This window comes from Streptomyces sp. NPDC002671 (assembly GCF_053592475.1).
Window position 1 is genome coordinate 1 of sequence record NZ_JBSFVU010000016.1, and the last position, 56,231, is coordinate 56,231.

The 56,231-nt window shown below is 70.0% G+C and carries 50 protein-coding genes and 6 pseudogenes (1 of these 56 running past the window's edge); 22 read left to right on the forward strand and 34 right to left on the reverse strand.

All coding sequences use genetic code 11. The annotated features are described in order from the left end of the window. Positions 1–250 precede the first annotated feature (250 nt). The 3 genes and pseudogenes from ACWD35_RS24260 to ACWD35_RS24270 all read left to right on the forward strand — a co-directional run. Positions 251–532 (forward strand): COG4315 family predicted lipoprotein, encoded by a 282-nt coding sequence (locus ACWD35_RS24260; RefSeq protein ID WP_451353382.1) that lies wholly within the window; start codon positions 251–253, stop codon positions 530–532. A gap of 282 nt (positions 533–814) precedes the next feature. Next, a pseudogene (locus tag ACWD35_RS24265) lies at positions 815–988 on the forward strand (hypothetical protein); the annotation flags it as partial. Beyond that, a pseudogene (locus ACWD35_RS24270) lies at positions 981–1,352 on the forward strand (RNaseH domain-containing protein); the annotation flags it as partial. The pseudogenes ACWD35_RS24265 and ACWD35_RS24270, both read left to right, overlap by 8 nt. 161 nt (positions 1,353–1,513) lie before the next feature. Here ACWD35_RS24270 and ACWD35_RS24275 read toward each other — a convergent pair. The 4 genes from ACWD35_RS24275 to ACWD35_RS24290 form a co-directional block, all read right to left on the reverse strand. Continuing rightward, positions 1,514–2,446, reverse strand: a complete 933-nt coding sequence (locus ACWD35_RS24275) for an L-tyrosine/L-tryptophan isonitrile synthase family protein (RefSeq protein WP_451353383.1) — start codon at positions 2,444–2,446, stop codon at positions 1,514–1,516. 150 nt (positions 2,447–2,596) lie between these two features. Then, the gene (locus tag ACWD35_RS24280) at positions 2,597–3,859 is read right to left on the reverse strand and encodes a cytochrome P450 family protein (protein WP_451353384.1); all 1,263 of its coding nucleotides are present in this window, start codon (positions 3,857–3,859) and stop codon (positions 2,597–2,599) included. An 11-nt stretch (positions 3,860–3,870) separates the two neighbouring features. Further along, on the reverse strand, positions 3,871–5,697 hold the full coding sequence (asnB, locus tag ACWD35_RS24285) for an asparagine synthase (glutamine-hydrolyzing) (protein ID WP_451353385.1): 1,827 nt from the start codon (positions 5,695–5,697) through the stop codon (positions 3,871–3,873). 16 nt (positions 5,698–5,713) lie between these two features. Then, a complete protein-coding gene (locus ACWD35_RS24290) occupies positions 5,714–7,129 on the reverse strand; it encodes an MFS transporter (protein WP_451353386.1) in 1,416 nt (471 codons plus the stop codon). A gap of 359 nt (positions 7,130–7,488) precedes the next feature. Between ACWD35_RS24290 and ACWD35_RS24295 the strand changes: the two genes are divergently transcribed. Then, on the forward strand, positions 7,489–7,680 hold the full coding sequence (locus ACWD35_RS24295) for a heavy-metal-associated domain-containing protein (RefSeq protein ID WP_451353387.1): 192 nt from the start codon (positions 7,489–7,491) through the stop codon (positions 7,678–7,680). Between the two features lie 66 nt (positions 7,681–7,746). Here ACWD35_RS24295 and ACWD35_RS24300 read toward each other — a convergent pair whose 3' ends face one another. The 12 genes and pseudogenes from ACWD35_RS24300 to ACWD35_RS24355 form a co-directional block, all read right to left on the reverse strand. After that, complete coding sequence (locus ACWD35_RS24300; RefSeq protein WP_451353388.1) at positions 7,747–8,565, reverse strand: ABC transporter ATP-binding protein; 819 nt, start codon at positions 8,563–8,565, stop codon at positions 7,747–7,749. After that, a complete protein-coding gene (locus ACWD35_RS24305; RefSeq protein ID WP_451353389.1) occupies positions 8,562–9,635 on the reverse strand; it encodes a FecCD family ABC transporter permease in 1,074 nt (357 codons plus the stop codon). The genes ACWD35_RS24300 and ACWD35_RS24305 overlap by 4 nt, the downstream gene beginning before the upstream one ends. Before the next feature lie 2 nt (positions 9,636–9,637). Next, complete coding sequence (locus ACWD35_RS24310) at positions 9,638–10,714, reverse strand: ABC transporter substrate-binding protein (RefSeq protein WP_451353390.1); 1,077 nt, start codon at positions 10,712–10,714, stop codon at positions 9,638–9,640. 184 nt (positions 10,715–10,898) lie between these two features. Continuing rightward, positions 10,899–11,546: a sigma-70 family RNA polymerase sigma factor gene (locus ACWD35_RS24315; RefSeq protein ID WP_451353391.1), complete on the reverse strand. Its 648-nt coding sequence runs from the start codon at positions 11,544–11,546 to the stop codon at positions 10,899–10,901. Positions 11,547–11,725: 179 nt separating this feature from the next. Then, entirely contained in the window at positions 11,726–12,382 is a 657-nt protein-coding gene (locus ACWD35_RS24320; protein ID WP_451353392.1) for a hypothetical protein, read from the reverse strand. Between the two features lie 170 nt (positions 12,383–12,552). Then, a complete protein-coding gene (locus ACWD35_RS24325) occupies positions 12,553–13,074 on the reverse strand; it encodes a copper chaperone PCu(A)C (protein ID WP_451353393.1) in 522 nt (173 codons plus the stop codon). Beyond that, positions 13,071–15,344 (reverse strand): heavy metal translocating P-type ATPase, encoded by a 2,274-nt coding sequence (locus tag ACWD35_RS24330; protein ID WP_451353394.1) that lies wholly within the window; start codon positions 15,342–15,344, stop codon positions 13,071–13,073. The genes ACWD35_RS24325 and ACWD35_RS24330 overlap by 4 nt, the downstream gene beginning before the upstream one ends. Beyond that, the gene (locus tag ACWD35_RS24335) at positions 15,344–15,589 is read right to left on the reverse strand and encodes a hypothetical protein (protein WP_451353395.1); all 246 of its coding nucleotides are present in this window, start codon (positions 15,587–15,589) and stop codon (positions 15,344–15,346) included. Before ACWD35_RS24335 ends, ACWD35_RS24330 begins: the two co-directional genes overlap by 1 nt. Positions 15,590–15,779: 190 nt before the next feature. Further along, positions 15,780–16,192, reverse strand: a pseudogene (locus tag ACWD35_RS24340) (DUF1775 domain-containing protein); the annotation flags it as partial. Between the two features lie 575 nt (positions 16,193–16,767). After that, on the reverse strand, positions 16,768–18,492 hold the full coding sequence (locus ACWD35_RS24345) for an acyl-CoA dehydrogenase family protein (protein WP_451353396.1): 1,725 nt from the start codon (positions 18,490–18,492) through the stop codon (positions 16,768–16,770). Positions 18,493–18,587: 95 nt separating this feature from the next. Then, a complete protein-coding gene (locus tag ACWD35_RS24350; protein ID WP_451353397.1) occupies positions 18,588–19,160 on the reverse strand; it encodes a PadR family transcriptional regulator in 573 nt (190 codons plus the stop codon). 244 nt (positions 19,161–19,404) lie between these two features. After that, positions 19,405–20,079 (reverse strand): hypothetical protein, encoded by a 675-nt coding sequence (locus tag ACWD35_RS24355; protein WP_451353398.1) that lies wholly within the window; start codon positions 20,077–20,079, stop codon positions 19,405–19,407. Between the two features lie 367 nt (positions 20,080–20,446). Between ACWD35_RS24355 and ACWD35_RS24360 the strand changes: the two genes are divergently transcribed. Next, on the forward strand, positions 20,447–21,346 hold the full coding sequence (locus ACWD35_RS24360; RefSeq protein ID WP_451353399.1) for an MBL fold metallo-hydrolase: 900 nt from the start codon (positions 20,447–20,449) through the stop codon (positions 21,344–21,346). A gap of 10 nt (positions 21,347–21,356) precedes the next feature. Further along, complete coding sequence (locus ACWD35_RS24365) at positions 21,357–21,788, forward strand: winged helix-turn-helix transcriptional regulator (RefSeq protein WP_451353400.1); 432 nt, start codon at positions 21,357–21,359, stop codon at positions 21,786–21,788. A gap of 347 nt (positions 21,789–22,135) precedes the next feature. On the opposite strand, the gene ACWD35_RS24370 is transcribed toward ACWD35_RS24365, so the two are convergent. The 10 genes and pseudogenes from ACWD35_RS24370 to ACWD35_RS24415 form a co-directional block, all read right to left on the reverse strand. Continuing rightward, positions 22,136–22,468 carry a hypothetical protein gene (locus ACWD35_RS24370; RefSeq protein WP_451353401.1) on the reverse strand — a complete coding sequence of 111 codons (333 nt, stop codon included), beginning with the start codon at positions 22,466–22,468 and terminating at the stop codon, positions 22,136–22,138. Between the two features lie 873 nt (positions 22,469–23,341). Continuing rightward, positions 23,342–23,656 (reverse strand): annotated as a pseudogene (locus tag ACWD35_RS24375) (transposase); the annotation flags it as partial. Further along, complete coding sequence (locus ACWD35_RS24380) at positions 23,647–24,018, reverse strand: RNaseH domain-containing protein (RefSeq protein WP_451353553.1); 372 nt, start codon at positions 24,016–24,018, stop codon at positions 23,647–23,649. The pseudogene ACWD35_RS24375 and the gene ACWD35_RS24380, both read right to left, overlap by 10 nt. Beyond that, positions 23,910–24,836, reverse strand: a pseudogene (locus ACWD35_RS24385) (hypothetical protein); the annotation flags it as partial. The gene ACWD35_RS24380 and the pseudogene ACWD35_RS24385, both read right to left, overlap by 109 nt. Positions 24,837–24,865: 29 nt before the next feature. Next, positions 24,866–25,993 (reverse strand): LLM class flavin-dependent oxidoreductase, encoded by a 1,128-nt coding sequence (locus ACWD35_RS24390; protein ID WP_451353402.1) that lies wholly within the window; start codon positions 25,991–25,993, stop codon positions 24,866–24,868. A 16-nt stretch (positions 25,994–26,009) separates the two neighbouring features. Continuing rightward, a complete protein-coding gene (locus ACWD35_RS24395; protein ID WP_451353403.1) occupies positions 26,010–27,143 on the reverse strand; it encodes an LLM class flavin-dependent oxidoreductase in 1,134 nt (377 codons plus the stop codon). Further along, positions 27,140–28,567, reverse strand: coding sequence for an NtaA/DmoA family FMN-dependent monooxygenase (locus ACWD35_RS24400; RefSeq protein ID WP_451353404.1), 1,428 nt, complete (start codon positions 28,565–28,567; stop codon positions 27,140–27,142). Before ACWD35_RS24400 ends, ACWD35_RS24395 begins: the two co-directional genes overlap by 4 nt. Positions 28,568–28,584: 17 nt before the next feature. Next, on the reverse strand, positions 28,585–29,787 hold the full coding sequence (locus tag ACWD35_RS24405) for an LLM class flavin-dependent oxidoreductase (RefSeq protein ID WP_451353405.1): 1,203 nt from the start codon (positions 29,785–29,787) through the stop codon (positions 28,585–28,587). Positions 29,788–29,862: 75 nt separating this feature from the next. Next, complete coding sequence (locus ACWD35_RS24410; protein WP_451353406.1) at positions 29,863–30,165, reverse strand: putative leader peptide; 303 nt, start codon at positions 30,163–30,165, stop codon at positions 29,863–29,865. Beyond that, positions 30,077–31,036 carry a glutathione S-transferase C-terminal domain-containing protein gene (locus ACWD35_RS24415; RefSeq protein WP_451353407.1) on the reverse strand — a complete coding sequence of 320 codons (960 nt, stop codon included), beginning with the start codon at positions 31,034–31,036 and terminating at the stop codon, positions 30,077–30,079. Before ACWD35_RS24415 ends, ACWD35_RS24410 begins: the two co-directional genes overlap by 89 nt. A gap of 534 nt (positions 31,037–31,570) precedes the next feature. On the opposite strand from ACWD35_RS24415, the gene ACWD35_RS24420 reads away from it, so the two are divergent. The 6 genes from ACWD35_RS24420 to ACWD35_RS24445 are packed head-to-tail and all read left to right on the forward strand — an operon-like array spanning position 31,571 to position 38,420. Further along, on the forward strand, positions 31,571–32,362 hold the full coding sequence (locus ACWD35_RS24420; protein WP_451353408.1) for a GntR family transcriptional regulator: 792 nt from the start codon (positions 31,571–31,573) through the stop codon (positions 32,360–32,362). A 47-nt stretch (positions 32,363–32,409) separates the two neighbouring features. Further along, positions 32,410–32,637, forward strand: a complete 228-nt coding sequence (locus tag ACWD35_RS24425; protein WP_390855353.1) for a 4Fe-4S dicluster domain-containing protein — start codon at positions 32,410–32,412, stop codon at positions 32,635–32,637. Between the two features lie 15 nt (positions 32,638–32,652). Continuing rightward, the gene (locus ACWD35_RS24430) at positions 32,653–33,999 is read left to right on the forward strand and encodes an ABC transporter substrate-binding protein (RefSeq protein ID WP_451353409.1); all 1,347 of its coding nucleotides are present in this window, start codon (positions 32,653–32,655) and stop codon (positions 33,997–33,999) included. Then, positions 33,996–34,877, forward strand: coding sequence for an ABC transporter permease (locus tag ACWD35_RS24435; RefSeq protein ID WP_451353410.1), 882 nt, complete (start codon positions 33,996–33,998; stop codon positions 34,875–34,877). Before ACWD35_RS24430 ends, ACWD35_RS24435 begins: the two co-directional genes overlap by 4 nt. Continuing rightward, complete coding sequence (locus tag ACWD35_RS24440; RefSeq protein WP_451353411.1) at positions 34,861–35,661, forward strand: ABC transporter ATP-binding protein; 801 nt, start codon at positions 34,861–34,863, stop codon at positions 35,659–35,661. The genes ACWD35_RS24435 and ACWD35_RS24440 overlap by 17 nt, the downstream gene beginning before the upstream one ends. Continuing rightward, positions 35,658–38,420 (forward strand): fumarate reductase/succinate dehydrogenase flavoprotein subunit, encoded by a 2,763-nt coding sequence (locus ACWD35_RS24445; protein WP_451353412.1) that lies wholly within the window; start codon positions 35,658–35,660, stop codon positions 38,418–38,420. The genes ACWD35_RS24440 and ACWD35_RS24445 overlap by 4 nt, the downstream gene beginning before the upstream one ends. Before the next feature lie 222 nt (positions 38,421–38,642). Here ACWD35_RS24445 and ACWD35_RS24450 read toward each other — a convergent pair. The 8 genes and pseudogenes from ACWD35_RS24450 to ACWD35_RS24485 form a co-directional block, all read right to left on the reverse strand. Continuing rightward, positions 38,643–38,777, reverse strand: a pseudogene (locus ACWD35_RS24450) (LLM class flavin-dependent oxidoreductase); the annotation flags it as partial. A gap of 50 nt (positions 38,778–38,827) precedes the next feature. Next, complete coding sequence (ssuE, locus tag ACWD35_RS24455; protein ID WP_451353413.1) at positions 38,828–39,394, reverse strand: NADPH-dependent FMN reductase; 567 nt, start codon at positions 39,392–39,394, stop codon at positions 38,828–38,830. A gap of 86 nt (positions 39,395–39,480) precedes the next feature. Next, positions 39,481–40,464, reverse strand: a complete 984-nt coding sequence (locus ACWD35_RS24460) for an ABC transporter substrate-binding protein (RefSeq protein ID WP_451353414.1) — start codon at positions 40,462–40,464, stop codon at positions 39,481–39,483. 39 nt (positions 40,465–40,503) lie between these two features. Next, positions 40,504–41,310: an amino acid ABC transporter ATP-binding protein gene (locus ACWD35_RS24465; protein ID WP_451353415.1), complete on the reverse strand. Its 807-nt coding sequence runs from the start codon at positions 41,308–41,310 to the stop codon at positions 40,504–40,506. Next, positions 41,307–42,335: an amino acid ABC transporter permease gene (locus ACWD35_RS24470; protein ID WP_451353416.1), complete on the reverse strand. Its 1,029-nt coding sequence runs from the start codon at positions 42,333–42,335 to the stop codon at positions 41,307–41,309. Before ACWD35_RS24470 ends, ACWD35_RS24465 begins: the two co-directional genes overlap by 4 nt. Before the next feature lie 21 nt (positions 42,336–42,356). Beyond that, complete coding sequence (locus tag ACWD35_RS24475) at positions 42,357–43,313, reverse strand: ABC transporter substrate-binding protein (RefSeq protein ID WP_451353417.1); 957 nt, start codon at positions 43,311–43,313, stop codon at positions 42,357–42,359. Next, on the reverse strand, positions 43,310–43,825 hold the full coding sequence (locus ACWD35_RS24480) for a GNAT family N-acetyltransferase (protein ID WP_451353418.1): 516 nt from the start codon (positions 43,823–43,825) through the stop codon (positions 43,310–43,312). Before ACWD35_RS24480 ends, ACWD35_RS24475 begins: the two co-directional genes overlap by 4 nt. Continuing rightward, the gene (locus tag ACWD35_RS24485; protein ID WP_451353419.1) at positions 43,822–44,958 is read right to left on the reverse strand and encodes an LLM class flavin-dependent oxidoreductase; all 1,137 of its coding nucleotides are present in this window, start codon (positions 44,956–44,958) and stop codon (positions 43,822–43,824) included. The genes ACWD35_RS24480 and ACWD35_RS24485 overlap by 4 nt, the downstream gene beginning before the upstream one ends. Positions 44,959–45,660: 702 nt before the next feature. Here ACWD35_RS24485 and ACWD35_RS24490 point away from each other — a divergent pair. The 10 genes from ACWD35_RS24490 to ACWD35_RS24535 form a co-directional block, all read left to right on the forward strand. Continuing rightward, positions 45,661–46,695 carry an amino acid ABC transporter permease gene (locus ACWD35_RS24490; RefSeq protein WP_451353420.1) on the forward strand — a complete coding sequence of 345 codons (1,035 nt, stop codon included), beginning with the start codon at positions 45,661–45,663 and terminating at the stop codon, positions 46,693–46,695. 289 nt (positions 46,696–46,984) lie between these two features. Beyond that, on the forward strand, positions 46,985–47,569 hold the full coding sequence (locus ACWD35_RS24495) for a winged helix-turn-helix domain-containing protein (protein WP_451353421.1): 585 nt from the start codon (positions 46,985–46,987) through the stop codon (positions 47,567–47,569). Positions 47,570–47,582: 13 nt separating this feature from the next. Further along, positions 47,583–48,812: an acyl-CoA dehydrogenase family protein gene (locus tag ACWD35_RS24500; RefSeq protein WP_451353422.1), complete on the forward strand. Its 1,230-nt coding sequence runs from the start codon at positions 47,583–47,585 to the stop codon at positions 48,810–48,812. Between the two features lie 485 nt (positions 48,813–49,297). Continuing rightward, positions 49,298–50,341 carry an ABC transporter substrate-binding protein gene (locus tag ACWD35_RS24505; protein WP_451353423.1) on the forward strand — a complete coding sequence of 348 codons (1,044 nt, stop codon included), beginning with the start codon at positions 49,298–49,300 and terminating at the stop codon, positions 50,339–50,341. A gap of 4 nt (positions 50,342–50,345) precedes the next feature. After that, entirely contained in the window at positions 50,346–51,206 is an 861-nt protein-coding gene (locus ACWD35_RS24510) for an ABC transporter ATP-binding protein (protein ID WP_451353424.1), read from the forward strand. A gap of 131 nt (positions 51,207–51,337) precedes the next feature. Continuing rightward, a complete protein-coding gene (locus ACWD35_RS24515) occupies positions 51,338–52,189 on the forward strand; it encodes an ABC transporter permease (RefSeq protein ID WP_451353425.1) in 852 nt (283 codons plus the stop codon). 113 nt (positions 52,190–52,302) lie between these two features. After that, positions 52,303–53,667, forward strand: coding sequence for an LLM class flavin-dependent oxidoreductase (locus tag ACWD35_RS24520; protein ID WP_451353426.1), 1,365 nt, complete (start codon positions 52,303–52,305; stop codon positions 53,665–53,667). Beyond that, positions 53,664–55,286, forward strand: a complete 1,623-nt coding sequence (locus tag ACWD35_RS24525; RefSeq protein WP_451353427.1) for an FAD-dependent oxidoreductase — start codon at positions 53,664–53,666, stop codon at positions 55,284–55,286. The genes ACWD35_RS24520 and ACWD35_RS24525 overlap by 4 nt, the downstream gene beginning before the upstream one ends. After that, positions 55,283–55,651, forward strand: coding sequence for a 4Fe-4S dicluster domain-containing protein (locus ACWD35_RS24530; RefSeq protein WP_390855333.1), 369 nt, complete (start codon positions 55,283–55,285; stop codon positions 55,649–55,651). The genes ACWD35_RS24525 and ACWD35_RS24530 overlap by 4 nt, the downstream gene beginning before the upstream one ends. Positions 55,652–55,707: 56 nt before the next feature. Continuing rightward, a protein-coding gene (locus ACWD35_RS24535; protein WP_451353428.1) for a TauD/TfdA dioxygenase family protein crosses the window boundary here: on the forward strand, positions 55,708–56,231 show its 5' portion. Its footprint extends 376 nt past the window's final position; the window shows 524 of its 900 coding nt (coding positions 1–524); it begins with the start codon at positions 55,708–55,710; the stop codon falls past the right edge of the window.

A 56,231-nucleotide genomic window follows, 5' to 3' on the forward strand; every position in this document is an offset into this window, starting at 1 on the left:
AAGCTACCTCGCCGGCCTCGAACTCCGCGCCTCCATGATCTGGGTCGGAGATCTCTTGCAAGCAGCCGATTGATCACGACATCACACAGGCCCTAAGAGCGTCAGTAGATGCAGGAGACATCGCATCGCCTCGGCGCTGCTGCTCGCCGCATGTGGCTCGTCCGTCGACAAGTCCTCCGGCGCCAGCGCCGCGGCCACGGCCGAGACCGCCGCTCCGACCGGTGCCGCCACGTCCAGTGCGGCCGGCGGCATGAGCATGGTCAGCACCAGCATGCTGATGGCCAAGCGGATGTCCGGCATGGGGGCGGTCGTCACGGATGCCAAGGGCTGGACGCTCTACCGGTACGACAAGGACAAGGCGTCCATGTCCATGTGCACGGGAAGCTGTGCGCAGACATGGATGCCGGTCATGGCGGACGGTACTCCCAAGGCCATGGGGCTCAAGGCGAAGGTCGGCGCGATCACCAGGGACGACGGGATGAAGCAGGTGACGCTTGCCGGGACGGCAAGCACCTCTCCCAGCGCGCCCTAGCCACGCACGGGATCGGCACCCAGTACCTCCAGTACATGGCCGAGAGACCCTGCACTCGGTGAACAAGATGGCGAAGAGACCGACGACGAAACCCTCCACGCGGCCACGCCCAAGGCCAAGCCCTCAGCACAAGCAGAGGCCAAGCGGCGCACCGCCTGGCAGAAGAAGAAGCACATTGCTCTCAACGCGGTCCGCGACCTTCTACGCCGCAACGGCCTTGTAGACGACCGCCTCAGCCACGCGTTCGCACCCATCGGCCTCCACGATGTCTGGCACATCGGCATCTGGTTACGACGCCATGCCACCCGTGCAACAGTCGGCCGTCCGGGAAACCAGCAGCCAGCGCCCGTCACCCTCGCCTTCACCGCAATGCGTCCGGTGAACGACACCGACGGCGGCCCCTGGCAGACTTGGGCATGGTCCCCAGCCGGCGCCCGCTGGAAGCCGTATGCCCAGGCCGCCCACAACGCACTCGCCGCCATCCGACGCCAACTGCCAGAGTCCTGCCCCTACGTCGTCTACGCCCCCGGAACTAAGTACCCCGCGGCGGCTCCCTGGTGGCACCCTGCCCTCAACGCAACGACCCATCGGTGTCGTTTGTGTCTTGCCCAACTCCCAGCGCATCTCAGTGGAGGCAGAAGACAGCCTGCGCAGGATCCTTTACGCGCACACCAGCACCCACTTCACTGCCATTGCCCTCAACGCCGACGCAGATCCAGCGTGGATGGGCAAGGCAGCGGCCATCCTCACCAACCAAGCAGCGGCCTGGGACTACCGCCAGACCCTCCCCACACCGCTACATCTGGCCCGCAAGATGGACGAGGACCACCCCCACCACCGGCGATCTGTCGAACAAGAAGCACCGAAGGAGAGGACGCCGCTGATCCTCGATGACCCTCCCCCGGCCCCTATCCCACGGCGCTGTGTCCCCCGACCGCACAAGAACGAGGCAGCAGCTGCCCATTGGAGGACAAGCACTGATCAGCTCTGGTCGAAGTGGCTGTCCCTGCCGCCCCGCTGTACCAGTCGCCCCATCTCTGCGGCTTTGGCCCGCGGCATGAGGGTCCAGGTGCCGTCAGTGCGGTGCAGGGCGGCGGAGTGCCAGGGAGTTGTCCACGCGTCCGAGGCGTCGAGGAGGCGGATGCCGAATTTCGGGGCGCCGATGGGTTGTGGATGGATGGAGAGGCGTACCGCGCGGGGGTGGTGTTCGGCGATCAGGGTGCCCCAGGCGCGGCTGCGCTGGATGACGCCGTAAGCCCTTTGTCGACATGCGCGTTGGAGGGCGGAGCGGGTGCCGGTCCAGTCGGCGGTGTCCTCGATGAGGAAGCGGGTGATGCCCCGGTAGAGGGCTAGGGCCTGCTCGTCGGCGCGGGTCTCGGCGCGGAGAGCCTCCAGGACGGGGGCGTAGCGCTCATGGATGTGGGTGCGTCTCGTGTCGTGCGGGAGGTCGCCGAGGACGTCGCGGAGATCGAAGACGGACAGTCTGTGGAGGCCCATCCGGCCTATCTGTATTCGTAGGTCGTCGGCGTAGGCGTCGATGTGGTCGTCGGGGACACCGATGAGGTCGCCGAAGACGTGGCCGTCCGAGCAGATGATCAGATGGGCGCCGGGCGGGTAGATCCGCTCGATCTGGGTGCACAGGGTGTTCAGGAAGGTCAGAGAGAGGCGTTCGCCCTGGTCGGGGAGGTGACCGAGGACCTTGGCCGGGTTGGGGGACTTGCAGGGGAAGCCGGGCAGGGTGAAGACGACAGGCGAGCCGTCGCGTACGAAGGCGGAGGTGCGCCGCAGTTGGTGCGGGAACGCCTCGACTGTCGCGGTGGTCCGGTCGCTGGTGCGGTGGTGGGGCAGGAGCAGGTTCAGGATCTGGGTGCCGATGCGGGTGGGGAGGGTGTCCGGCGCGGTCGTCAGGGGCATGTCGTTCCTCCTGGGGTACGAGGGCGTGCGAGGGCACGTCGACATGGCGCCGTGGCGGGAGTGGAGGCCAGGCGCCTGGGGTCAGTGGGTGTGGGTCAGCCGGGGCCGGGTCGGCTGGCGTGGCCTGACCCGGTCAGCGGTTCGTCGGTGTCAGAGGCGGCGGTCGTAGCCGACGGGGAGGTGATTGGTGCCGCGGCCGAGGACGGCCGGGATCCACTCGATGTCCTCGTCTCTGATGGCCAGATGAAGGCCGGGCAGGCGGGCGAGGAGTGCGCCAAGGGCGATCTGGAGTTCGGCGCGGGCGAGGGCGGCTCCGGGGCAGAAGTGGATGCCGTGGCCGAAGGCGAGGTGGGAATTGGGCGAGCGATCGAAGTCCAGGGTGTCCGGGTCGGGGAAGCGGCGCGGGTCCCGGTTGGCCGCGCACAGGGAGACGATCACCGAGTCGCCGCTGGGTACGCGCGTGCCGTGCAGGTCGCTGTCCTTGTCGAAGAAGCGCCAGGTGGTGAGCTCGAAGGCGCTGTCGTAGCGCAGGAGTTCCTCCACCGCGCGGGGCAGGAGGCCGGGGGCGTCGCGGAGGCGGGCGAGCTGGTCGGGGTGGCGGAACAAGGCGAACAGGGCCGTGGTGATTTGGTTGGTGACCGGCTCCTGGCCCGCGACGAGGAGCTGGAAGATCATCGAGTCCAGCTCCTCCTGGGACAGTTCGCGGCGGTCGCGGGCTACGACGAGGCGGCTGAGCAGGTCGTCGTCCCCGTGTTCGCGCTTGTGGGTGACGACGTCGGCGATGTAGCTCTGGAGGCCGCGCAGGCGGGCCTCGTAGAGGGGGCGTCCGGGGTCGGTGGGGCCGACCGGCTGGACGACCTTGCCCCAGTCCCGGTCGAAGCGGGCCGCGAGTTCCTGTGGGAGGCCGATGACTTCGGCAAGGACCTGGAAGGGGAAGTGGGCGGCGAAGCCGGTGACGAGGTCCGCGGGGCCGTGCTCCGGCAGTGCGTCGACGAGGGCGTCGGCCAGTTCCTGGAAGCGCGGGCGCAGCTGCTCGATGCGGCGCGGGGTGAAGGCGTCCGTCACGAACCGGCGCATCCGGGTGTGCTGGGGCGGGTCCTGGTGGAGGAGGTGCACCTGAAGCTGGGAGTGCTGCGGCTCCGGCATGATCGAGGCGCGGGCGCGCCAGCGGTCGTTGCCGCGGTCGTGGTTCTTGCCGAGTCGGTCGTCGTTCAGCGCGGCGTGGGCGGCGTCGTAGCCGGTGACGAGCCAGGCTTGGACGCCACTGGGGAAGAGGACCCGGTGGACGGGGCCGGCCTCGCGCATCTGCTCGTACAGGGGGTAGGGGTTGCTCTTGTACGGGCAGCCCATCAGCGGTACCGGGGCGGGCAAGGCGTCCGGATCTTGGACTGGTTGCTGTTCCTGGAGGGTCATGGGGAGGCTCCTCAGAGGGCGATTTCGGGCCGGTAATGGTCCAGCCAGAGGGAGAGGTCGACGACGCGTTCGAGGCGCAGGCGGTGGCCCCACTCCAGTCGGTCGGGCGGGGTGTCGAGACAGGGCTTGATGCGGGTCTCGTCGGCGAGGGTGCGGACCTGTTCGGTGGCGAGGGCGTCGCGGGCCAGGTCCTGCAGTCCGCGGTTGTAGGCGGGGTGGTGGGTGGCCGGGTAGTGGTTCTTGGGCCGGTGCAGCACCGAGTCCGGAGCGAGGCCGGCGCCCATGGCGCGCAGGAGGCTCTTCTCCCGTCCGTCGAAGCTCTTCAGCGCCCAAGGGGTGGTGAAGGCGTACTCGACGAGCCGGTGGTCGCAGTACGGGACGCGGACCTCCAGGCCCTGGGCCATGCTGAGGCGGTCCTTGCGGTGGAGGAGTTGGCGCAGCCAGCGGGTCAGGGACATGTGCTGCATCTCGCGTTGGCGGTGTTCGGCGGGACTCTCGCCGTCCGTGTGCGGTACGGCGGCCAGGGCGGTGCGGTAGGTGTCGTCGCGGAACTCGCTGATGCGCAGGTTGAGTTCTGGGTTCAGGGGCATGGCGGCCTCGTCGCCCGTCACCAGCAGCCACGGGAAGGTTTCCGCTGCCAGGGCCTTCGGGTTGTGGAACCAGGGGTAGCCGCCGAAGACCTCGTCGGCCGCCTCGCCGGAGAGGGCGACGGTGGAGTGCCGGCGGATCTCGCCGAACAGCAGGTACAGCGAGGTGTCCATGTCGCCGACACCGATGGGTGAGTCGCGGGCCACGACGACGGCCTTGCGGTGCTCCGGGTCGAGCAGGGCCCGCGGGTCGAGGATGACCGTGCTGTGGTCGGTGCCGATGAAGGCGCCGGCTTCCGTGGCGTAGGGCGTGTCGTGGCCGGTGCGCAGGACGTCGCCGGTGAACTGTTCCGCCTGGTCGCTGTAGTCGACGGCGTAGGAGCGGATCCGGGCGTCCGGGCCTTCGCGCAGGCGGAGTTCGTCGGCAAGCAGCGCGGTCAGGACCGTGGAGTCGATACCGCCGGACAGCAGGCTGCACAGTGGGACGTCCGCTTCGAGCTGGCTCCGGGCCGCGGCACCGACCAGGGTGCGGATCTGCTCGATGGCCGTGTCCTGGTCGTCGGTGTGGTCGGTAGCCTCCAGCTGCCAGTAGCGGCGTTCACGGATGCCGCCCCGGTCCAGGACGAGCACGCCGCCCGGCTCGACCTCCCTGACTCCGGACCACACGGTCGGGCCGGTGTTGAACAACAGGCTGTACGCCTCTCGCAGCCCGTCCGCGTCCACCCGGGGCCGTATCTCTGGATGGGCGAACAGGGCCTTGGGCTCGGAGGCGAAGGCGAGGCCGCCGTCGACAGAGGCCCAGAACAGGGGCTTCACCCCGAGCCGGTCGCGGACCAGGAGCAGGCGCTGAGTGCGTTCGTCCCAGACGGCGAAGGCGAACATGCCCTCCAGGTGCTCGGCCACCGCCTCGCCCCACTCGGCGTATGCGCGCAGCACCACCTCGGTGTCGCTGCGCGTGCGGAACGCATGGCCCCGGGCGCGCAGTTCGGTGCGCAGTTCGTGGTGGTTGTAGACCTCGCCGCTGTAGCTGAGCACGATGGCCGGCTCTTCGGGCCGGTCGGTCATCGGCTGTGCGCCGCCTTCGAGGTCGATGACGGCCAGGCGTCGGTGGCCGATCGCGGCTCGCTCGCCGAGCCAGACGCCTCCGGCGTCGGGGCCCCGCAGGGCGAGGGTGGCGGTCATGGCCTCGATGATCGGGGCCTGGGGACGGGCATCGCTGTGGAAGGACGCCCAGCCGGTGATTCCGCACATGGGGAGGACTCCTCGGTCAGGGATGGTGAGCGGCGGCAGCCGCGTCGGTGGTCTTCTCGGGGACGGGCGCGGGCCTACGTCCGTCCAGGGCGAGCAGGGGTACGGCGATACAGGCGGCGGCTGCCGCCAGGGGCAGCCCGGCCGTCACGCCGTCATCGCCTCCGGCCAGACCCCAGGCGGCGGTGGCCAGGGCCGGGCCGAGGGTGAAGCCGAGGCTGCGGGCCAGCTGTACGGAGGAGCCCACGGTCGCCGTGCGGTCCGCGGGGGCGGCGCCCATGACGAGGGCCTGGGTGGGCCCGCCGTTCAGGCCCATGCCGATGCCGGCCAACGCCAGCCGCCAGGCCACGTCCACCGGTGACCAGTCGGCCCCCAGCGGGACGAGGAGAAGCAGACCGGCAGCGGTGAGGGCGGCGCCGATGACCGCCACCGGCCGGGCCCCGTATCTGTCGGCGAGGCGACCGCCGACCGGGCCGGCCAGCCCCATGCCGAGCGGGAAGGCGAGCACGGTCAGTCCGGTCGTGGTGGCGCTGACGCCGTCGTCGCGCTGGAGGTGCAGGGCGACGACGTAGTGCATCGCGGCGAACCCGGCTGCCAACACCAGCACCGCCGTGTGCGCCCGGACCAGACCCGCCGCCCGCAGGACGCCGGCCACCGGACGGCCGCCCGGCCCCCGCAGCCACCACCACAACGGCGGCACGGCGGCAAGCGCGAGCACCAGCCACACCGGGCTTCCCGACGCCAGGGTCAGCGCCAGCAGCAGGGCGGCCACCCCGGAACCCACCAGCAGCACATCCGCCGCCGACCGCCGGTCGGGCAGGCGCAGGCCCCCGTCCCCCGGCATCGCCCTCCACGCCACGACCAGGGCCAGCAGGCAGAAAGGGATCTTGACCAGGAAGACGGCGCGCCAGCCCAGGTGGTCCAGCAGCAGTCCGCCCACCGCCGGACCGGTCACCGCGCCCAGCGGGCCCAGCGTCGCGGGCACGCTCATGGCCCGCCCGCGCAGTTCCGGCCGTACCGAACGCAGGGCGAGAACCGGCATCAGCACGAAGAGCACGGCCCCGAACACGCCCTGGGCGAGGCGGGCGGCGATCAGCCAGGACGCCCAGGGCGCGGCGGCCGTCAGCGCGCTGCACAGACCGAAGCCCGCGGTCGCGACCAGCAGGGCGGAGCGCATCCCGACCCCGTCCAGCCACCGGCCGACAGGCAACAGCAAGGCCACCACGGGCAGTTGATAACCAAGGACCGCCCACTGGGCGGTCGCGGCGGAGACGTGCAGACCGTCGGCGATGTCCGCCAGGGCCACGTTGACGATGTTCATGTCGAGCATCGCCACGAACGACAGCAGGCCGGCCACCGCAACGAGCAGCCAGCGGTCCTCGCCGCCGACGGGTATGTGGCCGGGCTGTTCCGAACCGGGACTGTGGCCTGTCACCGTTGCCGCCCCTCACGGTCGTGGGTGGGCTGCCGGACGGCAGCCTCGTCCCACAAGTCGGGAGGGATCGCACACGAGTTCCCGGGTGCGTCCAAAAATCATGGTGGGCAGGCTGAAACTGCCCGCGCCGGTCCAGTCGCGGCGGCCGCCGCGTGCCGGCTTGCCCGACACGGCCGACTCCACCAGCAGGTACAGCAGCGCGCAGAGGATCAGCCCGGCGGCACAGCCGACAGCCGGGCGCCGTGCACGTCGTGCCGGAGCCGCGCCATCCGACCGCCCTCCCCCGCAGTGCTCAACACGCCCCCAGCCCGGTGCGTGCCGCGGAGGGTTCCTTCCCTCCCGCCGGACATCGAATCGGCGTGCGTACGGGGGAACTCCGGGCTCCGCTCAGCCGACTACTGAGGCAGGTCTCCGAGGTACCCGGGGTGAGCGAGGTCGTGGTCGACCTCGCCGCCAACGCCGTCACCGTGCACGCGGACCTTGAAGACGAGCGGCTGCGCGCGGCGATCGTCGAGGCCGGGTACGGCATCGCCGACTCGATCGCCGGCTGATCCCGGCAGACGACCGAGCGGGCGGGACGCGACCGTCGTCCTGCCCAAGCTCGTTCATGAGCCCGTTCATCCCCGGGTGGGTGTCTCGAGCGGCGCGGCTGTCGGTGCCTCGTCCGCCGGCGTCCGGTGGTCGAAGGCGATGAGCGGGTCACCGGTCAGGGGATGGTCGACAACCGCCGCTCGCACTCCGAACACCTCCGCCATCAGCGCGGGCGTGAGGACTTCCCGCGGCGGGCCGGAGGCGACGACCGCCCCATCGCGCAGGACGTGGAGGCGGTCACAGACAGAGGCCGCGGCATTCAGGTCATGCAGCGACACCAGGGTCGTACGGCGTTGGGCACGCAGGAGGGCGAGCAGATCGACCTGGTGACGGATGTCGAGGTGGTTGGTCGGTTCGTCCAGCACCAGGATGTCCGGGTTCTGTGCGAACGCCCTTGCCAGCAGGACACGTTGGCGCTCACCGCCGGACAGGGCCGTGAAGCGTCGTCCGGCCTGTTCCGCCATGCCGACGTCGGTGAGCGCCTGCGCGACGATGTCCCGGTCGGCGGCGTCCTCCCCGGCGAAGGCCCGCTTGTAGGGCGTACGGCCCATCGCGACGACCTCGCGCACGGTCAGCTCGAAGTCGCTCCCGCGCTCCTGCGGCAGGGCCGCCACGTGCCGCGCCGACTGGAGCGGGGTCATCTCCCGCAGGTCGGTGCCGGCCAGCAGGACCCGCCCGGCGGTGGGCTTCAGGTGCCGGTAGACGGTGCGCAGGAGCGTGGACTTGCCGCTGCCGTTCGGGCCGACCAGCCCGGTGATCTCGCCCTCGGCGGCGACGAGATGGGCACCCGCGACCACCGTCCGGCCGGCGTAGGCGACGTGCAGGTCCTCTATTTGGATCCTCAACTGCCGCTCCCCAGGCGCCGGTCCAGCAGATACAACAGGGCCGGAGCGCCGAGCAGCGAGGTGACCACGCCCACCGGCAGCTCCTGCGTGTCCATCGCCGTACGGCACACGATGTCGACCACGACCAGCAGCAGAGCGCCGAACAACGCGGAGACCGGCAGGAGGCGTCGGTGGTCACCCCCCACGACCAGGCGGCAGACATGCGGCACCATCAACGCGACGAACGCGATCGCGCCGGAGACCGCCACCAGGACACCGGTCAGCACGCTGGTCACGGTGAACAGCTCGCGGCGCAGCCGGGTGACGTCGATGCCGAGTCCGGCGGCCGTCTCGTCGCCCATCAGCAGGGCGTTCAGGCCCCGGGCGCGTGCCTGGAGCCACAGCAGCGCGGCGGGTACGGCGACGGCGGGTACGGCGAGCAGTTCCCACGTCGCTCCGCTGAGGCTGCCCATGAGCCAGAACAGGACGCTGTGGGTCTGCTGCTCGTCCCCGGCCTGCAACACCAGGTAGCTGGTGAACCCGGAGAGGAACTGGCCGATCGCGACCCCGGCCAGCACGAGCCGTAGGGGCGCGAACCCGCCACCGCGCCGGGCCACCGCCCACACCAGCGCGAACGTCGCCAGCGCGCCGACAAAAGCCGCCCCGGACAACCCCAGTCCCAGTGCCCCGCCGGCGCCGAGGCCGAGGACGATCGCGGCGACCGCGCCGAGGGAGGCGCCGTTGGAGATGCCCAGCAGGTAGGGGTCGGCCAGGGGGTTGCGCACCAGCGCCTGGACGGCCGTACCGACGAGCCCGAGGCCGGCGCCGACGAGGGCGGCGAGCAAGGCACGAGGAAATCGGAGCTGCCAGACGATGAGGTCGTCCGTGCCGGGGCGCGGAGCCTCGCCGGAGAGCCTCCGCCACACCACGCTCCACACCTCGCCGGGCGGGATCGACGTCGAGCCCCAGGCCACGGCGGCCGTCAGCGCGGCCAGCAGTGCCACGGCCAGTACCGCCGCCGGCGGGCCGGCGGGCAGGCTGCCGCGCTCCTCCGCAGCCGCGGCTTTCCGGCGCACCAGTGTGAAGGCCACGATCAGGCGACCTTGCCCGGGTAGAGGGTCTTGGCGATGGCCTCGACCGTGTCGGCGTTCTCGACTCCCGCGATGGTGGTCTGCTCGGAGCCGATGCGCAGGAAGTGGCCCTCCTTGACCGCCTTCAGGCCCTTGGTGGCGGGGTTTGACTTCAGCCACTGCTCGGCCTCGTCGAACGCCTTCTTGTTCGCTGCCTCGCTGCCGCGGTTGCGGACGCCGAGCTGGATCCAGTCGGGGTTCTTGGCGATGACGTCCTCCCAGCCGACCTGCTTGTAGTCGCCGTCGCAGTCGGCGAAGACGTTGCGGGCGCCGGCCAGGGTGATCACGGCGTTGGCGATCTGGCGGTTGCAGGTGACGGAGGGCTGCTTCGTACCGGCGTCGTAGTCGAAGAAGAAGTATGTCGGCCGGTTGCTCTCCGCCGTACCGCCGACCGCCTTCTGGACCGCGCCCACCTTCTCCCTCATCCCGGCGACGAGTTTCTGCGCCTGCGCACTGGTGCCGGTGACCGCGCCGAGGGAGGTGATATCGGCCTCGACAGCGGACAGATCGGTCACTGGGCTCTTGCTCTGGGCAGCACAGGCGGTGGACTTCAGGTAGATGTGCTTGATCCCGGCGGCCTTGAACTCCTCCGCCGTCGGCGCGTCCCCCATGCCTCCGCCGCCCATGCTTCCCATGGAGGCGAAGGTGTCGATGAAGAGGTCGGCTCCGGAGCCGAGCAGCTTCTCCTTCGGGATGACGGTCTGGCTGAGCACCTTGACCTTCTGCGCCTGTGTGTCGAGGGTGCCGGGCAGCGTGCCCTTGCCGGGTGGGAAGCCGGCGCCGATCACCTGGTCGCCGGCGCCGAGGCGCAGCAGCACCTCCAGACTGGAGGCGTTGCTGGTGACGATTCTCTTCGGGGCGCTGGAGAAGGTGGTCTTGACGCCCGTGCAGTCGGTGACGGACACCGGGTAGCCGACGGAAGCCTCCTTCCCGGCCTGCCCCGCGTTCCCGTCCGCCGTATCCTTCCCGCCGCCGCAGCCCGCCAGCAGCAGGCCGCCCAGTACGACGGCCGCGGTACCGCCCCACACACGAGAACGCATCGAACAACTCCCGGATCCACTCGGTACACGGGCGAGCCTTCGCCACCCGCTCCAGTAGTCGGAGCGAAGGTGCCCTGAGTTCCCGGCCAGTTGGCGATCCGGCTCAGGTGAACCGCTCCCGCTACTCCGGCGGCGAGGGTGCCGGTGCCGTTCTTCCAACCGGCACCGGCACCCTCCCGGAGCGTCAGGCCGCCAGCGCAGCGGGCGGGTCCTCCCCCACTGCCTCAGCGGCGTGGGAGGTGCCCCCATCGTCCAGCAGGTCCATCAGCGTTGCGCGGGCGCGGGCCACGCGGGAGCGGACCGTGCCGATCGGGCAGTCGCTCACCTCGGCGGCCTCCGCATAGGGCAGGCCGAGCAGCTGCGTGAGGATGAACGCCTCCCGGCGGTCGTCGGGCAACGAAGCCAGCAGATCCAGCAGCGCGATGCCGTCGTCGAAGCCGGGCAGGTCGCACGGCTGGGCCAGCTCGATCGCCAGCTGCCAGTCCGGTACGTCGGTCAGGCGCGGGCGGGCGGCGGCGTACCGGTAGCTGTCGATCACCGCGCGGCGGGCGATGGACAGCAGCCAGGCCCGGGCCGAGGAACGCCCCTCGAACCGGTGCAGGCTGCTGAGGGCCCGCAGGAAGGTGTCCTGCGCAAGATCGTCCGCTGCCTGGGGATCGCCGCAGAGGTGGGCGACATAGCGCCGTACGTCCCGGTGCAGGGCGCCCACGAACTGCTCGACCGCGTGCGCATCACCGCCTCGGGCGGCCAACGCCCATGCGGTGATCGATTCGTCGGGCGCTGCCGGTTGGTAGCTCTTGGCGCGCGACGTGGGCAGGGCAGAGGTAGTCACCTGGTGTCCTTCTCGGGTCAACCGTGATCCGGACCAGGGCACGCCACAGCGCACGGTCCGGTGAAAGTGGGAGAGACGGCCCTACGGCGTCGCCGTGGCGCAACAGCGCCTTTGCGGTCGTACGGCCGTGGCCCGAGGCGCACACGTGCAGCCGGGCGGCCTCGGGAAAACAGCTGCCTTCAGGCGACAGCCGTTCCCACGGGCGGACCCCGAGAAGTGATCGCGTGGACGAGGAGGAGGAGACGCGGCGCCCGGTCCGAGCGGCGGCGCCGCAGATGGACGCGTGGGCGGTCGGGGGTACCGGGCAGGGCCAGCAGCAACCGCAGCGGCGCCGCCAGCCATCCGGCCGCCGCCCGCAGGATCCGGAAGGCGGCCTTCTCGCCGTACGCCAGCCACAGCCCGCACAGCACCGCGGCGAGCAAGTGGGCGGCGAGCATGCCGAACGACGACGAACCGCCGTCCATGGAATGCCCCATATGATCCATGGGGCTCATGCCCGTGTGGTCCATATGCATGGCGCCCATGTCCATGGAGTCCATGCCGCTCATGCCCATGGAGGCGGAACCGTCGGACGTGCCGGACGCCGACTGGGCGTAGGAGAACGCCTCGTGGAGCACCGTCTGGGCGGCGACCACGACCGTCACGATCAGCGCCAGCCCGCGCTCACGCCCCGCCAGACACCAGCCCACGGCACCGGTCACGGCCCCGCCGACGGCCAGCGCCCACGCCGGCACGTCGCTGCCGGACATCAGGACGTGGCCCAGGGCAGCGAGCAGCACGCACATGGCCGCGAACACCGCGGCCCGTATCGCGCGAGCACACCACCCTGCTGTCATGGCGCCTCATCCTCGCATCCCGGCTTCGGTCGTCATGCGTGGGTACGGACATCCGCGGGGGACCGCACTCAATCCGCAGGGCGTGATCCAGCCCACGACAACCAGCTGGAACTCGACGACACTCTGCCCCGACGTTTAGGAGAGGATTCCTCCGCCCTCAGGGCGGGCGATCACGGACCGCTGTCGCTCGGGCGGATCACGACCGCGATCGTCTCGACCGGCGCGCTGCGCTCGAAGTGCAGCGTGAACGGTACGAGGTCGCCCGCCCGCCAGCCGGCCCCGGCCCGCAGCGTCACGTCCACACCGCGCGCCGACATGGACAGCACACCGCCCGCAGGTACGCCGGCCGAGGTCACGTCCGACTTGTAGGCGGCCCGGCCACCCAGCATGCGGTGCCCGCTGAGGGTGATCCGGCCGTGCGTGGCGGTGGACGTCACGTTCACCAGCCGGTCGTCCGCGCCACCGACGTTGGCGATGTCGAAGAGCGCCGCGGTGTCCGTGCTGTCCCCGTACGGCAGGAGTACCCGCCCGTTCGAGACGGTGATCCGAGCCGGGCTGCCCGCCTTCCCGGCCCCGGTCCAGGTCGTCAGCCCTCCCAGGGCGAGGCTGCACGCGGCCACGGGCGCGAGCGCGGCGAGGAGGGTGTCGGTCAACCGACGGCGAGTGGGTCGCCAGAGATTCTGCTCGGTCATCGGGTACGCCTCCGGGCGGGAGCGGGCGCGGGCTGCCAGGCGCGCAGCCGCAGGCTGTTGCCCACGACCAGCAGCGAACTCACCGACATCGCCGCCGCTGCGAGCATCGGATTGAGCAGGCCGACCATGGCGAGCGGCACGGTCACGACGTTGTAGCCGAAGGCCCAGACGAGGTTGGCCCGGATCGTGCCCAGCGTGCGCCGGGCGAGCCGGACAGCGTTCGCCAACGCCTCGATGTCCCCGCGTACCAACGTCACGTCGGCGGCACCGATGGCCACGTCCGTGCCGCTGCCCATAGCGATGCCCAGGTCGGCTCCGGCCAGGGCTGCGGCATCGTTCACTCCGTCGCCGATGACCGCGACGCGGTAACCCTGCTCCTGCAGGTCCCGTACGAGGTCGGCCTTGGCCTCGGGGGTGCAGCGGGCGTGCACCTCGTCGATGCCCAGGGCTGCGGCCACGGCCTGCGCGGGTGCCTCACGGTCACCGGTGGCGAGCACCGGCCGCACGCCGAGGCGCCGGAGCCGGTCCACGGCCCGGTAGCTGCCGGGCCGCACCACGTCCCCGACCTCGATCAGGGCCTCGGCCACACCGTCCACCCGGACCAGGACGGGCGTGTGGGCGGCGGCCTCGGCCACCGACAGCGCGTCTGCCAGGGCGGTAGGCAACTCGCCGTCGGAGGCGAGGACTTCCACCAGCCGGCCCTCGACCAGGCCGCGCACGCCCCGGCCCGGCACGGCGGCGAACTCACTCACGTCCGGCAGCGTCCCCACGGGGAGTTCCCGCCGGGCGCAGGAAGCGATCGCCCGGCCCACGGGATGCTCCGAGCCGTGCTCGACGGCCCCGGCCAGCCGCAGCAGCGCCTCCTTGCCCAGTCCGTCGGGTACGACCGTGACGCGGGCGACGGTCATGTGGCCGGAGGTGAGCGTGCCGGTCTTGTCCAGGACGACCGTGTCGATGTGCTGGAGCCCCTCCAGCGCCTGGGGTCCGCTGACCAGGATTCCCAGTTGGGCACCGCGGCCGGTCGCGGCCATCAGCGCGGTCGGCGTGGCCAGGCCGAGCGCGCACGGGCAGGCCACGACGAGCACGGCCACGCACGCGGTGACGGCGGCCTGCGGGTCGGCCCCGGCACCGAGCCAGAAGCCGAGACAGGTGACGGCCAGCGTCAGCACGACGGGGACGAAGACGCCTGCCACCGTGTCGGCCAGCCGCTGCGCCCGCGCCTTGCCGGCCTGGGCCTCGGTCACCAGCCGGGTGATCCGGGCGAGCTGGGTGTCGGCACCGACGGCCGCGGCCTTCACCAGGAGCAGCCCGCCGGCGTTGACGGCGCCGCCGACCACCGCCGAACCCGGCCCGACCTCGACGGGCTCGCTCTCCCCGGTGACCAGGGACAGATCCACGGCCGAACTGCCCTCCACCACCTGCCCGTCGGTGGCCACCCGCTCCCCCGGCCGCACGACGAAGATCTGTCCCGCTCTCAACCGCTCGATGGCGATGAGCAGTTCCGCGCCCCCTTCGCGGACCGTCACCTCTTTGGCGGCGAGTTGAGCCAGTGACCTGAGCGCAGCCCCGGTCCCGCGCCGGGCCCGCGCCTCCAGGAACCGCCCCGCCAGGACGAACAGCGGTACACCGACAGCCGCTTCGAGATAGACGTGCGCCGCGCCGTCCGAAGCCGAGGGCACCAGAGTGAACGGCATTCGCATGCGGGGCTCCCCGGCGCCGCCGAGGAAGAGCGCGTACGCAGACCAGGAGAAGGACGCCACCACACCCAGCGACACCAGGGTGTCCATGGTCGCCGCCGAGTGCCGAAGCCCACGCGTCGCACGCACATGGAAGGGCAACGCCCCCCACACCGCGACCGGCGCGGCCAGCGCGAAGCACAGCCACTGCCAGTTACGGAACTGCAGCGCGGGCACCATCGACAGCACGAGCACGGGCACCGCGAGCAGCGCGGTGATCAGCAGCCGACCCCGCTCCTGGCGAGCTTCCTCGGACTCGCCCGCGTCCTTGGCCGCGCGCGTCTCGGGCTGCTTGGGCGGTTCGGGCAGGGCAGCCGTGTAGCCGGCCTTCTCGACGGCGGCGACGAGTTCCTCGGGGCTGATCCGCGGCAGGTGGCTCACACGCGCCCGCCCGGTGGCCAGATTGACGGTCGCCGTGACCCCGTCCAGCTTGCCGAGCTTCTTCTCGACGCGCCTCACACAGGCCGCGCAGGTCATGCCACCGATGGCCAGGTCGGTCGTCACCAGGTCGACGGTCACCGGTTCCCCGCCCATCAGTGGCCACCTCCGTGCATGTCCCCCATGTCGTCCGTTCCGCCGCCCCCGCCGGAATCGCCGTCTGCCCGGCTCGTGCCGGTGCCGTGCATGCCGGGCGCGACGGGCCCGGCGGCGGCACCGACGGCGTACGACACCGTGAACATCAGCGCCAGCAGGAGAAGGAATCCGCACAGGGCGGGCGGAGGCACGAGCCTCCGCAACACCGCACCGGCGCCGGAGGAGATTTGCCGGGACTCATCCATCAAACCGCGTCTCCAGATCAGGTCGTACGACGTCGGTCGGATCGCGCCGTACTGCATCAAGAGTCGGGGCCGCCGGGGGTCGAGTTCCGGAGCAAAGTTGTGGTCCGCGTCATGTGAGGGCCAACTGTGCCAGGGTTCGCGGCGCCGAAACGCTGCCCTGCCGACGGCTACCGCCGGCAGGGCAGGTGCGCTACTCCGCCCGGGATCCGGCGGAACGGCCGCGCACAACGGCAAAGCCCGCCGCCGCGAGGCCCAGCACGCCGACGACCAGCCCGGCGATGCCAAGACCGCGGGCGGTCGAGTCACTGGCCGAGGCGGTCGACTTGGCGCTGTCGGAGCCCTTCGAACCCGTCGGCGAGGCGGTCGAAGCGACACCGCCGTCCTCCGTGCCCTTGGCGGTGAGCTTGAGCACGGGCGCCGGGTTCTCCGGCTCCTGGCCGCCCTGCGCCTCCTCGATCCAGCGGACGATCTTGCCGTCGGAGTACGTCTGCAGGGTCTTGAAGGTCAGCTCTTTCCGCCGCTGAAGGTGATCTCGGAGACGGCGTCGGCGATGGTGCCGTCGTCCGTCTTGACGGGCGTCTTGGGCTGGGCTTCGGCTATCTCGTCCTAGTTGAGTCGCACCGCTCCGCTTGTCCCGTACTCCTCCGGCGGCAGGCTACCGACGGCCACTGACACGTCGACCCGCATCACGACACTCGCCAGGACAGGACAGGACAGGGCAGCTGCGTCTGCAAGACCCGCGCACGTGCACCGCGGCCCGGGAACTACGCGCCCCACAGGCCCCAGCACCGTGACGCCCGATCTGCGGCTCAGGTCGGAGTTCTACTCTGCGTAGTCAGCACCAAGTCAGCACGGGAGTCAGCACCGCGCCTCCAAATCATGCCCGAACGGCGCAACTCGGACAGCACCCCTCGCGGCCTCATTGCGGCCGTCACCGAGGCCCCGACACCGCCTCCATGGTGGCCGCACGCACTCGCACGCCCAGAACTATGGTGTCCCACCCAGCTGGACGCGAGCCTCGACGGGGCGGCACCTTCGTGTGTCCGGGCGTCAGGCCCACCGGGCCACACTCCGCTACGGGTCGTCCACATAGCCAGCGGGAATGGAGACGGAGTCGAAGCCTGAGCAACCGGTGGCCGTGCCCGCGCGGCCCGGCCACCGGTGATGCGTGGACGCGCCTACGGAGCCATCTCGTACGCTCCGGACAACGCCTCGACCCGCTGCCAGACCCGCTGCGTACGTGCCTCGTCGACGACCGGCCGCCGGACCGAAGCCAGCGCCCAGTCCCGCTGCTGTGCGGTCGCCGAGTCCTTGCCGTGCAGTTCGACGGCGTGCGCCGAGAAGTCCCGCACGAGGACGGCGAAGAGTTCGTCGAGCACGTCCTCGTCGAGTCCGGTCAGGGCAGCCTGCTCCAGCACGAGCTGCCCGTGCACGACGAGGGCGAAGAGCTGACCGACCGCGAGGACGAGGTCGAGATCGCGGCTCTGCTCCGCGTCGGGGGCGGCCGTGATGACGAACTCGCAGAGGGCGTCGGCTTGTTCGCGAAAGCGGGTCACATTGGGCAGGTGCGCGTACGCGTCGAAGGCGGGTCGCCAGTCATGGAAACGCACCGAGCCGAGGCCGCGGGCCGGCCCCTGCCGGAACAGGAAGTCGTCGTCAGCCGGGTCGCGGCGGGTCGGCACGCCGGGGTACTCGACCGGGTCGAGGAGGTGGCCGCGCATGAACTTCAGAATCAGCGCCAGGTTGACGTGGACCGTACCCTCCAGCTTCGGCAGACCGCGGATCTCCACGGCCGCCTGGCCGAAGTAGTTGTCCTTCTCGAAGCCCTTGGCGGCTATGACGTCCCACATCAGATCGATGACCCTCTCACCCTCCGTGGTCACCTTCATCTTCGTCATCGGGTTGAAGAGCAGGTAGCGTCGGTCGCCGGGGCCGGCGGAGCGGAAGTAGTCGACAGCGCGGTCACTGAACGACTTCATGCCGACGAGCCTGACATAGGCGTCGGTCAGCGCTCGCCGCACGTGGGGGAAGCCGGTGACGGGGCGGCCGTAGAGGATGCGGTTGTGGGCGTGGGTGACGGCCTCGTACATCGCGTGCTCGCAGATGCCGATCGAGGCGGTACACAAGTTGAACTTGCCGACGTTGACGGTGTTGAGGGCGGCGTCGAAGGCGGCGCGGCCGGTGTGCAGGACGTCCTCAGCCGCTACGGGATAGTCCTCCAGGCGGAACTCGCTGACGAACTTGGAGGAGTCGACGACATTCTTGACCAGGTGGTAGGCCGGATGACGGCTGTCGGCGGCGAAGAAGACGTAGCCGTCGGGCCCCTCGACGTCGGTACGGCGGCCGAAGACGGACACGAGTGCGGCAGCGTTGCCGTTGCCGATGTAGTACTTGGAGCCGGTGGCGCGGAAGCCGCCGTTGCCGTCGGGCTCGAGCAGCATGTCGGTGGAGTAGATGTCGGCGCCGTGCGCCTTCTCGGACAGGCCGAACGCGAACACCTCTCCCTGGGTGAGGAGTTCCGCAGCGCGGGAGCGGGCGGCGGCGTTGTCGCTCTGCCAGACCGGGCCGAGGCCGAGGATCGTGACCTGCCAGGCGTACCAGTAGTCCAGGCCATAGAAGCCCAGGATCTCGTTGAGCGCGGCGATCCGGGCGGTGTCCCACCGCTTGTCCGGTTCCCCCTCCCCCGCAGCGGACGACGGCGTCAGGAAGGTGGCGAACAGGCTCTCCTTCGCTGCGAAGGCGAGGAAGTCGCCGAGCCATGCGCGGGTCCGATAGTCCTCGATCAGCCGGCGCTTCCCGCGCTCTTCGAACCAGTCGACAGTGGCACGCAGCAGGCGGCGCGTCTCGGAGTCGAAGTGCGCGGGGTCATAGGTGCGCGGGTTGAACAGCAGCTGGTCAGCCATGGTGAAGACGCCTTTCGGCTGGTGGACGGGTGGGAATGGGAACTCTGACGGCTGGACTGGCAGGATCGGGAGACCTACGGAGGGTGCTGCGGCGATCAGCCGCCCGGATCGAGCCGGGCCAGCGTGGCAAGGACGTCGTCCAGCCAGTCGATCATCATCCGCTCGTATGCGATGCCGCCGCGCAGTACGACGTGCTGGAGCTCCCGCTCCGCGTCGAGCGGCGCCAGCGGGCCGGCCGCGATCGCCTCGGGCCCCGTGAAGTCCCGCTCCTCTCCTGCCAGATAGTGCGCCAGCCGGTCCCGATGCGCCTGCCGGTGCCGCTCCACCTCGCGGATCAGGGCGGTCGGGTCGTCGAAGGCGGCGCCCCGGATCTTTACAGCCAGGTCGTGGCGGACACTCTCCGGCTCGATCGGATCGTGCAACCAGGAGGACAGTGCGGCCCGGCCGAGGTCAGCGACGGAGTACTCCTTCTTGTCCGGCCGGCCCTGCTGCGGGACGTCCCGGACGTCGACCCATCCGTCGTTCTCCATGCGCTTGAGCACGCGATAGATCTGTTGGTGGGTCGCGGTCCAGAAGTAGCCGATGGACCGCTCGAAACGCCGTGCCAGCTCATAACCGGATCCCGGCTTCTCCAAAAGCGACACCAAAATCGCGTGTTCGAGCGCCATGACGCCGATCCTGCTATGCAACTCGTTGCATAGCAACCTCCTCCGCTCCGATGCGACGCGGCTCACCCCCCGGCGGCCCCCGTCCAGGGGCAGAGCGCCTTGCATCCGCCCGCGTTCATGCAGGCGTGCGCCCCTTCGACCGTCCGGCAGCTGCGCGGTTGAGCAGGGCTCAGGACTGGTGAGCTGCCCCTGGCTGCCTCACGGATATATGGACCGCGAGGCAGCCAGGCGCGCGATCGGTGGATCAGTCTCGGACGACGAACGTCTTGGCCCTACCGGAGCGACCGGAGCAGGACCGCTTCTCCTCAGCGGTCATCTTCCTGGACTTGACGACCACCGCGTTGCTCTGGCCGTCCGTCCCGTTCGAGGCAGGCCCCGTGACGACGTCGGGTACGAACCAGAAGTAGTGCCCCCACTTCCGGTCGTCGTAATGGGTCTGCCATGTACCGGAGACGGTCTGCATCACCTGCGCACGGGAGATCCAGCCGACCTCACCCGGCTTCACCGTCATGTTGACGGAACTGGCCTCCGAGTGCGTGCTCGACCAGGTGTGGCTGTACGTCGCCGTCACGCTCAAGTCGATGATCCCCGCTATCTTGCCGCCGACGGTCACGGATACGCCCGCCGAGTCCGTGGAACCGACCGTGTCGGACCAGGTCATCGACTGGGTGGCAGCCGAGGTGCTGCAGTTGTAGAGCGAGTCGGAGACCCGGTGGAAGGCTCCGAGATACACCCGGCCCAACTGCGGTTCGTTGAAGGTGCACTTGCCCGCACCCGAGTCGCAGTCGGCCATGAGCTGTGTCCGGGTAGGCTGGTCATCGGCTGAGGCCGGAACGGCTATGCCCGCGACCACACCCAGGGCAGCCACTGAGAGCGCCAGCATCCGTCCGCAGTAGCGCATCCTGCGGTTGTTCGCCATACATGTGCCTTTCGCTGTGCATGAGGGGGGTCGGCGATCGCGGGAAGAGCGACTGAGGAGTCACCGCGATCACCGCCTGTTGAGATCCGAGAGACGCAACAACTGACTTATCTACACGACGAGTTGGTGAAAACCCAGCCGTCAGTGCTTCCTCAACCGGTACCGGTCGGGCGACGACCATCCGCCCGCCCCATGTCGCTGCCACTGCCCCCGGCAGTACGAGTCGCCCACGACCTCGTGAGTGTTCCCCTCTTTCACCCAGAGCGCGCCGGTACCTGTACCGATACTTGCGCTGTTCCATGCCCCTGCGGTACGCACTTGCAAGTACGTACTTCCCGATGGAGAGTCACACGCCAATAGTGAGTGCATGACCAGGACAGCAGCAGGACGTTCCCAGACCTCCATCGGCGCCACCACCGTGACCTACCTCCCTGACGGGGAGGGCTGGTTGGACGCTTCCGCGGTCTTTCCGGCCAACCGGACGACGGACTGGGCGCCCTACGCCGACTACCTCGACAACCGCGGCCGGTTCCCGGTCAGCATCGGTTCGTTTCTGATCCGCACCGGAGACCGAGTCATCCTGGCCGATCTCGGGCTGGGCGTCGTCGACTTCGAAGTTCCCGGCTTCGCGTCGTTCACCGGCGGACGTCTGCTGGAGAGCCTGGCGGAGGAAGGCCTCGCGCCCGCGGACGTGGACACCGTCGTCTTCACGCACCTGCACCACGACCACGTCGGCTGGACCACGGACATTGCGCCCGCCCCGCACTTCCCCGACGGCCAGGCGGTCCGCGGGCTGATGTTCCCCAACGCACGCCACCTGGTAAGCGAACGGGAGTGGCGGTACTGGGCGGACAAGGGCACCTTCCCGGGACCGGACGCGCGGGCCGTACAGAAGCCCCTGGCCGACCGGATCGAGTTCGTCGGCGACGGCGATCAGATCGCCAGGGGAGTGGGGGTCCTCGCCACCCCCGGGCACACCCCCGGGCACACGAGCCTCGTTGTCACCGATCCAGACGGCACGGACCCCCGCCGGCTGATCGTCCTCGGCGACGTGATGCACTGCCAGGTCCAGGTGACCGAGAGCCAGTGGCCCTTCGTCTTCGACGTGGATTCTGAGGACGCACTTCGTACCCGCGAGCAGCTCCTGAAGGAGCTGGAGCACCCGAACGTGCTGTTGGCCGGCGGGCACTTCGCCGGCCACGTCTTCGGCCGAGTGCTGCCCCTCGCACCGCGCCGCGCCTGGGCCGACGAACGTGTCCTCGACTAACGTTCGGCGCATGCCAGCTCCTCGCACCCGGCGGCCCCGGCCGGGAACCCCTGGCCGAGCCCCGCTGGCGTGGCTGCCCGACGGCAAGCCCGCCGACGTCTACAGCGCACCGTGCCCCTCGCGTGCCGCCCTGGACCGGATCGCCGACAAGTGGACCGTCCTCATCGTCGTCGCACTCAACGACGGGCCGCGCCGCTACGGCGAACTACGCGACACGATCGACGGCGTCAGCGAGAAGATGCTCACCCAGACGCTGCGCAGCCTCGAACGGGACGGCCTCGTGGCTCGCACCGTCACCCCGACGGTCCCGCCTAAGGTGGAGTACCGGCTCACCGACCTCGGTCGCACCCTCCGGGAACCGTTGGCCGCCATCCGCGACTGGGCCGAACGGCACATCAACGCCGTGGAAGCGGCCCGGCTGCGCTACGACACCAACACCTGACCCGATCGGTGCAGGCACTTCCATCGTCGAGCGCGTTCGCCCACTGTTGGGACCGCTCGGTGAGCGGACGTAGGGCTCGGCGAGCGCCATGTCCGAGGGGGGCGAGGGCGTAGCCGCCGTCCGCCGCAGCGCCCGCGCGCGACCAGTTCGGCTTCTTCCCACTCAGTCGCACAGAGAGGGCCGGCGCTCCTGCCCAGGCATCGGCATGGGTAGTGGCGGGGTCGGGGCGGCGGGTTGGTTGCGGTCGTGCTCGCGGGTGGCGTGGATTTGTCGGCCGGTCTCGGTGGTGCTGTCCCCGTGTGCGGTCGCGGGCTGCACACACACGGGAACGGCCCGGACTCGGTGCGTCAGTAGGCGGGTGGGGTGCCGTATTTCGTGGTGAAGTCCTGTGTGATCCAGGAGGCGCCGATGCCGGACAGGTACGTCTCGCGCAGCGGGGCCTCGCGGGCCGGTGGGGTGTGGTACTTGTCGGAGAGGTCCTGGGTGGTCCAGGCGGCGCCCATCGCGGTCAGGTACGTCTCCTGCAGATCGTCGCTGCACGCGTCGATCGTGAACACGCTGGAGTACCCGTCGTGGACCACCGCCTGTCCCGCCGCCGAGGGCGGCAGCTCGTTGCCGGCGGAGTTGCCGGCGTAACTCTCACCACCCGTGCCGAGCACGATGGCGCCCTCTTCCTGCATGGGCTTGTATCCACCGCGGTCGGGCGGATCGCCGTCCCACCGGGTCGTCAGCCCTCCGGACTGTTGCGTCGCCGCCTTTCAGGGCGTAGGTGGTTCGGCCGTTGTTCTCCAGCAACGCGGTCACGAAATTGCTGTTGTTGCCCTTGTTGGTTCGCCCTTGCCGCTGGGGACGTCCCACTCGCCAGGTGCGGAATCCAAGTGGCTGCTCCGCCGCAGGATGAGGAGTCTGCCGCTGTCAGGATCCGTGACGAGTATCGCAGCGATGAGCCGCGTCGTCATCGGTTCGCTCTTCCATCGGGCCGCCGGCTGATCGGACTCAGTCAATCGCCCTGGTCATGCCGGAGCATGTGGACAAAGTGGCACGCGTTCTCCCGGCATTGGGGGCCACTCGTCGGTTGCGGCATTGCTTCAGCACACGTACATCACGCCCCGGCCATGCTCAGCTTCATGCTGTGGCCAGCGGGCTGAAGGTGCGGTCGCCGCAAGGCGGCACCAACCGCGTGAGCCGGGGGTGAACTCGGAGGCCGCCTCGCCACATGGGGCTGCCCACCATGAGCACCCCGTCCGTCCGTCCGACCGGACCGGGACGGCCGGATACAGTGCGCGCGACGGCAGCCTGGTTGCTCAAGGAGGGGAAGCCGCTATCACGAACTGGCGGACCCTCTCGGACCAGTAGGCCCTGACCTGCGATTCATGCCCGCGATTGACTGGTGTAGACGCCCCTGGAGGGTCCCTACAACCTGTGCCATGTGGTACCCAGGGACGGCCCCGGGATCAGGACAGGTGCGTCTTCTGGCCCGTCAAAGCGGTATTGCAGAGTGTTCGGTGGTGTCTCGCTCACCCGTCCGAGCCTCTCATCTGTCACGACAGCCCCTATGAGCGGGGTGCTGGCTGTACCTGTTTGACCAGGTGGAAGACCTCTCGGGCCGCATAGCGTTTGAGGCAACGGACGATTTCGCGTCCGGTCTTGCCCTCCTTGATCCGGCGCTCGTAATAGTCCTGGGTACGCGGGTCAACCCGCAGACGGGTGAACACGATGCGATGGAGCGCGGCGTTGGCCTGCCGGTCGCCGCGGTTGAGGCGACGGAACTGTCGGCGTCCCGAGGAGCGCTTGACAGGGCTGACACCGCACAGCGCGGCGAACGACGCCTCGCTGTCCAGCCGTTCCGGGTTGTCCCCTACCGTGATTCGCTGACCTCCGGGATTTCGGCTGTCTTGACCAGGCCGAGCAGGAACTGGGGGTAGGGAATCCAGCGTCCCGTCCGCTCGTCCCAGCCTGTGACGGCCGCCAGGCCGCTGCCCGGTGCCAGCGGCGTGACCATGACGGCCACCGGGGTGTGGCGGGGCAGTCGGGTGGGGCCGTCCTTGCGCCGCTTGACCATGTACGTGGCGACGTAGCGCAGGTCCTTGGGATCGCTTCGCCGAGCGTGTGCTCGGGCAGGACACGGACGCCGTACTGGCGCAGAGCGTCTTCCCCGCCCGAATGAACCCGGTGGGAGAGGCTCTTCTCGCTGTTGTAGCCCTCGGCCTTCTTGGGGACGAGCGCGAATTGCGTCAGGACGCCCGCATCCGCGCGGCCCAGCCGGAGCGCGTATTTGGGGTCATCCAGACGGTGGGCGAAGTCCTGGCGGCGGTCGATCTCCACGAGGGCGAAGCTGGGGTGGAGCGGGTCAGCTCCGTCGTCGGCCAAGAATGCGGCGGCAGTCTTCCGCCGGGCGTTGACACCGGCCTCCAGGGCTTTGCCCCTGGGCCGCGCTGTGGGGTCGATGCCCAAGGTGTCGGTGATTCCCCCGGTGGTGCGCAGGCAGCGGAGACGGAGGGTGAGTTCCGGGGCTTTCCATTCGAGAGTGACGGGGCTTCCGGGTGCGGCCCGCTCGTATGCGTCCTCGGCAGTAGCTGGCTCTGGGCGGCTTCCGTCGCCGTCCAGCCCGAGGACGTCGGCGAGGGCCTCGATGGCTGCATCCCGGAACGACGGGCTCTGCCACAGCAGTCTGGCTTCGACGAGGCACCCGGCTCCCGTCCCCTTGATCGCCTCGGCGGGGTTCTGTCCCTGGTTGATCCGGGCTGCCACCACGAGTGCGGTCCGGCGGGCGCGGGCTTCGCGTGGCGCCTCCGCTTCCTTCTCCGCAGCCTTGGGCTGGGCTGGGCATTGGCGGGGGCGCTGCTGCCGGCGCTCGCCCGGCTGAGGGATGGGACCCGGCGTAGCTGCTCGGGCAGCGCCTGTTCGCCCGGCGAGCGGTCGAAAGTCACGTTCGTGGCCTGCCGGGGAAACCACCAGAAGCCGAGCAAGCGGACCGGCCGAACCCGCACCACTACGATCCAGCAAAGACTGAGCGCCGGGGCCGGCGAGAGTCGGCGAGCCGGCCACTCGGCATCAGGAGCCGGGCCGCGACCTGCTCATCGGCGTTGCCACTCCTCTGCGAGGAGTTGGTAGGAGCGCACCCGGTCGGCGTGGTCGTGGGTGATGGTGGTGATGATCAACTCGTCGGCGCCGGTGGCCTCCTGCAGTTGTTCGAGTTGGTCGGCGACGTGCCCCGGGGAGCCGACGAACTGGGTGTCGACACGGTCGGCGACCAGGGCCCGGTCCGCATCGGTCCAGGTGTGGGCGCGGGCCTGCTCCGGGGTCGGGAAGGGGATGGCGCCCTCGGCGGTGCGGATGCTGCGGACCCATGGGCCGTAGCCGGTGGCCAGTTCGCGGGCGGTCTCGTCGTCCTCGGCGACGACGACGTCGGCGGAGACGCTGACGTAGGGCTTGTCGAGGTGGTCGGACGGCTGGAAGGCGGCGCGGTAGCCCTCGGCTGCTTCCAGTACGGTGGCCGGGCTGACGTGGTAATTGGCCGCGAAACGCAGGCCGTTGCGGCCCGCGACGTCGGCGCTCTGTCCGCCGCTGCTGCCGAGGATCCATACCTGCACCGCGGCGCCCTCGCCGGGGATGGCGTGTGCTTCGACCCCGTCCGGGGAGCGGTAGTCGCCGCGCAGGAGCGCAAGGATGTCATCGACCTGCTCGCCGTAGTCCTGGGGGCCGGCGCCCGGCTGGTGCAGGAGCTGCTGCTGGAGCAGGAAACGGGGCGAACCGATCAGGTGCTCGAAGGAGAAACGTGGCGGGATCTTCAGCCCATTGGGGGCACGCCCGTCGACGACGGGGGTCGTGGTCGGCCGGGGCCCTGCCGTCTGTCCAGGTGGACGTCCGCCCGAGCGGCCGAGGCCCAGGTCGAGTCGCCCGGGGTGCAGGGCGTCGATCAGCCCGAACTCCTCGACGGTGGACAGGGCGGTGCGGTGACCGAGCTGTACGGCACCGGCGCCGATCCTGATCGTGGAGGTCGCGGAGGCGGTCAGGGCCAGGACAACGGCGGGAGAGGTCCCGGCCACGCCCGGGTTGAGGTGGTGCTCGGCGAACCAGTAGCGGGTGTAGCCGAACCGCTCGGTCTGCCGGGCGAGGTCGATGGTGTTGCGCAGCGCCTCTGTGGCGGTGGAGCCGGACGGGATCGGGACGAGGTCGAGGACCCCGAGAGGGATGCCGGACATGGTCGGGTGGTGCTCCTCAGCGGTCGGTGGGCGCGGGTGCCGGTGCGGGCGCGGATACGGACTCGGGCTCAGGTTCGGGGCCGGGCTCGGGCTCGGCGGTGACCGGAGTCCAGGGGAACGGCGGGTCGGGGATGTCGCGTCGTAGAACGGGGGCGATGTCGGACTGGAAGAGTTCGAGTGAGGCGCGGTGCTGGGCTTGAGTGAGGCCGCCTGCGTCGGCGTGCAGATGGAGCACGCTGTGTCCGAACTGCTCGTGGTAGCGGTGCACCTTGTCGATCACCTGCTGCGGGCTGCCGATCAGCGCCGAGCTGCGTTCGACGAAGTCCTCCAGCGTGGCGAACACCGGCTCGACTCCCAGCCGCTTCTGGAACGCGAGATAGCCCTCGAAGACCGGCCGGTAGGCGGCGATCGCTTCCTGCGAGGTGCGGGCCGCGTAGTAGCCGGCCGTCCCTGCTCCGACGACGGCCTGAGCCGGGTCGTGGCCGTAGTGCTCCCAGCGCTCCCGGTAGTGGCGGATCAGTTCGGCGTACGGCTCGATCGGGTGGGTGACGTTGGCCGAGAAGAGCGGATCTCCGTAGCGGGCGGCGAGGTCGACCGATTCCCGGCTGGTCGCGCTGCCGTGCCAGACCCGGATGGGTTGCTGGAGCGGTCTGGGCCAGACCTCGGCGTCCGTCAGCTCGGGGCGGAAGCGGGGGAAGGCGCTCACCTTGTCCTGCCGCCAGATGCGGCGGAACAGCTCGTAGCTCTCGGCGTTGCGGTGCCACTGGTCCTCGGGTGTGACGTGGAACAGCTCGCGCTGGGCGGTGCCGTTGCCCTTGCCGATGATCAGGTCGAGACGGCCGGCGGACAGGTGGTCCAGGGTCGCGTAGTCCTCGTACGCGCGTACCGGGTCGAGCAGGCTGAGGGTGGTGACGGCGGTGAACAGCCGGATCCGGGAGGTCAGCGCGGCGATGTGGCTGAGTACGACCGGTGGCGAGGAGGAGATGAAGGGCCGCTCGTGGCGTTCGCCGACACCGAAGCCGTCGAATCCGAGTTCCTCGGCCAGCAGCGCGTTGTCGATCACCTCGCGGAAGCGCTCGTTGGTCGTCTTCTGGATACCGGTCACCGGATCCGGGGCGTGCACGATGAGGGTGATGGCCAGGAACTTCACGACGCCGCCCGTCGGGTCTCCGCCTCCGCGCGGGCGTCGGGGTGTGCCAGGCCGAGGTGGTCGCGGAGCGTGGTGCCCGTGTAGTCGTGGCGGAACACGCCGCGTTCCTGGAGCAGCGGAACGACGGTGTCGGCGAACTCGTCCAGGCCGCCTGGGGTGATGTGCGGCACCAGGATGAAGCCGTCGGCGGCGTCCGCCTGGACGAAGTGGTTGATCGTCTCGGCGACGGTGGCCGGGGAGCCGATGAACGACTGGCGGCCGGTGGTCTCGATGACCAGCTCGCGGATCGACAGGTTCTCCGCGGCGGCTCGCTCGCGCCACTGCCGGGCGACGGCGAGCGGGTCGCGGAACATCCGGACGCTGGCCCGGCCGCGGGCGATGGTGTTCTCGCCGGGGGCCGGGTCGATGTCGGGGAGCGGACCGTCCGAGTCGTAGGCGGACAGGTCCCGGTTCCAGACATGTTCCAGGTACTTGATCGCCGTCTGGCCGCTGACCTGCTGACGTCGTACCTCATGCGCCAGCTCCTGCGCCTCGGCGTCGGTGTCGCCGAGTACGAAGGTCGCCGCGGGGAGGATCAGCAGTTGGTCGTGGGTTCGGCCGTGACGGGCCAGGCGTCCCTTGACGTCGGTGTAGAAGACCCGGCCCGCCTCCAGGGTGCTGTGCCGGCTGAAGATGGCGTCGGCGCCGGCGGCGGCGAACTCGCGGCCCTCGTCGGAGTCGCCTGCCTGGAAGATCACCGGGCGGCCCTGCGGGCTGCGCGGGACGTTGAACTGGCCGGCGATGTCGAAGTGCTGTCCTTGATGGACGAAGGCTCCGGCCTGCGCGTCCTTGAGGAAGATGCCGGACTGCTGATCAGCGACGATTTCGTCGCCGTGCCAGGAATCGAACAACTCGGTGGCGGTGGCCAGGAACTCCTTGGCCCTGGAATAGCGCTGATCCTGGGGGAGGAAGCCGCCGCGCCGGAAGTTCTCGCCGGTGAAGGCGTCCCACGAGGTGACCACATTCCAGGCGGCGCGTCCGCCCGACAGGTGGTCCAGGCTGGCGAACTGGCGGGCCACCTCGTACGGCTCGTTGAAGGTGGAGTTGATGGTGCCGGTCAGGCCGAGCCGTTCGGTGACGGCGGCGAGCGCGGACAGGACGGTGAAGGTGTCGGGCCGTCCCACCACGTCCAGGTCGTAGATCTGGCCGCCCTGTTCGCGCAGCCGCAGTCCCTCGGCGAGGAACAGGAAGTCGAACTTGGCTCGTTCGGCGGTCCGTGCGAAGTGCGCGAACGAGCTGAACTCGATGTGGCTGCCCGCCCGCGGGTCACTCCACACGGTGGTGTTGTTGACGCCGGGGAAATGGGCCGCGAGATGGATCTGCTTCAGAGGCCTGCCCGAAGTCGCCTTGCTCGTGGCCGGCGTGCCGGTGGTCGGCTTGCTCATGGTGGTACGACTCCCCCTCAGACGGCGGCGTAGCGGTTGGCGGGGCGGGTGAGCCCGAGCAGCCCGCGTAGGGTGTCCGCCTCGTAGGCGCGGCGGAAAGCGCCTCGGCGTTGGAGTTCGGGGACCAGGCCCCGTGTGACCTGCTCCAGGTCGTGGCCGATCACTCCGGGGCGCAGCCGGAAGCCGCTCAGGCCGGCCCGGCGCCACTCCAGCAGCAGGTCCGCCAGTTGTCCGGGCGCACCCGTGAACACCTCGGCGTCGCTGGTGCAGGCATGGCCCGCGAGGCCGTCCAGGCGGGCCTTGCGGTCCTCCGCCGCCGCGGGATCGTCGTCGAGGAACACCACCAGGTCACCGAAGATGTGCAGTGGCTCCTCCGCCCGCCCCGCGGCGGCCTGGGCGGCACGGATCTCGGCGACGACGGTGCGGGCCTGGTCGCTGTCGTGCGGGGTGACGTAACTGATGTCGGCCGAACGGCCCACCAGTTGGTACGGCACGCTCTGGTGCGCGAGCGCACTGACGACAGGCTGGCCCTGCGGGGGCCGAGGGGTGATCGAGGGCCCTCTGACGCTGAAGTGCCTGCCCTCGAAGTCGATGTAGTGCAGCTTGTCACGGTCGATGAAGCGCCCGGTGGCGGCATCGCGGATCTCCGCGTCGTCCTCCCAGCTGTCCCACAGACGGCGCACCACCTCGATGTAGTCGGCGGCCTCCTCGAAGAGTTCGGCGATCAGGTTCCGGCCGGCCGGGGTGTCCCGGTCCTCGGCGCGGAGAGGCGGGAAGGTACGGCGGCCGAAGTGCGCGGCCTCGTGCTGCCGTGCCGACACCTGGACGCGCAGGCCCGCGCGACCGGTGCTGACGTAGTCCAGGGTGGCGATCGCCTTCGAGATGTGGAACGGCTCGGTGTGGGTGGCGACCACGGTCGGCACCAGACCGATGTGCCGGGTCAGCGGGGCGACCCGCGCGGCGACAAGCACGGCGTCCAACCGGCCCCGCACCTGGTCGGTGCGCCCGTCCGGCTCCGTGAGGTGCGAGGACTGCAGGCCGAGCGCGTCCTCGAACGTCACGAAGTCGAGCAGGCCGCGTTCGGCCTCGGTCACGAGATCGGCCCAGTAACCGGCAGTGAACAGGTCGTGGGGCCGGGCGCCCCGCTCACGCCATGCGGCCGGGTGCCAGCCGGTGCCGTCCAGCGCCACGGCAAGGTGAAGAGGGGGATGTGCGGACACGAGAAGGGTGCCTTCCTGGTCGACCGTATGTGATCACCAGTCCTCGTGCAGAAGGACTCGGTGGCGGGGAACAGGTCAGGAACGACAGAGGGCGCCGGCCACCCGTTGCAGATCGATGTGAGGCCGGGAGTACAAGCGGACACAGCCGCGCGCGACGAGAACCCCGGCAGCCGGGACGAGCACGCGGGAAACGGCGGGCAACACCGTCACCTCCGCTCTTCCAGCTGTTTGTCCTGCTCGGATCGGGGCTCGCCGCGCTCCGGCATGGCAGGCCCCATGTCGTCGCAGGTTAGGCGGAGCCGGACGGAGGAAGGTGGAGAGCGTGTTGCGGTTCCATGAAACCGTCCAGAGGCTCCTGGCAGGGCTGAGCGGCGGCACCGTCCGCGATGTGCACCGCCCAGTCCAGGATCTGCACGGCCGCCCCTGCGGCCTCCAGTCCTCGGCAGTGGGCATGGTGCCTGCGGGTGATGCCGTCCAGGTCGAGGTGTCGGCCGAAGGCGGGGTAGGCGGCGAGTCGTCGTGCGTAGGCCCACAGGTGCGGATGCGCGGCGATGCGGTGCACCGCGGCGGCATCCAGGTGCAGTCGGTGCACGGTGTCGATCTGCACCAAGGTCACCCACAACTGCACGTCGGCGGCCGTCATTTCGTCGCCCAGGATGAAGTCCTGAAAGGCGAGCCGCCCCTCCAGTGAACCCAGGGCGCGGAGCAGGGATGTCAGGGCTGTCTGACACTCCCCGGCATCGGTGTCGGCCTGTCCGGCGTGCTGTGCGGCTGCGTTGATGCGGTACTCGCAGAGGTGCTCGACGGCCTCGATCTCCGCCTCGGCGCCGTGCGGGTACAGCGCGGGCCGGTCGGGGTGGTCACGGCCGAAGTACCGGGCCAGGTCGTGCAGGATGTCGGGGGTGTGCGTGCTGACGATCCGCCCCGTCCAGTCGTCGCTCAGCACCGGTGCCGCGGTGGGGCCGGAGTACCGGTGCGAACTGGTCTCGTACAACGGGCGCAGAGCGGAGTGTCCACCGTCGGGTCCGTCGGGCACGGCCGGCAGCAGCACCACGGGGAGGGTCTCTTCCAGGCCGAGCAGGCTGTGGGTGATGGCGATCCGCAGACAGTGGGGGCAGGACAGCGAGAGGTGGAGGCGGTAACGGCGCGGCACAGCGTAGTAGCCACTGCTCGCGTCACGGCCGATCCTGCCCCGGAACGACGGCACCGAGGGGCGGGACGGCACGGTGGTCAAGGGTGCGGCGGGCATGTGTCTCCCTGGGTCCGGGTCCGGGTCCGGCTTCTGGTTCTCAGAGGTGCGGCGGGCAGCACCGGGGGGGTGGGCGCGCGGCGGCGTTGAGGTGTACCCGTATGCGACGGGACGGGTGCCGGTGGGCACCGCCGGTTCAGCGAGGAGCGTTCGCCGCGCTGCAGACGCGCAGGAGATCGATGTGGCGGCGGGAGGTCAGGAGGAGAGACGGCCGGCCAGCACGCACCGAGCGGTCGGCAGGCGGCTCCAGACGCTCCATCATTTCCTATCCATCCACTGGGGAATCTGTACTGGAGTGTCAGGCGGCCTTCGCACCCCGTCAAGAGGGCCTTCTCGCGTCGCGCCCGACGTCTCACATGATGAGAGGATGACGCGACTTCCAGGGGGGCGCTGCGCCGCCGGCACCGGCAGAGACTGGCAGATGCTCCCATCCGTCTGGCGAATACCCAGTTCAGCGACGCATCCGGCAGGGCGTCAGGTGGCGCAACTATCCGGCAACACAATTATTCCTATCGGATAGCTATGGTTCGAGCCATGCCGCCCACCGACCGCATCCGAGACCACGCCGGCCAAGGCGCCGCGACCACGGTCGCCGCCCACCGCAGCCGGCGCAGGCTGCGCGCCGACCGGGCCAGGCAACTCGCCGACCTGCTCCGCCGCCAACTCCTCACCGGCGCCTTCCCCAACGGCGCGCTCCCCCACGAGTCGACTCTCGCCACCGACTACCGCGCCTCCCGCAACACCGTCCGCCAGGCCCTCGGCCTGCTGCGCACCGAGGGTCTCGTCGAGCGCCAGCCCGGTGTCGGCACCCTGGTCGTGGCCCGGAAGTACCCTCACGGCCTCGACCGCCTGCTGGGCCTTGCGGAAACCCTCCGCGAACACGGCCGGGTCACGAACGAGGTCCGCACGATGGGCCCCGTCCCGGCGCCCGCCCCGGTCGCCGAACGACTCCACGTGCCCTCGGGCACCGACGTCCTCTACATCGAGCGCCTGCGCCGTCTGAACGGCCTCCCTCTGTCCCTCGACCTCACCTACATCCCCCTGGACATCGGCACCGCGCTCCTCGCCGCGGACCTGGAGAACACCGACGTCTTCCGCCTGCTGGAGGCGACCTGCGGTCTGCCTCTCGGCCACGCCGAGATCACTCTGGAGGCGGTCAACGCGGACGCCCACTCCGCCGCCGTGCTGCAGGCCCCGCAGGGCGCGGCTGTCCTGATGCTGGAACGTCTCACGCATCTTGCCGACGGCAGGCCCGTCGACCTCGAGTTCATCCGCTTCCGTGGCGACCGCATCGCGATGAGCGGCTCGCTGCACCGCTCCGTCTGACGCCCCCGAAGAGACAACCTTCAGAGACAACCTTCCTGGAGACAGCCATGCCCTTGGCGCCCCAGCGGGCCGACGTGCCCGTGACCATCGACGAGTCGAAGTGCATCGACGGCTGCACGCTCTGCGTGGACATGTGCCCGCTGGACTCCCTCGCCATCGACGCCGGCAGCGGCAAGGCGTACATGCATGTCGACGAGTGCTGGTACTGCGGCCCGTGCGCGGCCCGCTGTCCCACCGGAGCCGTCACGGTCGACATGCCCTATCTGCTCCGTTGAGAGGCCCGAACACCCATGAAACGCACCGCAGTCGCAGTATCGGCAGTGGTCCTGCTGCTCCCGCTCGGCGCCTGCGGCGGTGACGCCGAGGCCGGCAGCCGCTCTACGGTCACCGTCACCGTCGGCTACCAGTCCAAGACCATCAACACCGTCACCGCCGGGACCCTGCTGCGCTCCCTCGGCTACTTCGAGCAGGAGCTCGACTCCCTCCATGACGGTCACACCTACAAGGTCGCCTGGCAGGACTATGCGACGGGTGCCCCCATCACCGCCCAGATGACCGCCGGGAAGATCGATATCGGCTCGATGGGCGATTTCCCGCTCCTGATCAACGCGGCCCGAGGCAAGCAGCTCGGCCGCCCCACCCACCTCGTCTCCGTCACCGGATACAACCTGCGCGGCGGCCTCAACACCATCGTCACCGCGCCGGATTCCAAGCTCGCCTCCCTGCGGGACCTGGCGGGCAAGAGGGTCTCCACCAGCGTCGGTTCCGCCGCCGACGGCACGCTCGTACGGGCCCTGCAGCGCGCCGGCATCGACCCCGGCAAGGGCATCGAGAAGCTCAACCAGCAGCCCGCGGTGGGTGCTTCGGCCCTGGCGGCGGGCAACACGGACGCGCTGTCCCAGTTCGTCGCGTGGCCCGGCCTGCTCGCCTTCCAGGGCAGGGCGAAGGCGCTGTACGACGGAGCGCAGCTGAACCTGCCCACGTTCCACGGTGTCACCGCCCGCGAAGACTTCGCGAAGACGCGCCCGGCCGTGCTGGAGGCGTTCCTGAAGGCCCAGGCGCGGGCCACCGACTACCTGAACGAACACCCCGTCACCACCACCGAGAAGGTCGCGCAGGCCACGGGACTGCCCGCCGAAGTCGTCTACCTCTACAACGGCGCCCATGGCATCTCCGCCTTCGGCCCGGCTCTCAAACCCCAGCTCGTCTCCGCCCTGAAGCAGGACGTGTCGATCCTGAAGTCCGCCAAGCTGACCGGCGACGTGGACGTGGACTCCTTCGTCGACGACCAGTACGCGAAGAAGGCACTCGGCAAGGCCGGGTACGCGAGGCGGCTCGCCGCAACGCCCCCGTCCGCCGCGAGCGAGGTGTGGCCGAAGGGCGCCCGGAAGACCCGCACCTTCACGTCGCCCGTCGAACTGCTGGCCTACGTGGCGAAGCACGCCGACGGCATCCGCGCCGGCTACGTGCCCGACGCCACCACCGGCACCCTGTGGTTCGCCGACAAGGCGGTCTGGGTGGCCGACGGCGCCAAGCTGCTGCCCTTCGTCGCACCGGCGACCGCACAGGCGTACGTCGACGGTCACGTCGGCGCACGCGTCATCACGTATGCCGAGGCGCTGGAGCGGGCGTCGTGACCCGGTACGCGCTGCGCGGGCTGTCCCTGGCCGTCGCCCTCGGCCTGTGGCAGCTGCTGACCACGCTGCACGTCGACCTCTGGCTGCGCTTCTCGCAGTTCCCGACGGTCACCGACGTGGTCCGCGCCTTCGCCGACCGTTTGTCGGGACCCGACTACTGGATGGACCTCACCGACAGCCTCACCCGGATTCTCACCGGTTTCCTGCTCGCCGCCATGCTGGGCGTGGCCGGGGGTGTGCTGGTGGCCCGCTCCCGTCTCGCCGAGGACCTGCTGGGCCCGCTGCTGGAGGTGGTCCGCCCCATCCCGGCGATCGCCCTGGTCCCTGTGGCGATCCTCCTCCTGCCTTCCGACGAACAGGGCATCGTCTTCATCACCTTCACCGCCGCGTTCTTCCCGGTCCTGGTCTCCACCCGGCACGCGGTGCGCGCGCTGGCCCCCGTATGGGAGGACGCGGTGCGCACCATGGGCGGCGGCCGGTGGCGGATCCTCCGCTCGGTCGTCCTGCCGGGCGCGCTGCCCGGCATCTTCGGCGGCCTTTCGGTCGGCGTCGGCGTCGCGTGGATCTGTCTGATCTCCGCCGAGATGATCTCCGGTCAGTACGGGGTCGGCTACCGCACCTGGCAGGACTACACGGTGCTCGACTACCCCGGCGTGTTCGTCGGCATGGTCACGATCGGCGTGCTCGGCTGGCTCACCTCCACCGCTGTCGAGCTACTGGGCCGCCGTCTCACCCGCTGGCTGCCGCGCACCTCGTACGCCCCCGGCGCCCGGCCCCGGGTTCCCAGGGCAACGGGTCCACGGCCGGAGCCCTCAGCGGTACGCACCTCATCCCCCGCATCCGAGGCCGAGGAGACGCGCGATGAGCACCTCGTCTGAGACGACGACGGCCACCGTCGGTGCCGCCGCTGTGAGGAGGACCGCGCCCGTGGGCGGCGCACGGCTCACCCTCCGCGCCGCCGATCTCGGCCATCCCGGCTCCCTCGCCCTGGCCGAAGTCGATCTGGACATCGCGCCCGGCGAGATCCTCACCGTCGTCGGCCCCTCCGGCTGTGGCAAGTCGACCCTCCTGCGCGCCCTGGCCGGCCTCCTGCCCCCGCTCGCCGGGCAGCTCACCGAGGACGAACACCTGCTGACCAGCCCGTCCGTCGAGCGAGCCCTGGTCTTCCAGGAGGACGCCCTCCTGCCCTGGCGCACCCTGCGCGCCAACGTCGAACTCCCGCTGGCCATCCGTGGCCTGCCGCGCGCCGAACGCCGCACGCAGGCCGAGGCGTGGCTGGCCCGGGTCGGCCTCGCCGAGCACGCCCGCCAGTTGCCCCACCGCGTCTCCGGCGGGCAGCGTCAGCGCGCGCAGTTGGCCCGTGCCCTCGCCGGCCGCCCGCGCACCGTCCTGATGGACGAACCGTTCGGTGCTCTGGACGCCCAGACCCGGTCCGGAATGCAGGACCTGCTGGTGGAGGTGCTGCACGGCACGGGCGCGACCGTCGTCTTCGTCACCCACGACGTGGAAGAAGCCCTGTTCCTCGGCGACCGCGTGGCCGTGCTGGGCGCGGGCCGGCTCGCAGCCGTACGGGACGTACCGCGCCCGCGCGAGCGCGCCGCCCACGACGATCCGGCGCGCATCGCCCTGCGGCGCGACATCCTCACGTCACTCGGTTCTTGAAAGGCACCCTGGTGGACACCCCCCTGGAAATCCCGGCCCTCGCCGACGCCGAGGAGCTGACCTGCGACGTCCTCGTCATCGGCGGCGGCACGGCCGGCACCATGGCGGCGCTGACCGCCGCCGAGCACGGTGCGGACGTCCTGTTGCTGGAGAAGGCGCACGTCCGCCACTCCGGCGCGCTCGCCATGGGCATGGACGGCGTCAACAACGCGGTCATCCCCGGCCGTGCCGAACCCGACGACTACGTCGCCGAGATCACCCGTGCCAACGACGGCATCGTCGACCAGACCACCGTTCGCCAGACCGCCACCCGCGGCTTCGCCATGGTGCGGCGACTGGAGTCGTACGGGGTCAAGTTCGAGAAGGACGAGCACGGCGAGTACGCGGTCCGCCAGGTCCACCGCTCCGGCTCGTACGTGCTGCCCATGCCCGAGGGCAAGGACGTGAAGAAGGTCCTGTACCGGCAGCTGCGGCGGCGCGAGATGCGCGAGCGGATCCGGATCGAGAACCGGGTGATGCCGGTGCGCGTGCTGACGGTTCGGGGGCAGGCCGTGGGGGCGGCGGGCTTCCACACGCGCACGGGTGCGTTCGTCGTCGTCCGCGCGGGCGCGGTGATCCTGGCGACCGGCCCCTGCGGACGGCTCGGCCTGCCCGCGTCCGGCTATCTGTACGGCACGTACGAGAACCCGACCAACGCGGGTGACGGCTATGCGATGGCCTACCACGCCGGTGCCGAACTGACCGGTATCGAGTGCTTCCAGATCAACCCGCTGATCAAGGACTACAACGGGCCGGCCTGCGCCTACGTCGCCAATCCTTTCGGTGGCTACCAGGTCAACCGGCACGGGGAACGCTTCGTCGACTCCGACTACTGGTCGGGTCAGATGATGGCGGAATTCGCGGCGGAGGTGGCGAGCGACCGGGGCCCTGTCTACCTGAAGCTGAGCCATCTCCCGGAGGAGTCGGTCACGGCCCTGGAGTCCATCCTGCACTCCACCGAGCGCCCGACCCGCGGCACCTTCCACGCGGGCCGCGGCCACGACTACCGAACCCACGACGTCGAGATGCACATCTCGGAGATCGGCCTGTGTGGCGGCCACTCGGCCTCGGGTGTGCGGGTCGACGACCACGCCCGCACAACCGTCCCCCGCCTGTACGCGGCCGGGGACCTGGCCTGTGTGCCGCACAACTACATGATCGGCGCGTTCGTCTTCGGCGAGGTGGCGGGCGCGGACGCCGCACAGTACCCGCCGTACGAAGGGGACCTTCCCTCCGGCCAACTGCGCGAGGCGCACGAGCTGATCTACCGTCCGCTGCGCAACCCCGACGGCCCGCCGCAGCCCCAGGTCGAGTACAAGCTGCGCCGCTTCGTGAACGACTACGTGGCTCCACCGAAGTCCGGCGCCCGGCTGTCGCTGGCCCTGGAGGCGTTCGAGCGGATGCGCGCCGACATCGCCGCGATGGGCGCGCGCTCCCCGCACGAGCTGATGCGCTGCGCGGAGGTCACGTTCATCCGCGACTGCGCGGAGATGGCCGCGCGGGCTTCCCTGGCCCGCACGGAATCCCGCTGGGGCCTCTACCACGACCGTCTCGACCACCCGTACCGTGACGACACGTCCTGGTTCCACCATCTGGATCTGCGTAAGTCCCCTTCCGGTGCAATGGAGTTCACGGCCCGTCCCGTGGCGCCCTATCTGGTTCCGGTCGACGGTTTCACCCCGGCCGGCGGCCCCTCCCGGCACCTCGGCGAGGTCCACCCGGAGAAGGTGGCGACCGCAGGGTCCCGGGAGGTGGCCCCGGTGACGATGCGGCAGGAGCCCGCCGTGACCGGTACAACCGCCCGCCCAGATACCGACGCGAGGGCGGCGGCCACACCGCGCCTGCTCGAACTACTCGCCCTTGCGGAGAACGAGCCCGAACTCCCGCTTCTCACCCCCTACTTGACCGACCCGGAGCCCGCTGTCCGCAGCACGGCCGTCGCCGTCCTGACGGAGACCGTGCCACCGGGAACCGGACCGGCACTGGCCGCGGCGCTCGCCGACACCGACGCCGGCGTCCGCGCCGCCGCGGCCGCCTCGCTGCGCGAACTGGTCGAGACCCTGGCCCCCGAACCGGCCCTGCGTGACGGCCTCTTGGCCGCCCTCTCCGATGCCGATCCCGTCGTCCGTGCCGCCGCACTGGACGTCCTGCGCGGCCTGCGCGTCGGTGACGTCGACCTGTTCGTGGTCTTGCTGTCGGACTCCGCCATCGCTGTCCGTATCGCGGCCGTGCGAGCGCTCGTGTCGGTCGACGCCACCGCAGAGGTCGCGGGCGCGGCAGCCACCGAGCCGTCACGCGAGGTCCGCGTCACGATCGCCAAGGCCCTGGCCGGCATGGCTCCGGGTCCGGACTCGGACGTAGTCCGCTCGACCCTTGCCGAACTGGTCGACGATCCCGACGCCCTGGTGCGCGGGGCCGCCTACGAGGCCCTGGGCACGACCGGCTGTCCGACCCTTCTGGCCGTACATGCCGAGTCAGCCCTGTCCGACCCGGCCTGGCAGGTGCGGGCCGGCGCCGCCACCGCCCTGTCCGCCGCGGACCCTGACGTGGCCGTCCCCGCACTCGCCAAGGCCGTCGCCGACCCCAACGCCGACGTCCGCAAGGCCGCGGTACTGGCCCTGACCCGGCACCGTGCCACCGAGGACGCCCGAGCAGCCCTGACCACCGCGACGGCGGACTCGGACGCGGACGTCAGGGCCTATGCGGCGCGGGCACTGTGATGCGTCCTGGCGACGGACAAAGAGCCGGGCTGTGCGCCTCCGGACACCGGGACGACGTCTCCGGCCGATGCGGGCGCCGGCCGCCGTCTGCAGCCGGACGACCAGCAGCGGAGAGTCCGCACAGCTCGTCGCGTTTCCGCGCGCGACCGGACGCGTTCGGGGTCCTCGGAGATCACGTGAGCCGTCGCGGGCTTGCCGCACCGGCGAGGGGTACATGAAGACCTCGGCAGCGCGGGCGATCCGGGTGCGGTAGCCGATGCTCGGCGGCCGGTCACCGCCGGTTGCGGTAACCGGGGTGGCGTGGCCGCCGTCGGCGACATGGCGGCTGTCGCCGTTGGTGGGCAGGAACCAGTGCAGGGTGAGGCTCGTAGAGGTTCACGCCTTTCGCTTGTCGTCGGCGGTCGCGGTCAAGCTGCTCGTCCGGCGGCCACCGGCAGGGTCGTACGGCTGCCGAGGGCGTTGGAGAACTGGTCGACGACCTGGGCGAGGGCCTCGGCCGGGCCCGGCGCGACGGTCAGGGTGCCGTCCTCGCCCACCGCGATGTCCTTGTCGAGCGTGAACCAGCCCTGGACGATGTGCGCGGCGCCCATGGAACTGAGCACCGGGCGCAGGGCGTAGTCGATCGCCAGGACGTGCGCCGTGGTCCCGCCGGTCGCCAGCGGCAGGACCGTCTTGCCGACCAGGGCGTACTGCGGCAGCAGGTCCAGCAGGGACTTCAGCAGCCCGGAGTAGGCGGCCTTGTAGACGGGCGTGCCGATCACGACGCCGTCGGCGCGGTCGAACAGGGCGGTCGCCTCGGCGATCGCCGGGTGCCGGAAGTCGGCGCCGAGCAGTGCCTCGGCGGGGATGGTGCGGACATCGAGGGGGATCACCTCGTGTCCCTGGGCCGTGAGCCGCGCATCCAGGTGGCGCAGCAGCCGTGCGGTACGAGAGGTGGCGGAGGGACTTCCGGAGACAGACAGGACGGTGGCCATGGCGGACCCTTCAGGGGCGTGAGATTTCTTCGTGGGGGTGTGGGGCCGCGTACCGCGGCGTACTGCGGCCCCACACCCAGCAACGGCTACTTGTTGGTCTTCGGCAGGCCGGGAGGATTGATCTCGGACTTGGTCACGGCCTCGTTGGACAGGCCCCAGCGCTTCAGCACCTTGGCGTATGTGCCGTTGCGGATGATCTCGTTGAGTGCGTCGGCGAGCGGCTTGACCAGGCCGCTGTCCTTCTTGGTGGTGGCCGCGATGAGGCCCTGCAGGGTGGCGCCGGCGCCGGAGTACGTGCCGACGACCTCGGTCTTCCCGGTGGTGGCCGCGTGGTAGGCGGCGGTCGGGTTGGGGCCGAGGTAGAGGTCGATCCGGCCGGACTGGAGGGCGAGGTAGGTGTCGCTGTCGTTCTGGTAGTACTTGATGTTCACCGGCTTCAGGCCGGCCTTCACGTCCTCCTTGCTCCACTCGATCAGCAGCTTCTCCTGGTTGGTGCCGCTGCTCACGGCAACCGTCTCGCCCGCCACGTCCTTGGGCCCGGTGACCTTCAGACCGCTGCCCTTCCTGGCCTCGAAGCCGAGGTTGTCCTGGCGGTAGCCGGCGAAGTCGTACTTCTCCTTGCGCTCCTCGGTGTCGGTGATGTTGCTGAAGCCGACGTCGTACTTGGCGCTGTCGAGGCCGACGAAGATGTTCTCCCAGGAGACGGTGTTGATGTGCGGCTTGAGGCCGAGTACGTCGGCGACCAGGTAGGCGATGTCGGGTTCGATGCCGATGACGGTCTTGTTGTCGGTGGCGTAGAAGGTCAGCGGGGCCGCGGAGCCGGACGATCCGACGATCTCCAGGGTGCCTCTCTTGCGGATCGTCTCCGGGACCTCGGCGGCTATGGAGTCGACCTTGCCGGTGGTGATGCGGTGCTGATCAGGGCTCAGGTTGATCTTCGTAGCGGCGCCCTTGGTGGCCGCGACCTCGGTCGTGCCGCCGTCGGAGGGGTTGCTGCACGCGGCGAGGACGAGGGCGGCGGTCAGTCCCAGCGCGGCTGCGGAGGTGCGGCGGGTGAACGAGGTGGACATGGTCGTGCTCCTTGCGATGGCGAAAGGGGTGAGGGGCGGTCAGAGGACCTTGGAGAGGAAGGCGCGGGTGCGCTCGTGCTGCGGGTCGTCCAGTACGGCCGCGGGCGGGCCCTGTTCCACGACGACACCGCCGTCCATGAACACCACGGTGTCGGCGACCTCGCGGGCGAAGCCGATCTCGTGGGTCACGACGATCATGGTGGTTCCGGTGCGGGCCAGGTCGTTGATGACGTCGAGGACTTCGCCGACCAGCTCCGGGTCGAGCGCAGAGGTGGGCTCGTCGAAGAGCAGCACCTTCGGTTCGAGGGCGAGCGCGCGGGCGATGGCGACGCGCTGCTGCTGACCACCGGACAGCTGCCGGGGGTAGGCCCCCGCCTTGTCGGCGAGACCGACCCGGTCGAGGAGCCGACGGGCCCTCTCCTCCGCTTCCTTGCGCGGTCGGCGCAGCGCGGAGACGGGAGCCTCGATGAGGTTGTCCAGCACGGTCAGGTGCGGGAAGAGGTTGAAGTTCTGGAAGACGAACCCGATGTGGGTGCGCTGTTTCAGAACGTCCTTCTCCTTCAGCTCGTGCAGCTTGGCGCCCGAGCGGCGGTAGCCGATGAGTTCGCCGTCGATGCTGATCCAGCCGCGGTTGACCTTCTCCAGGTGGTTGATGGTGCGCAACAGCGTGGACTTTCCGGAGCCGGACGGGCCGAGGATGACGGTGACTTCGCCGGCGCGGACCTGGAGGTCGACGCCGCGCAGCACTTCCAGCGGACCGAAGCTCTTGTGGACGCCGTGGACGTCCACCATCACGTCGTCGACCGTCGGCTTCACGTCCTTGAGGGCCACCGTCACGTCGCTCATCGGCTGTCTCCCAAGGGCTTCAGGGGTACGACGGGCTGGTGACGCTGTGCCGCCGCGGCACGCAGGTCGCGGACGAAGCGGCGGGCGCGCTGGATGGGGGTGGGCGGCGGGGTGCGGTTGGCGCCCCGGGCGAAGTGCCGCTCCACGTAGTACTGGGCGACCGACAGCAGGGAGGTCAGCACCACGTACCAGGCGGTGGCGACCAGAAGCAGCGGGATCACCCGGCCGTTGCGGCCGTAGATCACCTGCACCTGGTAGAACAGCTCACCGATGGACATCACGTAGACCACCGAGGTGCCCTTGAGCAGGCCGATGATCTCGTTGCCGGCCGTCGGCAGGATGGCGCGCATGGCCTGCGGCAGCACGATCCGGCGAATCTGGCGCAGCCGTGGAATGCCCAGCGCGGCGGCGGCCTCCAGCTGCCCGTGGTCTACGGCGATGACGCCGCCGCGGACGATCTCCGCGGCGTAGGCGGCCTGGTGCAGCGTCAGTCCGATGACGGCGGCACCGATGCTGCCGATGAGGCTGTTGCTGTCGACGGACCAGAACACCGGACCGAAGGGGATGCCGACGCCCAACTCCCTGTACAGCGCGCTCAGGTTGAACCAGAACACCAGCTGGACGATCATCGGGATGGAGCGGAAGATCCAGATGTAGGTCCAGGCGACGGTCTGCAGTACCGGGCTGCGCGACAACCGCATGAACGCCAGGACGGTGCCGAGGAGGAAGCCCAGCACAGTGGCGTACGCGGTGAGCTGGAGGGTCACCCCAACCGCCTGGACGATCGTCTCGGACAGGACGTAGTCGCGGAAGACGCCCCACTCCCAGACCGGGTTGGTGACCAGCCCGTGCGCGAACTGGGCGACCAGCACGACCACGGCCACGGCCGCAACCCAGCGGGCGTAGTGGCGGGCGGGGACGACCTTGAGCGAGGCCGGGTCGTCCGGGGCGGACGGTGTTTCGGGGCCGGTGCCCGGGGAGGCCGCGCCGGGTGGCGCGGAGGCGGAATCGGTGGTGAGTCCCATCGTGGTGTTCCTGCTTACTCGTTACGTGTGTTCGGGCGGGTTGATCCGCGACGTGTCGATCGCGGAGGCGGAGGTGCCCCACTTCTTGAGGATTCGGGCGTAGGCGCCGTTCTTGATCAGCTCGTTGACGGCGGAATGGAACGCCTTGGTGAGCGGGGAGCCCTTCTTGAAGGCGAAGCCGACGTCGAGGCGGTGGTACTCGCCGAGGAAGGTGGCCTGCGCGGCGGGTTGTGCGGCCTGGTAGCGCAGGCCGTTGATGGTCGACATGATCACGTCGATGCGGCCCTGCTGGAGCGCGGTGAGCGTCGCCCCGTTCTCCGAGTAGACCTTCACGTCGTACGGTTTCTTGCCCGCCTTGGCACACACCCCCTTCTGCGCGGTGAGGGTCGCCTCGAAGGTGGTGCCGGCCCCGGTGCCGATGGTCAGCCCGCACAGCTGGGTGAGGTCGGTGACCTTCGTCTTGAGCGCAGTGCCACCCGTCTTCACCGCGAAGCCCTGGCCGTCGTCGATATTGGTGACGAAGTCGATGGTCTTCAGGCGTTCGGTGGTGACGCCGAAGTTTCCGGTGCCGACGTCGTACTTGCCGCTGCCGAGGGCGGGCAGGATCGTCTCGAAGGAGGCGTCCTGGCGCTGCAGCTTCACGCCGAGGACCTTGGCCACCGCGTCGGCGAGGTCTATGTCCTGGCCCGCGGGCGGCTTGTCCTGCCCGTTGGGGTAGTACGCCCCGGGCGGGAATCCGATCGAGCTGCCGACCCGCAGCGTGCCCGCCTTGCGGACGTCGGCGGGCAGCAGGGCGGCGACGGAGTCCACCTTGTGTACGGAGGCGACCGGATCGTCGGTCGGCGCGGGGGATGCCTGAGCGCCCGTCGGTATGGTTCCGGAGGTGTCGCCGGAGCCACAGGCGGTCAGCGCCAGTACGGGCAGCAGCGCGATGGCGGCGGCGATGCGCAGGCGGGTTCCGATGCCACGGACGCTCACAGGTCGGCTGCCTTTCCTTGGTGTGGTGCGGTCGGCAGGTGCTTTTCGAACGGCAGGGGCCCGATGGTTTCCGGGTCGGCCTCGGTGTCGAACAGCGGGATGTAGCCGGTCGTCAGGTACAGGCCGCGAGCCTCGGGCTGGCGCGGACCGGTGGTCAGGTAGATCCGCCGGTAGCCGCGGGCGCTCGCCTCGCGCTCCAGCTCGGCGACGACGCGTCGGGCCAGACCGCGCCTCCGGTGGGCGGAGTGCGTCCAGATCCGCTTCAGCTCGGCCGTCGTCTCGTCGTACCGGCGGAAGGCGCCGCCCGCGACCGGCTCGCCACGCTCGAGGAGCAGGAGCAGTACGCCGCCGTACGGCGTGGTGAACTCCTCGTCCGGATAGCGGGCCAGTTCGGCGTGAGCGTCCTTGCCGTAGCGTCGTGAGTACTCGTCACCGAGTTCGCGCAGCAGGGGCTTCACTCTCGGGTCGGCGACCATGACCTGGGTGATCGTCAGTTCGGAGGCGGACGTCATCCGTTCAGCGCCGCCAGGTTCTGCGTGCCGCGGGCCGCCCGCTCGGCATCGCGCTTGGCGACCTCCTCGCGGACGATCGGGATCACGTACCGGCCGAAGTCAATGGCGTCGCCCAGCAGGTCGTAGCCGCGGGCGGAGAGGATGTCGACGCCGAGGTCGTAGTAGTCCAACAGTGCCTGGGCGACCGTCTCCGGGGTGCCGACCAGGGCGTTGGAGTTGCCCGCGCCTCCGGTGGCGGCGGCCGTCGGGGTCCACAGGGCGCGGTCGTAGCGCTCCCCCGCCTCGGCGATGGCGATAAGCCGCTGTGAGCCGGTGTTCTGCGGCGCGGCATGCCCATTGTGGCGCTTGGTGATCGCCTCGCCCTTCTCCTTGCGGGACTTAATCGCACCGACCGTGCGGTGGGCCTTCTCCCGGGCCAGCTCCTCCGTCGGGGCGATGATCGGGCGGAACGCCACCTGGATGCGGGGCAGCTCGGTGCGGCCCGCGGCCTTCGCGGCGGCCTTCACAGCCTCGATCTGTTCGGCGGTCTTGGCCAGGGGCTCGCCCCACAGGCAGTAGATATCGGCCTCGACGCCCCCGGCGGCGTACGCGGCGGGCGACGAGCCGCCGAACGACACGTCCGGGCGGGGCTGTTGGACCGGGAAGACATCGCTGACGAAGTCGTGGAAGCGATAGTGCTCGCCCTCGTGGTCGAAGGGCTCGTGGGTGGTCCAGATCTTCTTGACGATCCGGATGTACTCGCGGGTGCGGGCGTAGCGCTCGTCCTTGGTGAGGGTGTCGCCCTCACGGCCCTGTTCGTGGTCGTTGCCGCCGGTGATGAAGTGCACGGTCAGCCGGCCCTCGCTGATCTGGTCGAGGGTGGCGAAGGTCTTGGCGGCGAAGGTCGGGTACGAGACGTTGGGCCGATGAGCGAGGAGGATCTGGAGGCGGTCCAGCCTGCTCGCGATGTAGGCGGCAGCCGGAGCGGGGTCCGGAGACCCGGAGCCGTAGGCGAACAGCACGCGGTCCCAGCCGTGGTCCTCGTGCGCCCGGGCGAGCCGGAGCGTGTACTCCTTGTCGAAGGCGGCGCCGGAACGCGGGGTGGTCTCTGAGCCGTCGTTGGTGGCGGCGATGCCAAGGAACTCCACGGGCATGGGAGATGGCCTTTCCTCAAGTCCTCTGGGGCCGTGCCGCTCCGTGGGCAGTAGCAGGGCGCGGCGGAGCAGCCCTGGGTGCGGCCGGGTGTGACGGCGCTTCAGGGTGCTGGAAACCAGGTGGTGAGCAGGTGTGATGACGCCGGGGCGTGCGCCTCGGGCGAGGTCGGGCGGCGGCAGCGTCTGTCAGGTCTCGCAGGACCGTCCGTACGCGGGTTCAGCGCGTGTTCAGCGATTGCGTACGACGGTGCTGCGAAGGGAGGAACTCGGCCCGCAACGGGGTCACCGAGGGAGGGAATGGGCCGGTCGGACGGCCCGCTGCCGCGTCAGGCGCAACACGCGGCGGACCACACCCGACCGAAGTCGATGTGGTCACGGGTGACCAGGCGCTGCTCGGCATTCATGCGATTAATTGAGCAGTACATCTCGCTTCTCGTCAACCACGGCCCGGATGCCGGACCGGCGCCCAGCAGTTCCTGTGCGTGGTTGACACATGCGCACGGTGCGCCCATACGATCGAGGACGGACCGGCTCCGCCGCGCTGCGGCGGCCGTACCGGCCGCGTTGAGGGACGCGGCGAACGTGATGACGCCGAAACCCAGCCATCGCCCCGTACCCGCGCTGTGTCTGCGCGGCATCCACGAACGCCCGCCGCCGGGTGGTCACCGACGCCCGCGCCTCCCTCCCCTGGAGAACCTCCTGATGGTCTCGCCATCCGAAATCACCGTTTCTTCCCGCGTCTCCGCAACCGTCCCGCACCCAAGCCACCTCAAAGGCTCCAGCAGCCAAGGCCCCGACGACGAGCTGCCGCACATCGTGCCTCGCCGGCACGTCGGCCGCTGGCTGACGGCTACGGCGGCGCTGCTGGTCTTCGCGATGGTGGTCAACTCCGTCGTACGCAACCGCGCCTTCCAGTGGGACGTGGTCGGCCGGTACTTCACCACCGCCGCCGTACTCGACGGGCTGCTGCTCACCTTGTGGCTGACCGGCGTGGTGATGGTGCTCGGCTTCCTGCTCGGCATACCGCTGGCCGTGATGCGGCTGTCCGCCAACCCGGTGCTCCGCATGCTGAGTTGGGGATACGTGTGGATCTTCCGGTCCACCCCGCTGCTGGTGCAGCTGCTGTTCTGGTTCAACATCGGGGCCCTCTACCCGACGCTCGGCCTCGGCATCCCCTTCGGGCCTCAGCTCGTCACCGTCAAGACGGTCAACCTGCTCGGTCCCACCCTCACCGCCGTCATCGGCCTGACCCTGCACGAAGCCGCCTACGCCGCCGAGGTGGTGCGCGGCGGCATCCTCTCCGTCGACTCCGGCCAGACGGAGGCCGCCCAGGCACTCGGCATCGGCAGGCGGCGCACCCTGCGCCGGATCGTCATCCCGCAGGCGATGCGCTCCATCGTCCCCACCGCGGGGAACATGCTGATCGGCACCCTGAAGGGCACCAGCATCGTCAGCGTGCTGGCCGTGCACGACCTGCTGTACTCGGTGCAGCTGGTCTACAACCAGACCTACCAGGTCATCCCGCTGCTGATGGTGGCCACCCTCTGGTACATCGCCGTCACGACCGTGCTCGGCGCGGGACAGTTCTACGTCGAGCGCCACTACGCGCGCGGCTCCTCCCGCACGCTGCCACCCACGCCTCTGCAAAGGCTCAGGGTCCGTCTGGCCGCGCTTCGTGCCCAGCTGGCCAGGGCGACCGCGCCCGACGCCCGCCCGGCGGCCGACGGTGGCCGTTGAGCCCACCCGCGGTGTTGCGTTCCCTACATTTCCTATCGATTCACTAGGAAAGCATTGACGGCCCGCCCAACGGGTGCGCAGGATGATGCACATGTCCCACACGCAGCAGCGACTCGTTCGTCGTCGGCATGTCGACTTTGGTCACGTCGTCAGCGCCGCCTGCTGTCGCGTGTAGCGCACGCGGCTCACACATCGCGCGTGCCACTCCGTTCCTTCTCTCATCCCCGGCGATCAGGCAGACCCACCCGCTGCACCTGACGGCCCGACGCACTTCTGAAGGACGACCGCCATGACCACGGCACTTCCGGCCCAGGCCACTCCATCGGATTCGCCACTTCCCGACCTGCGCCATCTCCGCCTCGTCGGCGACACCACGCAGAGCGGCTCCGAGGAACACGGTTCCACACCCGTTGTCGGCTACCTCGTACTCATCCCCGAGGGCACCGACCCCGCCCAGCTCTTCGCCGAGAACGTGCCACGGCCGGAGATCCGACCGGTCGCCTACACGGACTCACCTCCCGTGCAGCAGACGGGAGGCGGTGTCATCCGCATCGATGCCGCGCGACACGTCGCCGAGGTGGATGGACGCGAACTCGACCTCACCTACCTGGAGTTCGGGCTGCTGGCACATCTCGTGCGCCATCCCCATCAGGTGCATTCGCGTGAGCAGCTGATGGCCGGCATCTGGGGCTACGACCACATCGGCGACGGCCGCACCGTGGACGTCCACATCGCGCGCCTGCGCCGCAAGCTGGGCAGGGCTCACCGGCACCGAATCGTCACCGTACGACGCGTGGGCTACAAGTACGTGCCCGACCAGCAAGAGAGCCCCAGCCGAGAGAGCACCAACACCGCATCTTGCCGCCGACCTTGAGGAGACCACCACCATGGGCGTTGCCGCTGCGCCGTCCGGTCCCGCCTCGGATTCCGACCGGACCGGGCCCGGGCGTGCGCACTGGCTGCGCGTGGCCCGCGAGACGGCGGACGACCTGGCCACGGACGCGGTGGCCAGGGATCATGCAGGCAAGGCCCCGTTCGATGAGGTGTCCCGGCTGCGCGAGTCGGGGCTGCTGACGCTCCTCATACCGGCAGAGCTCGGGGGAGGCGGCGCGGACTGGCCCACGGCCTACGCGGTCGTCCGGGAGATCGCCGCCGCCGACGGTGCGATCGGTCAGCTGCTCGGCTGTCACTACTTCCTGTCGTGGAGCGCCCGGTTCTTCACCGAGCCCTCTCTCGCCGCTCAGGTCGAGCGGCAGTCCGCGGCGGAGCAGTGGTGCTGGGGCGGTGGTTTCGCGCGCCAGGAACCACCTCTGACGCTGGCCAGGAGAGCCGCCGGCTTCGTGCTCGACGGTCGGCAGAGCTACACAACCGGGGTCCTGGTCGCCGAGCGCCTCGCCGTGCGGGCCGTACGGGCCGACACCGGCGAACCACTCGCCGTCGTCGTCGATCCCGCCCATCACGGGGTGGGGATCGACGGCGACGCCGACACTTTCGGCCAGCGGCTCGCGGCCGGCGGGAGCGTGGAGTTCGACGGTGTACCGGTCGCCGCCGACGACGTACTCGGCTCCCTGTCCGCGGACGAGGATGTCCTGTCGCCCCTGGCTGCTCTGGCATCGCCGGTCGGGCGTCTCCTCTCCGTCCAACTCCGCCTCGGCATGGCCGAGGGAGTGCTCGCCGAGGCCCGTGACTACAGCAGGGCGGGCCACTCACCCTGGCACCCGGACTGGCCGGTCGGCTCCCCCCAGGACCCGCAGGTGCTCACCGCCTACGGAGAACTCACCGTCCTCACCCGCGCCGCGTCCGCGCTCACCGATCAAGCACAGGCAGCCGTGCACGACGGCCTCGTACACGGCGAAGACATCACCTACGACGAGTACGCGGAGATCTCCGTCCTCGTAGCCATGGCCGAAGCCGCCGCCTCCAGGGCTGCACAGGAGTCCACCGCCCGCGCCCTCGACATCATCGGCGCCCGCTCCGCGTCCTCGCGGCTGGGCTTCGACCGCTTCTGGCGCAATGCCCGGACGCACACTTTGTACGAGCCCGTCGCCCACCGGCTCCGCGATGTCGGGGACTATTTCCTCAACGGAGCCCACCCTCCGTTCGTCCTGCCTGTCTGACCTTGCGATTCCGCCGGGCTTTTCCCCGACGGAATCGGCGTGATCGGCAATCCGCCACACATCCCGGCATCCAGACAATTGTGAACGCCGCACTTCGCTCACATGTCGGGCGGTTCAGGATACGAGACGCCCGCGCAGGCGACATTGACTTGGCCGGATTCCGCTGCAACTCTCTTGGCTGTGAGCAAGTCCGAGAACCTCGCCGCGCGCCTGCACGTCGATCTGCGACGTCAGGCCAGCGCCATCTGTGCCGTCGGCCGCTGAACGCACTGACGGGCGCCGCTCTCCCGCTCCGTTTTCACCATCGGCCACCACGACTGTTGTCGGCGTAGGCGGCTGATTCCTCGCAGGCATTCCTGGCGAATCACTTTCCCCTTTCGCTGTCCGCATTGCTTGCGCCCAATTGCCGAGCACCCCTCTCGGTCACGGCTTCCTCATGCCATCGATTCCGCCTCAGTCCCCATTCGCGTGAACAGGACCTTTCCATGGCCACTACGGCATCGACCCGACGCCAGTTCCTCTCCCTGCTCGGTCTTTCTGCGGTGGCCGTGAGCTGCGGCACGACCGCCGGAGCCGCTTCCGGCAAGGGCCAGACCAAGACGCTCCGGTATCAGGGCTGGGCGGGTCAGGTGACCTTGCCCGAGCTGGCCGAGGATCTCGGCTATCTGGAGGACGTGAAGCTGAAGTGGGTCGGCAACACCATCAGCGGTCCGCAGGACATCCAGTCCGCGGCCACGGGTCAGGTCGACTTCGGCGGCGCGTTCAACGGCGCGGTCGTCAAACTCGCCGCGAACCACGCCCCCGTCAAGGCCGTCATCAGCTACTACGGATCCGACAAGTACGCCTACAACGGCTTCTACGTCCTCAAGGACAGCCCGATCCGCTCGGCCCGGGACCTGCTCGGCACGAAGGTCGGGATGAATACCCTCGGAGCCCATGCCGAGGCCATGCTCGACATCTATCTGCAGCGAGGGGGTCTGTCCCAGGCGGAGATCGGCAAGGTCGAACCCCTCGTGGTGCCTCCGGTCAACACCGAGCAGTCGCTGCGGCAGAAGCAGATCGACGTGGCCGTGCTCGGCGGCATTCTGCGCGACAAAGCACTGGCAGCCGGGGGCATCCGCCCGCTGTTCACCGACTATGAACTGCTCGGCGCATTCAGCGCAGGCACCTACGTGATGACGGACCGGTTCCTGAAGCAGAACCCCGACACGGCCCGCATCTTCGTCACCGGCGTGGGGCGTGCCATCGAGTGGTCCCGTTCCACTCCGCGCGAAGAGGTCATCACCCGGATGACGGACATCGTGAAGAAGCGCGGCCGCAACGAGGACACCGCACCCCTGAAGTACTGGCGCTCCTACGGTGTCGCCGAGAAGGCCGGCCTGATCACCGGCAAGGAACTCCAGCTGTGGGTCGACTGGCTGTCCGACCGCGGTGACATCAAGAAGGGCCAGGTCACGTTGCCGGACCTCTACACCAATGAGTTCAACGGCAACCAGAAGTCCTCCTCCGCCACCAAGAGCGGGAGCTGATCCCATGCCGGAATCCACCACGCAATCCACCACGCAATCCACGACGACCAAGATCGTTTTTGAAGGCGTGCGGAAGGACTTCACCGTCAGGGACCGCAGGGGGGATCGGCAGGCCACCCGTTTCACCGCCCTCGACGGCATCGATCTGGAGATAGCGGCCGGCGAGTTCGTCGTCCTGGTCGGTCCCAGCGGTTGCGGAAAGTCGACTCTGCTGGAGCTGCTCGGCGGCCTCGTCCAGCCCACCGGCGGACGGATCCTGCTGGACGGTCAGCCCGTCAGCGGCCCGGGCCTGGACCGGGGCATCGTGTTCCAGCAGTATGCGCTGCTGCCGTGGCGCACGGCGCAGGGCAATGTCGAGTTCGGCCTGGAGGCCACAGGCGTCCCACGGCGTCAACGGGCCGGACGTGCCCGCGAGTTCCTGGATCTGGTCGGCTTGACCGGGTTCGAGGACCGCCATCCGCATGAGCTGTCCGGCGGGATGCGGCAACGGGTGGCGATCGCCCGCAGCCTCGCCTACGACCCCGATGTACTCCTGATGGACGAGCCGTTCGCCGCGCTGGACGCCCAGACCCGGGAGTCGCTGCAGGACGAACTGCTGCGCATCTGGCAGCGCACCGGCAAGACCGTCGTCTTCATCACACACGGCATCGAGGAGGCCGTCTACCTGGGACAGCGCGTCGCCGTCATGACGTCCCGCCCGGGCCGCATCAAGCAGATCGTGCCCGTCGCCTTCGACTCCCGTACGGCGACGGACGACCTCCGCTCCAGTCCCGAGTTCGCGCGACACCGGCACGAGATCTGGTCGCTGCTGCACGACGAGGTGGCCAGGGCCCAGCAGTTGGAGAAGGAGGAGGCTTCCGTATGAGCCCCACAACCGACACAGCCGCCGAGAAGACCACAGCGCCGGGCTCGGCGAGCACCGCCGAGCCCGTCCCAACCGTTTCCCCCACTACGTCCACAGTGTCTGCTACATCCACAGTGTCTGCTACATCCGCTGTGTCCGCGCTCCGTGACGCATCGCCGTCGAGCGTGCGCCAGGTCCGCTCCACGGCGACCCGGTTCCGCCGGGCGGTCCGCCGGCTGCCCTACCTGCTGGTCAAGGGGGCGACCAGGTCCGTTGCGATCGTGGCTCTGCTCCTGCTGTGGGAGACCGCACCGCGCCTGGGTCTGGTCGACCGCACCTTCCTGCCTCCGTTCAGCGAGGTCGCCCACGCCTGGTGGGGACTGGCCGCCGACGGTCAGCTCGCCGACAACACCCGCGCCAGCCTCGTGCGCTCGTTCAGCGGATTCGGTCTCGCCGTGGCCGTCGCCGTGCCGCTCGGCCTGCTGATCGGCTGGTACCGGCCGGTCGCCGACCTCCTCGGTCCGCTGCTGGAGGTGTTCCGCAACACCGCCGCCCTGGCCCTGCTGCCGGTGTTCGTCCTGCTGCTGGGCATCGGCGAGACCTCGAAGATCTCCATGGTGGTGTACGCGTGCACCTGGCCGATCCTGCTCAACACCATCAGCGCGGTCCGCAACGTCGACCCGACCTTGCTGAAGCTGGCGAAGTCGATGGATCTGTCCGCGCCCCGGCTGTTCCAGAAGGTCATCCTGCCGGCCTCGGTGCCCGTGATGTTCACCGGCATCCGGCTGGCCGGAGCGGCGTCCATCCTGGTGCTGGTCGCCGCCGAGATGATCGGCGCCAAGGCGGGCCTCGGTTATCTGATCAACGCCTCCCAGTTCAACTTCGCGATCCCGCAGATGTACGCGGGCATCATCACGATCTCCGCCATCGGCGTGATCTTCAACCAGTTCCTGGTGACCCTGGAGCGGCGGCTCAGCTCCTGGCGCGTACCGGCCGACGCCTGACCCGGCCGCCCGCTTGTCTCACTGCCACCCGGTCCCGTCGCGCTGCCCCGCTCGCCTCCCGCCCGTGGGTCTCACTGCCCCTGCGTCTCACCGCCCCCGATCCGAGGTACCCCATGACCGCGACCAGCCCCCGACGCCTGCATCTCAACGCCTTCCTGTTGAACGCCGGCCACCACGACGCCGCCTGGCGCCACCCGCGTACCGAGCCCGAACGGGTCACCGATCTCCGCTATTTCCAGCAGCTCGCGCAGACCGCCGAGCGGGGCCTGCTCGACTCCGTCTTCCTCGCCGACGGCCTCGCCCTGTGGGGGAAGGTCCGGCACAACGCGCTCGGCGGCTTCGAACCGCTCACCCTGTTGTCGGCCCTGGCGGCGGTCACCGAGCACGTCGGCTTGATCGCCACCGTCTCCACCACCTTCAACGAGCCCTTCCACACGGCCCGCAAGTTCGCCTCCCTGGACCACATCAGCGGTGGCCGGGCGGGCTGGAACATCGTCACCTCCGGCACCGTGAACGAGGCCCGCAACTTCGGGCAGGACGAGCACCTGGAGCACCGGCTGCGCTACGAGCGGGCACGGGAGTTCGTCGAGGTCGCCACCAAGCTGTGGGACAGCTGGGAGGACGACGCGATCCTGCTCGACCGTGAGCGCGGCGTGTACGCCGACACCGACAAGGTGCGGGAGATCAACCACCGCGGCGAGCACTTCGCCGTGCAGGGCCCCCTGAACGTACCGCGCAGCCCGCAGGGCTACCCGCTGCTGGTGCAGGCCGGTTCGTCGGAGGACGGCAAGGAGTTCGCCGCCCGGTACGCCGAGGCCGTCTTCACCGCCCAGCAGACCCTCGCCGACGGCCAAGCCTTCTACAAGGACCTCAAGTCGCGGCTCGCCCGCTACGGCCGTACCGAGGACCAGTTGCTGGTGCTTCCCGGCATCGCCCCCGTCATCGGCTCGACGGAAGCGGAAGCCCGCGCGCTGGAACAGGAGCTGACGGATCTCCAGGTGCCCGAGTACGGGCTCGCCCAGCTGTCCGGGATGCTCGGCACCGACCTGACCGGGCTGCCGCTGGACGGGCCGCTGCCCGAGCTGCCCGAGGAGCGGGACATCAACGGCAACAAGAGCCGTTTCACGCTCGTCGCCGAACTCGCCCGCCGCGACGGCCTCACCCTGCGCGACCTCATCGCCCGGCTCGGCGCCGGCCGCGGTCACCGGGTGTTCGCCGGCACCCCCGAGCAGATAGCCGACCAGCTCCAGGAGTGGTTCACCCAGGGTGCCGCCGACGGCTTCAACATCATGCCGCCCCATCTGCCAGGCGGCTTGGAGGACTTCGTCGACCATGTCGTGCCGATCCTGCAGCGGCGCGGCCTGTTCCGCACCGAGTACACCGGCCGCACCCTGCGCGCGCACTACGGCCTGGCCCGCCCCGTCAACCGGCTGACCGCGACCACCGTGACGGCCGCGGCAGAAGGGCGGCCCGCATGACCGGACTCGACCTCACCACGGACGTCCTGGTGGTCGGCGGCGGCCCCGCGGCCACCTGGGCCGCGCTCAAGGCGGCCCAGGACGGAGTGGACGTCGTCCTCGCCGACAAAGGCTACTGCGGCACCAGCGGCGCCACCGCCTCCGCCGGAACCGGCGTCTGGTACGTCCCCCCGGAGCCCGCCGCGCGGGAGGCGGCCATGGCGAGCCGGGAGGCACTGGGCGGATTCCTGGCCGACCGGCGCTGGATGACCCGGGTCCTGGACCAGACGTATGCGGGCATGAATGAGCTGGCAGCGGCCGGACGCTACCCCTTCCCCACAGGACCGGACGGAAAGCAGCTCAGAAACGGACTGCAGGGACCGGAGTACATGCGCAGGATGCGCATCCGCGTCCAGCGCGCCGGAGCCCGCATCCTCGACCACAGCCCGGTCACCGAACTGCTCACCGACCCCTCCGGAGCGGTCGCCGGAGCCAGGGGCCACCGGCGCCAGGCCGGTCAGCCCTACCGGGTGCGCGCCGGGGCGGTCGTCCTGGCCACCGGCGGCTGCGCCTTCCTCAGCGGCGCACTCGGCTGCAACGTCAACACCGGGGACGGCGCCCTTTTCGCCGCCGAGGCGGGCGCGGAGCTGTCCGGGATGGAGTTCTCCAACGCGTACGGCATCGCGCCCGAGGGCACCTCCGTCACCAAGACCGCGTTCTACTCCTTCGCGACCTTCTACCACGAGGACGGCACGGTCCTGGAGGGTGCGGCCAGCCAGGGCGGCCGGTCCGTGATCGCGAAGGCGCTGCTCAGTGAGAAGGTGTACTGCCGCCTCGACCGGGCGGACGCGGCGGCCCGCAAGGCGATGCGGCTGGCCCAGCCCAACTTCTTCCTCACCTTCGACCGGCTCGGCATCGACCCCTTCACCCAGCACTTCGCCGTCACGCTCCTCGCCGAGGGCACCGTGCGCGGCACCGGCGGCATCCGCATCACCGGCGACGACTGCTCCACCACCGTCCCCGGACTGTATGCGGCCGGGGACGCGGCGACCCGTGAGCTGATCTGCGGCGGCTTCACCGGTGGCGGCAGCCACAACGCCGCCTGGGCCATCTCCTCCGGCACCTGGGCCGGCCGGGGCGCGGCCCGCCATGCCCGCTCACTCGGCGTCCGCGCCGGTACGAGGCGCCTGGTGGCCGCAGGCGGAGCCGGGCTCCGGCCCACCGGCACCCCGGGCTCCGCCAACGGCTTCCGGGACGTCATCGCCGCGGTTCAGGGCGAGGTGCTGCCGTACGAGAAGAACTACCTGCGCCGAGGCGACCGGCTCACTGCCTCGCTGGAGGTGCTCGACAGCGTGTGGGAGGAGGCGCGCGCCTCCTTGCACGCCGAGGGCGGAGACACCGTACGGGCCCGGCAGGCGGCGGCGATGGCGGCGCACGCCCGCTGGATGTACGCCTCGGCGCTGGCGCGCACGGAGACCCGAGGCATGGCCAAGCGGCTCGACTTCCCCGCACAGGACCCCGGACAGCACCACCACATCGTCACGGGCGGCCTCGACCGGGTGTGGACCCGCACCGAGCCCCTGACAACCGCCCCGTCGGCATCAGCGGCACCAGCCGCACCCCTGGAGGTGGCCTCATGATCGAACTGGTCTCGGCGGAACGCTGCATCACCTGCGACAAGTGCATCAAGGTCTGCCCGACCAACGTCTTCGACCGCGGCGAGGACGGCATCCCCGTGCTCGCCCGCCGCGACGACTGCCAGACCTGCTTCCAGTGCGAGGCCAACTGCCCGGCCGACGCACTGTACGTAGCGCCCGTGACCCGCCCGCTGCCCGACGGCTCCACCGCCCGCGACGAGGAGCACCTGGACCGTACCGGCCTGCTCGGCAGTTACCGCCGGCACATCGGCTGGGGACGAGGCCGCACCCCCGGCGCGCTACGGGCCGTCGGCCCTCCCCTCGGACCACCGGGGTCCAAGGGACCGTCCCTGCCCATCACCTCCTGACGACCTCCCGACCGATCACCTCCCCGCTGATCACCTCCTGGAAGGAACACCCGCACATGAGCACCAGCATCGGCTTCGACATCCGCAGGATCGGCGGCCGTATCGGCGCCGAGATCCTCGGCGTGGACCTCTCCACCGACCTCGACCCCGCCGTCGTCACCGAGATCAACTCCGCCCTCCTGGAACACAAGGCGCTGGTCTTCCGCGACCAGAACCTCGACGACGCCGGCCAGCTCCGCTTCGCCTCCCTCTTCGGCGAACTCACCACCGCGCACCCCACCGTCCCCTCCGTCGACGGCCAGCCCCACATCCTGCCCGTCGACGGCGACGAGGGCATCCGCGCCAACCACTGGCACACCGACGTCACCTTCGTCCGTACGCCCCCGAAGGCATCCACGCTGCGCAGCATCGTGATCCCGCCGTATGGCGGCAACACCCTCATCGCGAACTCGGCCGCCGCCTACCGCGACCTGCCCGAACCGCTGCGCGAGCTCGCCGACAAGCTCTGGGCCGTACACACCAACGACTACGACTACGCCGCCGCGAAGAACGAGAAGGCGGCCGAGCACCGCAGGCGGTT

Bases quoted from the DNA above. Each gene is read 5' to 3' on its own strand.
- ACWD35_RS24365 (WP_451353400.1), top strand. From the start codon at position 21,357: ATGCCAGCTCCTCGCACCCGGCGGCCCCGGCCGGGAACCCCTGGCCGA.
- ACWD35_RS24280 (WP_451353384.1), bottom strand. From the start codon at position 3,859: ATGACCCTCCAGGAACAGCAACCAGTCCAAGATCCGGACGCCTTGCCC.
- ACWD35_RS24530 (WP_390855333.1), top strand. From the start codon at position 55,283: ATGATCGAACTGGTCTCGGCGGAACGCTGCATCACCTGCGACAAGTGC.
- ACWD35_RS24495 (WP_451353421.1), top strand. From the start codon at position 46,985: ATGACCACGGCACTTCCGGCCCAGGCCACTCCATCGGATTCGCCACTT.
- ACWD35_RS24520 (WP_451353426.1), top strand. From the start codon at position 52,303: ATGACCGCGACCAGCCCCCGACGCCTGCATCTCAACGCCTTCCTGTTG.
- ACWD35_RS24460 (WP_451353414.1), bottom strand. From the start codon at position 40,464: ATGTCCACCTCGTTCACCCGCCGCACCTCCGCAGCCGCGCTGGGACTG.
- ACWD35_RS24490 (WP_451353420.1), top strand. From the start codon at position 45,661: ATGGTCTCGCCATCCGAAATCACCGTTTCTTCCCGCGTCTCCGCAACC.
- ACWD35_RS24480 (WP_451353418.1), bottom strand. From the start codon at position 43,825: ATGACGTCCGCCTCCGAACTGACGATCACCCAGGTCATGGTCGCCGAC.
- ACWD35_RS24415 (WP_451353407.1), bottom strand. From the start codon at position 31,036: ATGCCCGCCGCACCCTTGACCACCGTGCCGTCCCGCCCCTCGGTGCCG.
- ACWD35_RS24510 (WP_451353424.1), top strand. From the start codon at position 50,346: ATGCCGGAATCCACCACGCAATCCACCACGCAATCCACGACGACCAAG.
- ACWD35_RS24505 (WP_451353423.1), top strand. From the start codon at position 49,298: ATGGCCACTACGGCATCGACCCGACGCCAGTTCCTCTCCCTGCTCGGT.
- ssuE (WP_451353413.1), bottom strand. From the start codon at position 39,394: ATGGCCACCGTCCTGTCTGTCTCCGGAAGTCCCTCCGCCACCTCTCGT.
- ACWD35_RS24275 (WP_451353383.1), bottom strand. From the start codon at position 2,446: ATGCCCCTGACGACCGCGCCGGACACCCTCCCCACCCGCATCGGCACC.
- ACWD35_RS24370 (WP_451353401.1), bottom strand. From the start codon at position 22,468: ATGCAGGAAGAGGGCGCCATCGTGCTCGGCACGGGTGGTGAGAGTTAC.
- ACWD35_RS24425 (WP_390855353.1), top strand. From the start codon at position 32,410: ATGCCCTTGGCGCCCCAGCGGGCCGACGTGCCCGTGACCATCGACGAG.
- ACWD35_RS24485 (WP_451353419.1), bottom strand. From the start codon at position 44,958: ATGCCCGTGGAGTTCCTTGGCATCGCCGCCACCAACGACGGCTCAGAG.
- ACWD35_RS24400 (WP_451353404.1), bottom strand. From the start codon at position 28,567: ATGAGCAAGCCGACCACCGGCACGCCGGCCACGAGCAAGGCGACTTCG.
- ACWD35_RS24420 (WP_451353408.1), top strand. From the start codon at position 31,571: ATGCCGCCCACCGACCGCATCCGAGACCACGCCGGCCAAGGCGCCGCG.
- ACWD35_RS24325 (WP_451353393.1), bottom strand. From the start codon at position 13,074: ATGACCGAGCAGAATCTCTGGCGACCCACTCGCCGTCGGTTGACCGAC.
- asnB (WP_451353385.1), bottom strand. From the start codon at position 5,697: ATGTGCGGAATCACCGGCTGGGCGTCCTTCCACAGCGATGCCCGTCCC.
- ACWD35_RS24335 (WP_451353395.1), bottom strand. From the start codon at position 15,589: ATGGATGAGTCCCGGCAAATCTCCTCCGGCGCCGGTGCGGTGTTGCGG.
- ACWD35_RS24350 (WP_451353397.1), bottom strand. From the start codon at position 19,160: ATGGCGCTCGAACACGCGATTTTGGTGTCGCTTTTGGAGAAGCCGGGA.
- ACWD35_RS24440 (WP_451353411.1), top strand. From the start codon at position 34,861: ATGAGCACCTCGTCTGAGACGACGACGGCCACCGTCGGTGCCGCCGCT.
- ACWD35_RS24355 (WP_451353398.1), bottom strand. From the start codon at position 20,079: ATGGCGAACAACCGCAGGATGCGCTACTGCGGACGGATGCTGGCGCTC.
- ACWD35_RS24500 (WP_451353422.1), top strand. From the start codon at position 47,583: ATGGGCGTTGCCGCTGCGCCGTCCGGTCCCGCCTCGGATTCCGACCGG.
- ACWD35_RS24360 (WP_451353399.1), top strand. From the start codon at position 20,447: ATGACCAGGACAGCAGCAGGACGTTCCCAGACCTCCATCGGCGCCACC.
- ACWD35_RS24310 (WP_451353390.1), bottom strand. From the start codon at position 10,714: ATGCGTTCTCGTGTGTGGGGCGGTACCGCGGCCGTCGTACTGGGCGGC.
- ACWD35_RS24525 (WP_451353427.1), top strand. From the start codon at position 53,664: ATGACCGGACTCGACCTCACCACGGACGTCCTGGTGGTCGGCGGCGGC.
- ACWD35_RS24320 (WP_451353392.1), bottom strand. From the start codon at position 12,382: ATGACAGCAGGGTGGTGTGCTCGCGCGATACGGGCCGCGGTGTTCGCG.
- ACWD35_RS24390 (WP_451353402.1), bottom strand. From the start codon at position 25,993: ATGTCCGGCATCCCTCTCGGGGTCCTCGACCTCGTCCCGATCCCGTCC.
- ACWD35_RS24465 (WP_451353415.1), bottom strand. From the start codon at position 41,310: ATGAGCGACGTGACGGTGGCCCTCAAGGACGTGAAGCCGACGGTCGAC.
- ACWD35_RS24470 (WP_451353416.1), bottom strand. From the start codon at position 42,335: ATGGGACTCACCACCGATTCCGCCTCCGCGCCACCCGGCGCGGCCTCC.
- ACWD35_RS24430 (WP_451353409.1), top strand. From the start codon at position 32,653: ATGAAACGCACCGCAGTCGCAGTATCGGCAGTGGTCCTGCTGCTCCCG.
- ACWD35_RS24260 (WP_451353382.1), top strand. From the start codon at position 251: ATGAGCATGGTCAGCACCAGCATGCTGATGGCCAAGCGGATGTCCGGC.
- ACWD35_RS24345 (WP_451353396.1), bottom strand. From the start codon at position 18,492: ATGGCTGACCAGCTGCTGTTCAACCCGCGCACCTATGACCCCGCGCAC.
- ACWD35_RS24330 (WP_451353394.1), bottom strand. From the start codon at position 15,344: ATGGGCGGGGAACCGGTGACCGTCGACCTGGTGACGACCGACCTGGCC.